The organism is Nocardia otitidiscaviarum (assembly GCF_007362295.1).
Taxonomy (GTDB): domain Bacteria; phylum Actinomycetota; class Actinomycetes; order Mycobacteriales; family Mycobacteriaceae; genus Nocardia; species Nocardia otitidiscaviarum.
The window spans coordinates 6467047-6523877 of sequence record NZ_CP041695.1 but is presented as its reverse complement, the minus strand read 5'-3'; the positions used below and the strand labels follow the sequence as shown (position 1 = coordinate 6523877).

General features: G+C 69.5%; 57 protein-coding genes (2 of these 57 only partly in view). 38 read left to right on the top strand and 19 right to left on the bottom strand.

Annotation, left to right across the window (positions count from 1 at the left end; translation table 11 throughout):
- The 3 genes from tilS to FOH10_RS29285 all read left to right on the top strand — a co-directional run.
- Positions 1-281, top strand: the end of a protein-coding gene (tilS, locus tag FOH10_RS29295) for a tRNA lysidine(34) synthetase TilS (protein WP_143983095.1). 706 nt of this gene lie to the left of the window's left edge; 281 of the gene's 987 nt are visible here — the last part of the coding sequence; the start codon falls outside the window, past its left edge; its stop codon occupies positions 279-281.
- A gap of 36 nt (positions 282-317) precedes the next feature.
- Positions 318-875, top strand: coding sequence for a hypoxanthine phosphoribosyltransferase (hpt, locus tag FOH10_RS29290; protein WP_029925166.1), 558 nt, complete (start codon positions 318-320; stop codon positions 873-875).
- A gap of 379 nt (positions 876-1254) precedes the next feature.
- Positions 1255-2148 (top strand): LysR family transcriptional regulator, encoded by an 894-nt coding sequence (locus FOH10_RS29285; protein WP_143983094.1) that lies wholly within the window; start codon positions 1255-1257, stop codon positions 2146-2148.
- 227 nt (positions 2149-2375) lie between these two features.
- On the opposite strand, the gene FOH10_RS36165 is transcribed toward FOH10_RS29285, so the two are convergent.
- Positions 2376-4676, bottom strand: a complete 2301-nt coding sequence (locus FOH10_RS36165; RefSeq protein ID WP_308212895.1) for an amidase — start codon at positions 4674-4676, stop codon at positions 2376-2378.
- Positions 4677-4901: 225 nt separating this feature from the next.
- Here FOH10_RS36165 and FOH10_RS29275 point away from each other — a divergent pair, with 225 nt between their 5' ends.
- The 4 genes from FOH10_RS29275 to FOH10_RS29260 are packed head-to-tail and all read left to right on the top strand — an operon-like array spanning position 4902 to position 11166.
- A complete protein-coding gene (locus FOH10_RS29275) occupies positions 4902-7478 on the top strand; it encodes a serine/threonine-protein kinase (protein WP_143983093.1) in 2577 nt (858 codons plus the stop codon).
- On the top strand, positions 7475-9772 hold the full coding sequence (locus FOH10_RS29270) for a protein kinase domain-containing protein (protein WP_143983092.1): 2298 nt from the start codon (positions 7475-7477) through the stop codon (positions 9770-9772). The genes FOH10_RS29275 and FOH10_RS29270 overlap by 4 nt, the downstream gene beginning before the upstream one ends.
- Positions 9769-10479, top strand: a complete 711-nt coding sequence (locus tag FOH10_RS29265; RefSeq protein ID WP_143983091.1) for a cyclase family protein — start codon at positions 9769-9771, stop codon at positions 10477-10479. Before FOH10_RS29270 ends, FOH10_RS29265 begins: the two co-directional genes overlap by 4 nt.
- Before the next feature lie 9 nt (positions 10480-10488).
- Complete coding sequence (locus tag FOH10_RS29260; RefSeq protein WP_039808940.1) at positions 10489-11166, top strand: nucleoside/nucleotide kinase family protein; 678 nt, start codon at positions 10489-10491, stop codon at positions 11164-11166.
- On the opposite strand, the gene FOH10_RS29255 is transcribed toward FOH10_RS29260, so the two are convergent.
- From FOH10_RS29255 to FOH10_RS29245, 3 genes are read right to left on the bottom strand one after another with little or no spacing between them, the layout of a single operon-like run.
- Positions 11151-12038: a PfkB family carbohydrate kinase gene (locus tag FOH10_RS29255; protein ID WP_143983090.1), complete on the bottom strand. Its 888-nt coding sequence runs from the start codon at positions 12036-12038 to the stop codon at positions 11151-11153. The two genes, FOH10_RS29260 and FOH10_RS29255, sit on opposite strands and share 16 nt — an antisense overlap.
- Positions 12039-12047: 9 nt before the next feature.
- A complete protein-coding gene (locus tag FOH10_RS29250) occupies positions 12048-12887 on the bottom strand; it encodes an SDR family oxidoreductase (protein WP_143983089.1) in 840 nt (279 codons plus the stop codon).
- Entirely contained in the window at positions 12888-14405 is a 1518-nt protein-coding gene (locus FOH10_RS29245; RefSeq protein ID WP_143983088.1) for an aldehyde dehydrogenase family protein, read from the bottom strand.
- A 439-nt stretch (positions 14406-14844) separates the two neighbouring features.
- Here FOH10_RS29245 and FOH10_RS29235 point away from each other — a divergent pair, with 439 nt between their 5' ends.
- A complete protein-coding gene (locus FOH10_RS29235) occupies positions 14845-16092 on the top strand; it encodes a PucR family transcriptional regulator (protein WP_244961421.1) in 1248 nt (415 codons plus the stop codon).
- Positions 16093-16104: 12 nt separating this feature from the next.
- Here the strand turns inward: FOH10_RS29235 and FOH10_RS29230 are convergent, their stop codons facing one another.
- Positions 16105-16359, bottom strand: coding sequence for a DUF2277 domain-containing protein (locus tag FOH10_RS29230; RefSeq protein ID WP_029925185.1), 255 nt, complete (start codon positions 16357-16359; stop codon positions 16105-16107).
- Positions 16360-16550: 191 nt separating this feature from the next.
- On the opposite strand from FOH10_RS29230, the gene FOH10_RS29225 reads away from it, so the two are divergent.
- Positions 16551-17375 carry a DUF1266 domain-containing protein gene (locus tag FOH10_RS29225; RefSeq protein WP_029925187.1) on the top strand — a complete coding sequence of 275 codons (825 nt, stop codon included), beginning with the start codon at positions 16551-16553 and terminating at the stop codon, positions 17373-17375.
- 89 nt (positions 17376-17464) lie between these two features.
- Here FOH10_RS29225 and FOH10_RS29220 read toward each other — a convergent pair whose 3' ends face one another.
- The gene (locus tag FOH10_RS29220) at positions 17465-18394 is read right to left on the bottom strand and encodes a hypothetical protein (protein ID WP_029925189.1); all 930 of its coding nucleotides are present in this window, start codon (positions 18392-18394) and stop codon (positions 17465-17467) included.
- A 321-nt stretch (positions 18395-18715) separates the two neighbouring features.
- Between FOH10_RS29220 and ftsH the strand changes: the two genes are divergently transcribed.
- The 19 genes from ftsH to FOH10_RS29125 all read left to right on the top strand — a co-directional run bounded on the left by ftsH (position 18716) and on the right by FOH10_RS29125 (position 37404).
- Positions 18716-21097, top strand: coding sequence for an ATP-dependent zinc metalloprotease FtsH (gene ftsH / locus FOH10_RS29215; protein WP_143983086.1), 2382 nt, complete (start codon positions 18716-18718; stop codon positions 21095-21097).
- 121 nt (positions 21098-21218) lie between these two features.
- The gene (gene folE, locus FOH10_RS29210; RefSeq protein ID WP_029925192.1) at positions 21219-21839 is read left to right on the top strand and encodes a GTP cyclohydrolase I FolE; all 621 of its coding nucleotides are present in this window, start codon (positions 21219-21221) and stop codon (positions 21837-21839) included.
- A 60-nt stretch (positions 21840-21899) separates the two neighbouring features.
- Positions 21900-22751, top strand: coding sequence for a dihydropteroate synthase (gene folP, locus FOH10_RS29205; protein ID WP_143984386.1), 852 nt, complete (start codon positions 21900-21902; stop codon positions 22749-22751).
- On the top strand, positions 22748-23119 hold the full coding sequence (folB, locus tag FOH10_RS29200) for a dihydroneopterin aldolase (RefSeq protein ID WP_039808948.1): 372 nt from the start codon (positions 22748-22750) through the stop codon (positions 23117-23119). Before folP ends, folB begins: the two co-directional genes overlap by 4 nt.
- Positions 23116-23646 (top strand): 2-amino-4-hydroxy-6-hydroxymethyldihydropteridine diphosphokinase, encoded by a 531-nt coding sequence (folK, locus tag FOH10_RS29195; protein WP_143983085.1) that lies wholly within the window; start codon positions 23116-23118, stop codon positions 23644-23646. The genes folB and folK overlap by 4 nt, the downstream gene beginning before the upstream one ends.
- A 13-nt stretch (positions 23647-23659) precedes the next feature.
- Entirely contained in the window at positions 23660-24130 is a 471-nt protein-coding gene (locus FOH10_RS29190; protein WP_029925197.1) for a DUF3180 domain-containing protein, read from the top strand.
- 69 nt (positions 24131-24199) lie between these two features.
- Positions 24200-25339, top strand: coding sequence for a DUF6779 domain-containing protein (locus FOH10_RS35910; RefSeq protein WP_244961420.1), 1140 nt, complete (start codon positions 24200-24202; stop codon positions 25337-25339).
- Between the two features lie 184 nt (positions 25340-25523).
- Positions 25524-26504, top strand: a complete 981-nt coding sequence (locus FOH10_RS29180) for a Rossmann-like and DUF2520 domain-containing protein (protein WP_143983084.1) — start codon at positions 25524-25526, stop codon at positions 26502-26504.
- On the top strand, positions 26504-27430 hold the full coding sequence (panC, locus tag FOH10_RS29175; RefSeq protein ID WP_143983083.1) for a pantoate--beta-alanine ligase: 927 nt from the start codon (positions 26504-26506) through the stop codon (positions 27428-27430). The genes FOH10_RS29180 and panC overlap by 1 nt, the downstream gene beginning before the upstream one ends.
- A gap of 14 nt (positions 27431-27444) precedes the next feature.
- On the top strand, positions 27445-27864 hold the full coding sequence (panD, locus tag FOH10_RS29170) for an aspartate 1-decarboxylase (RefSeq protein WP_143983082.1): 420 nt from the start codon (positions 27445-27447) through the stop codon (positions 27862-27864).
- 14 nt (positions 27865-27878) lie between these two features.
- Positions 27879-28670, top strand: a complete 792-nt coding sequence (locus tag FOH10_RS29165) for a type III pantothenate kinase (protein ID WP_029925204.1) — start codon at positions 27879-27881, stop codon at positions 28668-28670.
- 192 nt (positions 28671-28862) lie between these two features.
- Positions 28863-29477: a cupin domain-containing protein gene (locus FOH10_RS29160; RefSeq protein ID WP_143983081.1), complete on the top strand. Its 615-nt coding sequence runs from the start codon at positions 28863-28865 to the stop codon at positions 29475-29477.
- Positions 29474-29905, top strand: coding sequence for a rhodanese-like domain-containing protein (locus FOH10_RS29155; protein ID WP_029925207.1), 432 nt, complete (start codon positions 29474-29476; stop codon positions 29903-29905). Before FOH10_RS29160 ends, FOH10_RS29155 begins: the two co-directional genes overlap by 4 nt.
- Before the next feature lie 212 nt (positions 29906-30117).
- Positions 30118-31584, top strand: coding sequence for a lysine--tRNA ligase (lysS, locus tag FOH10_RS29150; protein ID WP_051036763.1), 1467 nt, complete (start codon positions 30118-30120; stop codon positions 31582-31584).
- A gap of 118 nt (positions 31585-31702) precedes the next feature.
- Positions 31703-32062: a histone-like nucleoid-structuring protein Lsr2 gene (locus FOH10_RS29145; protein WP_029925210.1), complete on the top strand. Its 360-nt coding sequence runs from the start codon at positions 31703-31705 to the stop codon at positions 32060-32062.
- A gap of 199 nt (positions 32063-32261) precedes the next feature.
- On the top strand, positions 32262-32885 hold the full coding sequence (locus FOH10_RS29140; RefSeq protein ID WP_051036735.1) for an FHA domain-containing protein: 624 nt from the start codon (positions 32262-32264) through the stop codon (positions 32883-32885).
- 131 nt (positions 32886-33016) lie between these two features.
- Positions 33017-33577 (top strand): anthrone oxygenase family protein, encoded by a 561-nt coding sequence (locus FOH10_RS29135; RefSeq protein WP_143983080.1) that lies wholly within the window; start codon positions 33017-33019, stop codon positions 33575-33577.
- Between the two features lie 77 nt (positions 33578-33654).
- Positions 33655-34617 carry an esterase/lipase family protein gene (locus tag FOH10_RS29130; protein ID WP_051036737.1) on the top strand — a complete coding sequence of 321 codons (963 nt, stop codon included), beginning with the start codon at positions 33655-33657 and terminating at the stop codon, positions 34615-34617.
- Between the two features lie 240 nt (positions 34618-34857).
- Complete coding sequence (locus tag FOH10_RS29125) at positions 34858-37404, top strand: ATP-dependent Clp protease ATP-binding subunit (protein WP_143983079.1); 2547 nt, start codon at positions 34858-34860, stop codon at positions 37402-37404.
- A gap of 77 nt (positions 37405-37481) precedes the next feature.
- On the opposite strand, the gene FOH10_RS29120 is transcribed toward FOH10_RS29125, so the two are convergent.
- Complete coding sequence (locus FOH10_RS29120; protein ID WP_143983078.1) at positions 37482-38147, bottom strand: hypothetical protein; 666 nt, start codon at positions 38145-38147, stop codon at positions 37482-37484.
- A 124-nt stretch (positions 38148-38271) separates the two neighbouring features.
- On the opposite strand from FOH10_RS29120, the gene FOH10_RS29115 reads away from it, so the two are divergent.
- On the top strand, positions 38272-40305 hold the full coding sequence (locus tag FOH10_RS29115) for a serine/threonine-protein kinase (protein ID WP_143983077.1): 2034 nt from the start codon (positions 38272-38274) through the stop codon (positions 40303-40305).
- Between the two features lie 178 nt (positions 40306-40483).
- Here FOH10_RS29115 and FOH10_RS29110 read toward each other — a convergent pair whose 3' ends face one another.
- From FOH10_RS29110 to FOH10_RS29095, 4 genes are all read right to left on the bottom strand, one after another.
- A complete protein-coding gene (locus FOH10_RS29110; protein WP_039808959.1) occupies positions 40484-40771 on the bottom strand; it encodes a hypothetical protein in 288 nt (95 codons plus the stop codon).
- Positions 40772-40885: 114 nt separating this feature from the next.
- Positions 40886-41704 carry an LLM class flavin-dependent oxidoreductase gene (locus tag FOH10_RS29105; RefSeq protein WP_244961419.1) on the bottom strand — a complete coding sequence of 273 codons (819 nt, stop codon included), beginning with the start codon at positions 41702-41704 and terminating at the stop codon, positions 40886-40888.
- An 84-nt stretch (positions 41705-41788) separates the two neighbouring features.
- Positions 41789-42451, bottom strand: coding sequence for a response regulator transcription factor (locus tag FOH10_RS29100; protein WP_143983076.1), 663 nt, complete (start codon positions 42449-42451; stop codon positions 41789-41791).
- Positions 42448-43743 carry a sensor histidine kinase gene (locus FOH10_RS29095; RefSeq protein WP_244961418.1) on the bottom strand — a complete coding sequence of 432 codons (1296 nt, stop codon included), beginning with the start codon at positions 43741-43743 and terminating at the stop codon, positions 42448-42450. The genes FOH10_RS29100 and FOH10_RS29095 overlap by 4 nt, the downstream gene beginning before the upstream one ends.
- A 127-nt stretch (positions 43744-43870) precedes the next feature.
- Between FOH10_RS29095 and FOH10_RS29090 the strand changes: the two genes are divergently transcribed.
- Both FOH10_RS29090 and FOH10_RS29085 read left to right on the top strand, forming a co-directional pair.
- Positions 43871-44779 carry an ABC transporter ATP-binding protein gene (locus FOH10_RS29090; protein WP_143983074.1) on the top strand — a complete coding sequence of 303 codons (909 nt, stop codon included), beginning with the start codon at positions 43871-43873 and terminating at the stop codon, positions 44777-44779.
- Positions 44776-45624, top strand: a complete 849-nt coding sequence (locus FOH10_RS29085; RefSeq protein ID WP_143983073.1) for an ABC transporter permease subunit — start codon at positions 44776-44778, stop codon at positions 45622-45624. The genes FOH10_RS29090 and FOH10_RS29085 overlap by 4 nt, the downstream gene beginning before the upstream one ends.
- A 136-nt stretch (positions 45625-45760) precedes the next feature.
- On the opposite strand, the gene FOH10_RS29080 is transcribed toward FOH10_RS29085, so the two are convergent.
- Positions 45761-46372 carry a TetR/AcrR family transcriptional regulator gene (locus FOH10_RS29080; RefSeq protein ID WP_143983072.1) on the bottom strand — a complete coding sequence of 204 codons (612 nt, stop codon included), beginning with the start codon at positions 46370-46372 and terminating at the stop codon, positions 45761-45763.
- A gap of 99 nt (positions 46373-46471) precedes the next feature.
- Here FOH10_RS29080 and FOH10_RS29075 point away from each other — a divergent pair, with 99 nt between their 5' ends.
- The 3 genes from FOH10_RS29075 (at position 46472) to FOH10_RS29065 (ending at position 47974) form a co-directional block, all read left to right on the top strand.
- Complete coding sequence (locus FOH10_RS29075) at positions 46472-47119, top strand: FMN-dependent NADH-azoreductase (RefSeq protein WP_143983071.1); 648 nt, start codon at positions 46472-46474, stop codon at positions 47117-47119.
- 1 nt (position 47120) lies between these two features.
- Entirely contained in the window at positions 47121-47441 is a 321-nt protein-coding gene (locus tag FOH10_RS29070) for a DMT family transporter (RefSeq protein WP_143983070.1), read from the top strand.
- A gap of 89 nt (positions 47442-47530) precedes the next feature.
- Positions 47531-47974: an OsmC family peroxiredoxin gene (locus FOH10_RS29065; protein ID WP_143983069.1), complete on the top strand. Its 444-nt coding sequence runs from the start codon at positions 47531-47533 to the stop codon at positions 47972-47974.
- An 81-nt stretch (positions 47975-48055) separates the two neighbouring features.
- On the opposite strand, the gene FOH10_RS29060 is transcribed toward FOH10_RS29065, so the two are convergent.
- The 3 genes from FOH10_RS29060 to FOH10_RS29050 all read right to left on the bottom strand — a co-directional run bounded on the left by FOH10_RS29060 (position 48056) and on the right by FOH10_RS29050 (position 49526).
- Positions 48056-48823, bottom strand: a complete 768-nt coding sequence (locus FOH10_RS29060; RefSeq protein WP_143983068.1) for a CbtA family protein — start codon at positions 48821-48823, stop codon at positions 48056-48058.
- A complete protein-coding gene (locus FOH10_RS29055; RefSeq protein WP_029925233.1) occupies positions 48814-49008 on the bottom strand; it encodes a CbtB domain-containing protein in 195 nt (64 codons plus the stop codon). The genes FOH10_RS29060 and FOH10_RS29055 overlap by 10 nt, the downstream gene beginning before the upstream one ends.
- Positions 49009-49214: 206 nt before the next feature.
- Positions 49215-49526, bottom strand: coding sequence for an antibiotic biosynthesis monooxygenase family protein (locus FOH10_RS29050; RefSeq protein WP_029925234.1), 312 nt, complete (start codon positions 49524-49526; stop codon positions 49215-49217).
- 197 nt (positions 49527-49723) lie between these two features.
- On the opposite strand from FOH10_RS29050, the gene FOH10_RS29045 reads away from it, so the two are divergent.
- The 4 genes from FOH10_RS29045 (at position 49724) to FOH10_RS29030 (ending at position 52837) form a co-directional block, all read left to right on the top strand.
- Positions 49724-50479, top strand: coding sequence for an alpha/beta fold hydrolase (locus tag FOH10_RS29045; RefSeq protein ID WP_143983067.1), 756 nt, complete (start codon positions 49724-49726; stop codon positions 50477-50479).
- A 7-nt stretch (positions 50480-50486) separates the two neighbouring features.
- On the top strand, positions 50487-50684 hold the full coding sequence (locus tag FOH10_RS29040; protein WP_039808975.1) for a glycine zipper domain-containing protein: 198 nt from the start codon (positions 50487-50489) through the stop codon (positions 50682-50684).
- A gap of 105 nt (positions 50685-50789) precedes the next feature.
- Entirely contained in the window at positions 50790-51959 is a 1170-nt protein-coding gene (locus FOH10_RS29035; protein WP_143983066.1) for an acyl-CoA dehydrogenase family protein, read from the top strand.
- Positions 51960-52018: 59 nt separating this feature from the next.
- A complete protein-coding gene (locus FOH10_RS29030) occupies positions 52019-52837 on the top strand; it encodes an enoyl-CoA hydratase/isomerase family protein (RefSeq protein WP_039808979.1) in 819 nt (272 codons plus the stop codon).
- Positions 52838-52856: 19 nt separating this feature from the next.
- Here the strand turns inward: FOH10_RS29030 and FOH10_RS29025 are convergent, their stop codons facing one another.
- The 4 genes from FOH10_RS29025 to ispF all read right to left on the bottom strand — a co-directional run.
- The gene (locus FOH10_RS29025) at positions 52857-53135 is read right to left on the bottom strand and encodes a hypothetical protein (RefSeq protein WP_029925243.1); all 279 of its coding nucleotides are present in this window, start codon (positions 53133-53135) and stop codon (positions 52857-52859) included.
- Between the two features lie 473 nt (positions 53136-53608).
- The gene (gene rlmB / locus FOH10_RS29020) at positions 53609-54580 is read right to left on the bottom strand and encodes a 23S rRNA (guanosine(2251)-2'-O)-methyltransferase RlmB (RefSeq protein ID WP_143983065.1); all 972 of its coding nucleotides are present in this window, start codon (positions 54578-54580) and stop codon (positions 53609-53611) included.
- 566 nt (positions 54581-55146) lie between these two features.
- A complete protein-coding gene (cysS, locus tag FOH10_RS29015; protein WP_143983064.1) occupies positions 55147-56547 on the bottom strand; it encodes a cysteine--tRNA ligase in 1401 nt (466 codons plus the stop codon).
- A 72-nt stretch (positions 56548-56619) separates the two neighbouring features.
- Positions 56620-56831, bottom strand: the 3' portion of a protein-coding gene (gene ispF, locus FOH10_RS29010) for a 2-C-methyl-D-erythritol 2,4-cyclodiphosphate synthase (protein ID WP_143984383.1). It continues 256 nt past the right edge of the window; only the last 212 of its 468 coding nucleotides appear in the window; its start codon lies beyond the right edge, outside the window — the gene reads right to left on this strand; its stop codon occupies positions 56620-56622.

The following is a 56831-nucleotide window of genomic DNA, read 5'->3' as shown; positions in this document are numbered from 1 at the left end:
AGAAGTTGCTGGCCTCCGCGCGCAATGGCGAGGGTCTGTCGGTCGAGACGCTCGCCACTGCTCCGCCCGCGCTGCGGCGGCGGGCGATCCGGGCATGGTTGCTCGACGGTGGCGCGAAAGCGTTGACCGACAAGCATTTACGCGCGGTCGACGCGCTGGTCACGGATTGGCACGGGCAGGGGGCGATCGCGGTCGGCGGCGGAGTCGCCGGGACCAGGTTGGTTGCCGGGCGCGAGCATGGCAGGCTGATACTGAGCTTGGCCGAATACGAGCCCAGGTGATTCGGGATACACATCACTGAAGGGAAACCAGCGCACGTGTACGGGGATGACATCGCGTCGGTGCTGATCAGCGAGGAAGAGATCGCGGCCAAGGTCGACGAACTGGCCGATCTCGTAGCCAAGCGTTATCCGGCCGACGCCCCGGAGGGCGATCTGCTGCTGGTGGGCGTGCTCAAGGGTGCGATCTTCTTCATGACCGATCTGGCCAAGAAACTCTCCATCCCGACCCAGATGGAGTTCATGGCGGTCTCGTCCTACGGTTCCTCGACCTCGTCCTCGGGTGTCGTGCGGATCATGAAGGACCTGGACAAGGACATCGCCGGGCGCAATGTGCTGATCGTCGAGGACATCATCGACTCCGGCCTGACGCTGTCCTGGCTGCTGCGCAACCTCTCCAGCCGCAATCCCGCCTCGCTGGAGGTGGTGACGCTGCTGCGCAAGCCCGACGCGCTGCGCACCCAGGTGGACGTCATGCATGTGGGCTTCGACATTCCGAACGAGTTCGTGGTCGGCTACGGCCTGGACTACGCCGAGCGCTACCGCGATCTGCCCTACATCGGCACCCTGCATCCGAAGGTGTACGGCGGAGCCTGATCCGACCCCCCTCGTCCTGGGGTCTGTCCGAATTGCTTCCGGCGGGCGGCTTTCAGCCGACTGTGAGGAAAATCACCGACTCTCTTCGGTGGCCGATCGACCTGGGAGAGTCGGTTGTTGCTGCCGTGTGTGGGTGGCCGCCCGCCGCCCGGTCGGCGGCGGGGCGTGGTCTGAATTACTGCTGGTCGATTGACCTTATAGATCTTGGTCGGCCGACCACTTCGGCGGTCGCCGGGCGTTCGCGGAGGCGGTTACCGCGCGGTTCGCCACGCGTCATATGCTGTCTGTAACAAACCTGATGGCTGTTTTCGTCGTGGATTTCAAACTCCGGGGTTGAATACGGCTGGAAATCCAAGACCGATTCTGATAGCAAGGGGCTATGGACCCGCATTTGCGCGACCTGCGGTATTTCGTCGCTGTCGCTGAGGAACTGCACTTCACCAACGCCGCCCAGCGGCTGCACATCGCGCAGCCCACCCTGTCACGGCAGATCCGTCAGCTCGAACGCCAGCTCGACGTGGTCCTGTTCGACCGCAACCAGCGCAGCGTCGCCCTGACCGTGGCGGGCAAGGAACTGCTCGAGGGCGCACGCAAGATCCTCGAACTCTGGGAGGTCACCAACGTGGCGCTCCAGGAGGCGGGCGAGGTGCTGCGCGTCGGCATCCAGTCCTCCATCGGGCGCGGCCTGATCACCGACCTGGAGTCCGCCAGCGGCCACCGACTGGCCCTGCACTCGGCGTCCTGGACCGACCCCTCCAGCGGTCTCGCCGGCCGCCAGGCCGATCTGGCGCTGATGTGGCTGCCCGTCCCCGACACCGCCCGCTACCGCTGGCAGGTGCTGCGCACCGAGCCGCGCTGGGTGCTGCTGCCGGAGAATCACGCCCTCGCCAACCGCGAGACCATCGAGTTCGCCGACCTGCTCGACGAGCCGTTCATCGCCATGCCCGCCGAAGCCGGCGCCGCCCGCGAGTTCTGGCTCGGCGCGGACGCCCGCGGCGGCCGCCAGGCCCGCATCGGCGCGGAGGCCGCCACCGCCGAGGAGCGGCTCGAAGCCGTCAGCCTGGGACTCGGTGTCTGCCTGCTCGCCGAGAACAACGTCCCCATGTACCGCTGGCCCGGCCTCACCGCCCGCCCGGTCAACGGCCTGCCCCCGTGCGAACTCGCGGTGGCCTGGCGCGCCGACGACGACCGCCCCACCATCCTCGAATTCGCCACCCGCGTCCTCGAGGGCGGCTTCCATGTCCGCCTCCCCGCGACTTCAGCGCCCAGCTGAGAGCCGTAGACGGTGAGCACGCGTGCCTGCGTCCGACGGCGCGCCGATTTCGGGCGTGCCCGACGAGTTACCCCGAACGTCACCAGATCAGTGGTCTCGTCTCGATCGAGTTCGGGGCGGTGCGGCGGCAGCGGGTCGGAGGCACTGCCGCCGGACGAACGCGTGAGCCTTCCAGTGGTGCGACGCGGATTCGCTCAGTAGCTGGAATCCGACCCGCTGTGTCGGAGTCAGCGAGCCGTGCGACGCCAGGGGTGGGCCGATTCGAGTTGTCCCGCCAGGCGCAGCAGGGTGGCCTCGCTGCCCGGTTGGCCGATCAGCTGGGCCGCCACCGGGGTGCCGGTGCGGGGGTGGATGCCCATCGGGATGCTGAGGGCGGGCCAGCCGACCAGGTTCCACAGCGGCGTGAACGGCGAATAGCGCACATTGGCAACGACATTGGCCAGCCACGGGAGTTTGTGCCAGCGGCGGGCGCGTGGCGGCGCGGTCGCCAGGGTCGGGGTGATGACCACGTCGTAGCGTTCGAAGTGGTCGAGCAGCCGGGCCTCGATGCGATCCACCTGGGCGGGGCGCAGCAGCCCCGAGCGCAGCGCCAGCTTGCCCAGCGCGATGTGAGCGCGGGTGCGTGCTTGCAGGCGGTCCGGATACGCGACGGTCGCGGCCTCGCGGGCGGCATTGGCCACCCAGCGCAGCATGAGTGCGAAAGTCGCGCCCTGGTACGGCAATTCCGCCGATTCGACATGATGGCCCGCCGTCGCGGCGGCGGAGGCGGCCTTGCGGGCGGCGGCGTCCCAGTGCCGGTCCACGCGGCCCAGCGGCAGCGGGGGCGCGGTGGCCAGGCCGATCCGCAACGACGGCGGCGACTCCAGGTCGGCCAGGTCCGGACGGTCGGCGAGCACCGAGAGCATGAGCGCGGCATCGGCGACAGTCGTGGCCAGCACGCCGTTCTCGGTCATCCCGCCCCATGAGTCCACGCCGATCTCGGCGGGCACCAGCCCGCGCCCCGGCTTGATCCCCACCACACCGCAGCAGGCCGCCGGAATCCGCACCGAGCCGAGTCCGTCGTTGCCGTGCGCGACCGCCACCATGCCGGAACCCACCGCCGCGCCCGACCCGCCGGACGAACCGCCCGCGCTGAACTTGGGGTTCCAGGGATTGCACGTGACACCCGCGGGTGAATCGGTGGTGCCCCACAGGCCGAACTCCGGAACAGCGGTGAGGCCGACGACCACCGCGCCGGCCGACCGTAGTCGCCGCACCACCGGATGATCGGTCTCGGCCGCCCGATCCGGGCCCGCCAGCGACCCGGCCCGGGTCACCTCCCCGGCGACATCGACATTGTTCTTCACCGCGACCGGCACCCCGGCCAGCGGCAGCACATCCAGATCCGCCCGCTCGGCCACCGCCCGCGCCTCCGCCCGCACCGCCTCGGCCCGAACCACGCTGAACGCGTTCATATTCCGATCCCGGGCCTGGATGCGCGCCAACGCCTCCTCCACCAGCAGCAGCGGCGACAACACCCCGTCCCGCACCGCTGCGGCCATTGCTCCCGCGGTGCTGGTGTCGACTCGCGCCGTGCCGGGCGTGCTCGTGCTTGTCGCGGCGGGGGTCCTGACCGCTGCGGCCGTCGATCCTGTGTTGCTGGTTTCGACTGGCGTGGTGCCGGGCGTGCTCGTGCTCGTCGCGGCGGGGATCTTGTCCGCCGCGGCCGCGAACGTCTGGCTTGCGTCAGCTCGCGAGGCTGCGGCGTTTGCCGTGTCGGCCGAGGCGTCGGCGCGAGCCGTGCCGACGGCGCTGCGGTCATCGCGTGCGGTCCCGCGCGCGCCGACCTCGGTGTGGAAGGCGTGTGCGTCGGTTGCCGTACTCGGGTCGTCTTCCGTGCGTGGCGTGCTGTCCGCACTCACTTCGGTCCGGTGGGCGCTGGCGTCGGCCTGTGCGGTGGTGTCGAGCTGTGCCGTGGCGGGCGCACTCGTGTGCGACGCGGCCGGTACCCCGCCGACAGGATCCGTGACGGCCGGGCTCATATCGCCCTGTGCCGTGGCCGCGCCCGCCGCCGTACCGGTCGGGGTGTCGGCGTGTGCTGTGTCAGCCGCGTTGTCGTCACCGCGTGGCGAGCGGTCCGCACCCACCTCGTTCCGGTCGGCGCGTGCATCGGCCGGTGCGGTGGTGTCGAGCTGTGCGGTGGTGTCGGGCTGTGCCGTGGTGGCTGCGTCGCGGTCGGCTCCCGCCGTGTCACGTGCGCCGATGGCGCTGGTGTCGGCGCTGGTGTCGGCGGCGGCGTCGGTCGTTGCTCGGGCGGTCGGGGGTGGTGTGCTCGGCGCGGGGTCGTCGGTGTCGTCCGCCGGGGTGTTCGCGGCCACGGGTTTCTCCTGACCGGGCGTGGCGGGGGACGGCGGGGTGGACCGGTTCGGGGTGGTGTGCTCGGCGGTTGCCGGGGTGGTGGGATTCGGGGCCGGGGCGGGGTCGCGCCCGGGGGCGGGTTCGGGCCGGTGGGTCGGGGTGGCTTCCGGCCGGTCGGAATCGGTTTCCACAGGTGAGATGCCGTCCGCTAGCGCAGTGCCCTCGTTGTACATGCTGGTGTTCCCCCGTCGCCTGGTCGTCGAAATCGGGTGATCCGCTGTGCAGCCGCAAGTTATCATTTCCGGCAGTTGCTCGGGGGATGATGGTGTCGGGTGTGGCGGATTCTATCCGCCGCTCCCACCAACCGACCAGTGCGGATTCGATGGGTATCCGTGCCGAGCCAGGCAGGTGCGGGCATGACTTCTGATTCCGATCACCGTTCCGGCCAGCGTACGGCCGGAACGGAATTCACGGCGGTCGCCGCCTTCGCCGCGGCCTGGGACGCGGCCGCCGAGCCACCGCGGATCGCCGACTTCCTCCCGGACGCCACTACCCTGCGCCGTGGGGCCCTGATCGAACTGATCCGGGTCGACATGCGGCACCGCTGGCTGCGCCGCCCGGGCCCCGACCCCCGTCGGCACCTGCGCAAACGGCTCACCGAATACTGTTCCGACTTCCCCGAACTCACCCCCCGCGACCTGCCCGCGGGCCTGGTCTACGAGGAGTTCGTCGTCCGCCGCCACAGCGGTGAGCGCATCGACCCCCGGGACTGTCTGCGCGAGTATCCCGACCAGGCGACCGAGCTGCGCAAGCTGCTCAATGCCGATGACGAGGATCAGAGCACCCGCCGCTCGGCCTTCGAGGACTCCCGCCGCACCGTCGCTGTCGAGCCGGACACGGCCCCGTCGGGAGGGCCCGGCCGGGACCGGCGGGGAAGTGGGCTCGACGAATCCACGCGTGCCGGTGTCGATCTCGGTGCGAGCACCCGCGGGCCGGGCGAGCCCACGGATGCGGCGACCCAGCCGCCGGACGCGACCGGGTTGTTCGGCTTCGACGACGAAACCCGCACCACCGCGCACGGCACCACCACCCGGTTCGATCCCGCCGCCGCCCCCGATACCGGCGAGTTGCTCGACCGCATCGAGATCGGCCAGCGCATCGACGAGTTCGACCTGCTGACCGGGCTCGGCTCCGGCGCGTTCGCGCGGGTGTTCCTGGCCCGGCAGCGCTCCCTGCAACGGCTGGTGGCGGTGAAGATCTCCGCCGACCACGGCACCGAACCGCAAACCCTGGCCCAGCTGGATCACGACTACATCGTGCGGGTCTTCGACCAGCGCCTGATGTCGGGGCTGATGACCGAGTCGGGCCGGCGGCTGCGGCTGCTGTACATGCAGTTCCTCCCCGGCGGCACCCTGCTGGGCGTGCTGCGCTGGGTGCGCGCCACCCCGCCCGCGGAACGCTCCGGCCAACTGCTGCTCGACGCCGTCGACGCCGCCATGGAGGAGAAGGGCGAGATCCGTCCCACCGATTCCAGCGTGCGCGCCGAGATCGCCGAGCTGAGCTGGCCGGAAACGGTGGCGTGGCTGGGCCGCAGACTCGCCGAGGCGCTCGACTACGCCGACGGCCACGGTGTCCTGCACCGGGACGTCAAGCCCGCCAATGTGCTGCTCACCGCCGAGGCGGTGCCGAAGCTGGCCGATTTCAATATCAGCTTCAGCCGCAATCTGGACGGCGCGAGCCCGGTCTCCTACTTCGGTGGCTCCCTGTCCTACATGTCCCCCGAACAACTCGAGGCGTGCCATCCCGGACGCGCCCGCAGCGCCGCCGACCTGGACACCCGCGCCGACATCTTCTCGCTGGGGGTGGTGCTGTGGGAGCTGCTCACCGGTGCGAAGCCGTTCGACGACACCACGGCCGGGCCCGACCACCACGGCGACCGCACCACCCTGGAGGCCATGCTGGACCGCAGACGCGGCGGGGTGGAGGCCGCCGCCCTGGAGCGGGTGCCGCCCGACTGCCCGGCCGCGCTGCGCCGCGTCCTGCTCACCTGCCTGGCCCCGGACCGCGACCAGCGCTGGAGCAGCGGCAGCGTGCTGGCCAAACAGCTGGACATGTGCCTGGACGAGCGGGCCCGCGACCTGGTGGACCCACCGCCGCACAGTTGGCGGCTGCGGCTGCGCTCCTGGCGCATCCTGGTGATCACGCTGGCCATCGGTATCCCGAATGTGCTTGCCTCCCTGTACAACATCGGCCACAACGACATGCTGATCGTGAGCCGCCTGACCGAGGACGCCCAACGCACCTTCACCCTGGTCACCGCCACCGTGAACGGTCTGTTCTACCCGATCGGCATCGTGGTGATCTGTTATCTGGGCCGCCATGTGATCACCGTGCCGCACGGGCTCAAACGCGGCCGGGCCTTCGACGCCGAGACGCTGCGGGCGGCCCGCAAGGATGTGCTGCTGCTGGGCGAGCGCGCCTCCTTCGTGGTGTTCACACTGTGGGTGCTGGCGGGCATCACCTTCCCGATCTCGCTGCGCCTGGCCACCGGTGAGATTCCCGCGCGCGGCATGGTGCACTTCCTGGTGTCGCTGGTGGTGTGCGGGGCGATCGCGGTCGCGTACCCGTTCTTCCTGGTCACCTTCTACCTGGTGCGCTGCATCTATCCGATGTTCCTGCGCCACGGCGACATCAGCGCCGACGACGCGGTGTGGCTGCACCGGCTGGGCAGCCGCTGCACCGGGTACCTGGCGGTGGCCGCCTCGGTGCCGCTGCTGGCGGTGGCGGGTGTGACCTTCCTGCGGCCCTCCGACATTCCGGAGATCATTGTCGCCGTGCGGGTGCTGTGTGTCGGCGGGATCGTCGCGTTCGTCGGGGTGTACTGGCTGTTCCGGGCGCTGGAGGCGGATCTGCGCGCGCTGGAGCGGGTGGTCGACCCGGACCGGAGCATGTACGCCGACCAGTCACCCGCTCGGGGCGTGGCGGCACCGTGACCGTGGACGATTTCCATGCGGAGGCGGTGGCCCGGTTCGTCGCCGACTGGGAGGCCGTGTTGCGCGGCGGCGGCTTCGAACCCCCACCGCTGCACCGCTACGTACCCGACGGCACCGAGGTGCGCCTGGCGGTGCTGGCGGATCTGGTGCGCATCGATATGCGGCAGCGCTGGCGGCGCACCGGGACGGGTAAGCGAATCACCGAGTACGGCAACGAATTTCCCGAGGTGGCCGACAGCCCGCACTTCGTCGAGCTGGTGTGCGAGGAATACCTGGTGCGCCGCCGCTATCGGCAGGTGGACCTGGAGACCTTCAGTGCCGAATATCCGGAGCTGGCCGGGGAGATCCGGGCGCGGTTCGCCGACCGGAGCGCCTACGCCCCGCCGAGCCTCCCGGCGCATATCGACATCGGGCATCGGCTGGACGATTTCGACCTGCTCACCGATCTCGGCGGCGACGAACGCAGCCGGGTGTTCCTGGCCCGTCAGCTGTCCATGCAGCGCCTGGTCGCCGTCCGGGTGGACACCGGAGCCGACGCGGATGCCGCGACCGTCGCCCGCCTGGACCACCAGTACATCGTCCGGGTCTTCGACGAGCGTCACCTCGAGGACGGCGGAAAGCCGTTGCGGCTGTTGTACATGCAGTACCTGCCGGGCGGCACCGTGGCGGATCTGCTGGCGCGGCTGCGCCGGAACGGGCAGCGACCCGCGAACGGGGCCGCACTGCTGGGCTCGGTGGACGCCGTCATGGAGGCCAGGGGCGAGATCCGGCCCGCCGATTCCAGCGTGCGCACCGAACTGGCCGCCCTCAGCTGGCCGGAAACCGTTGCGTGGGTGGGGCGTCGGCTCGCCGTGGCGCTCGACTACGCCGATCGGCACGGGGTGCCGCACCACGACATCCGGCCCGGCACCGTGCTGTTCACCGCCGAGGGCGTGCCGAAACTGGCCGATTTCGGACTGGCGTCGCGATATCCGGACTTCGACGACTCCACCGCGGACGCGGTTCGGCTGCGCTACCACTCACCGGAATACCTCACCGCACTCCTGGATCCGGCAGCCTCGATGCCCGACACGCGCGGCGACATCTACGCACTGGGTCTGCTGCTGTGGGAAATGCTCACGGGCACACTGCCCTTCGCCGACCTGGACCCCGATGAGCCGCCAGCCGAAGACCTGCGGTCAGGTGGAGCGCGGCACGGTGACGGACCGGCGGAGGGCCATCCGACGAGCGACAACCACGCTGGTGACAACGACACGGTCACGCCTCCCGGCGCGGATCGTCCACGCCTGATCGCCGCGATGCTGCGGCAGCGGAGTGCCGGGGTGCCGCCCGCCGCGCTGGACACGCTGCCCGCCGACACCCCCGCCACCCTGCGCCGGGTGCTGCTGGAGTGCCTGCATCCCCATCCGGACCGGCGCTGGCGCAGCGGCGCGGAACTCGCGGGGCAACTCGATCTGACCCTGGACGCCCGCGCCCGCGATCTGGTCGATCCGCCGCCCGCCAGCCTCCGGCGCCGGGCACGCGGCTGGGCGCTGCCCATTGCCACCCTCTGCGTGGGCGTGCCGAATGTGCTTGCCAGCGTGTACAACATCCGGCTCAACCAGCGTCTCATCGTGGACCGCCTGGCCGAGGCCGACCAGCAGCGGTTCGAGACGGTGGCACTGGTGAACAACTCCATCGCCTTCCCGCTGGCCGCCCTGCTGCTGATCTGGCTGTGCCGCCGCCCGCTCACCGTCCCGTTCCGGCTGGCACGCGGACACGAGTACAGCGCCGCCGAACTCGCCCGCGCTCGTGCGGATACGCTCACCGTCGGCGACCGCGCGGTGCTGGTGCCCTTCGCCATGTGGCTGCTCGCCGGCATCATCTGGCCGCTGGCCCTGGCCGGCTCGGGGGTACCCCTGGCCCCCGGCCAGTTCGCGCATTTCTTCGCCGCGCAGGTGGTGTGCGCGACCATCGCGCTGGCGTATCCGTTCTTCCTGATCACGCTGTTCGCGGTGCGGTCGCTGTATCCGCAGCTGCTGGTGCGCGGCGGCATCGGCCCCACCGACGGGACACAGCTGTGGGCGCTGGCGCGGCGCAGCAACTTCTATCTGGCGGCGGCCGCCTCGGTGCCGCTGCTGGGGGCCGCCAGCGCCACCTTCGTACCCGCCACCGACCTGGAATCGGTGATCGTCCCGGTCCGCTGGCTCAGCGTCGGTGGCATTCTGGCGTTCGTGATCACCTACTGGCTGTTCCGGCTCCTGGAAGCGGATCTGCGCGCCCTGGTGCGCGCCATCCCGCGAGGCGTGCGGTGAGGCCGCCGTTCGGGCGGCTCGTGAACCTGTCGCACGTGCACGATCCGGCGCGGACGCCGCTGTACCCGGGCGATCCGGCCTTCACCGTCGAGACCGTGGCCACCGTGGCCGCGGACGGGTATCTGCTGCGCTATGTCCACCAGGCCGAGCACACCGGAACCCATTGGGGCGCACCCGTGCACTTCGATCCGCGGGGGCTCGCCGCCGACGAACTCGATACGGCGGATCTGCTGCTGCCCGCCGTGAAGATCGACGTGCGGGAGCAGTGCGCCGCCGACCGCGACTACGCCGTCGGCGTCGACGACCTGCGGGCGTGGGAGCAGCGGTACGGCCGCATTCCCGACCAGGCCGCCGTGATCGCCTGGACCGGTTGGGACGCCAGATGGGGCAGTCCGGACTTCCTGGGCGAGGGCGAAGCGCACGGCCGCCAACCCGGATTCGCAATCGATACCGTCGCGTGGCTGCTGGAGACCGGCCGCCTCGGGCGGCGCGGTGCGCTCGGCATCGACACCTTCGGCCCCGATCGCGGCATCGACGACACCTACGCGGTATCGAAACTGCTCTACCGCGAACACCGCATCAGTCTCGAATGCCTCGCCAATCTGTCCGAACTGCCGACCACCGGCGCGTGGGTGTTGGCGGGCGGACCGATTTATCGCGGCGGGTCGGGCGCGCCCGCAACGATTTTCGGCATCCTGCCGCAGTAGGGTGCTGGGATGGCCCGCACCGGCGTCGAAACGTCCCTGGCGGAGCTCGCGGTGCGGGTGGCCGCCAGTGTCGACCGCCGCGCCGATCGGCGGTTCGTCCTCGGTATCGCCGGACCGCCGGGAGCCGGCAAATCGACCCTGGCTCGCGGCGTCCGCGACGAGTTGAACGGCTACGCCGCCAGCCGTATCGCCGAGGTCGCGCCCATGGACGGCTTTCACTTCAGCAATGCCCGGCTGCGCGCCGACGGCGCACTGGCGCGCAAGGGCGAACCCGACACCTTCGATGTCGAGGGCTATGTGAACCTGCTGCGCACCGTGCGGGAGACACCGCCGGGACCGGCGATAGCGTGGCCCACCTATTCCCGGGAACTGCACGAACCGGTACCCGGCGGGGTGGTGTTCGACGAACAGCGAATAGTCGTCACCGAGGGCAATTACCTGCTGCTCGATACGGGCGCCTGGGCGGCCGTCCGGCCGCTGCTCGACCAGAGCTGGTATCTGGACGTGCCGCGCCCGATCATCGAAAAGCGATTGGTGCGCCGCCATATTCGCGGCGGTCGCAGCGCGGCGGACGCGAAGCTCAAAGTGCAGCACAGCGATCTGGCCAATGCGCGGCTGGTGGAGCGCACCCGCTCCACCGCCGATCTGGTGCTGCGCAAATCGGGGCGCGGTTATCGGGTGGATTGAGCGGGCAGGTGGCGTAGCCATTCCCGAGTGCCCGGATATCGGCAGGACAGCGTCGCGATATCGGCGGCGCGACGCAGCGCGGTGACGAAATCCGGTTCCACGGAATGGAAATGGCAGAACGCGCCGTGCAGGATATCGCCCGCGCCGAGCGTGTCCACGGCCCGCTCGGCGCGCACCGGGATCTCCCCGCGGCCCGCGGCGGTGGCATAGCGGATGGGCCGCGCCCCACGCGATACCGCGACCGCTCGCGGCCCCAGCGCCAGGAGCCGATCCAGTACCGCGTCGGTGCCGGGCGCGGTATCCGGCGGGGTGAAGGCCGCCGCGCAGATGGCGATATCCACCAGCGGCAGCAGCTCGTGGTGTACATCGCGCCAGCGGCCCGCGTCCAGCACCACCGGTATGCCGTGCCGCCGGGCCGACGCGGCGGCGTGCAGGGCGAGTTCCGGATAGTGGCCGTCCACGAGCACCACGGCCGCATCGGCCCAGTGCGCCGCGTCCGGGGTGGGCAGCGGGTCGCGCTGCTCCGAACCGTCCATGGAGACGATCGTGCGGCTGCCCGCACCCGTGGCGACCACGATCGACGACACCGGCGGGCGCTGCGCGCGCTCCGGGGCGGTATCCACCACCGTCACCCCGTGCGCTCGCAGATCCGCGCGGATCGGTTCGACCAGAACGTGTCTCCCCAGCGCGGTGATCAGGCTCGAAAGCTGCCCCGAGAGCCCGGCGTAGGCCACCGCCGCATTGGCCGCCGGACCGCCCGCCCCCAGGAACATGCCGTCCGCCCGCACCTTGGTGTCCTCCTCCGGATACCGCTGCACGGCATAGGCGATATCCAGCGTGGACAGGCCGACGAAGACCGCACCGCTACCCATGTGCCGACCCTAGCCGGAGTTGCCGCGCACCCGGTCCTCGTACGCCTTGCGCGCCTGGGCATCCACATCGCCCAGGAAGGCATCCGATGCGCCCAGCGACCGCGCGATGAAATCACCCACCGCCTCCGGCAGCAGTCCCACCACCTGCGAGATGACACCGGCCACCGCCGTCACCCGGACCTTGGACCGTGGCTCCACGATCAGCTCGGCGATGGCGTCCGCGATCTCCTCCGGCTCGGCCGGGCGCAGGATGCGCGGTGCCGAAACACCCGAGCCCAGTTCGGTTTTCGTCAGCGTCGGCAGGACCGAGGAGAAGCGCACGCCGCTGCCGCGATACTCCTCGCGCAGCGTGTCGGTGAAGCCGAGCACCGCGTGCTTGCTGGCGTTGTAGGTGGCCAGACCCGGAATATGGGTCTCCCCGGCCAGCGAGGCGATATTGATGACGTGCCCGCGCCCGCGCGGCAGCATGCGCGCGATCGCCAGCTTGGAGCCGAGAATCACGCCGTACACATTGATGTCGAGAATCCGGCGGGTGATCTGGTCCGGCTCGTCCACCAGCCTGCCGGTGGGCATGATCCCGGCATTGTTGATCAGCACGTCGATCGGGCCGAGTCGCCGTTCCACCTCGTCGAGGAAGTGCTCGAACGATGCCTGATCGGTGACGTCCACCCGGTCGTAGAGGTCGAAACCCCGTGCCACGCCGGACTCTTTCACGGTGACCTCGTCGATGTCACCGATGGCGATCCGCGCGCCGAGCGCCTGCAGCGCGGTGGCGGTGGCCAGGCCGATACCGCGCGCGCCGCCCGTGATGACGACGATTTTGCCTGCGACAGAACTGAAGTCGGTCATCTACTTCTTTCCCGAGAAGGTGTTGAACACGGCCTGGACGCTGAGCCGCCGCATACCGCGTGAGCCCGCCGCCCGCATGGCGGACATGGCGATGGCGAGCTTGGTGGGCGAATACGGGAACCAGAGCAGTTCCTTGGTCTGGGTGGGCAGCAGCGGTTTGGTGATCGCCTGCTGCCGGCAGTACTTGCGCACCCCGTTGGGGCCGCCCCAGCGCGCACCCACGCCCGACAGCCCCCAGCCGCCCATGGGCAGCGCGAAGCTGAACATGTTCGAGAAGACGTCGTTGATATTCACCGCGCCCGCGTTGAGTTGCCGGGCCACGCGTTCGGCCCGCGCCTTGTCGCCGCTCCACACCGACGCCGACAGGCCGTAGATCGAATCATTGGCCAGCCGAACGGCTTCCGACTCGTCGGACACCTTCATGACCGGCAGCGTGGGACCGAACGTCTCCTCGGTCATACAGGTCATGGAGTGATCGACATCGGCCAGCACGGTCGGTTCGAACAGCGTGCCGACACCGGTGCGTTTGCCGCCGGTCAGCACCCGGGCGCCGGCGTCGACGGCCTGCTGCACATGCCGCTGCACGATCTGCGCCTGGTTCTCGTTGGCCAGCGCGCCCATGTCGTATTCGGGTACGCGGCCGTCGACGCCCTGGCGGATCTCCTTGACGGCGGCGGTCAGCTTGGCCAGGAACTCGTCGTACACCGGTGCTTCCACGTACACCCGTTCCACCGAGATGCACACCTGACCGGCATTGAACAGGCCACCGAAGGCGATACCGTGCGCGGCGCGGTCCAGATCGGCGTCGGCCAGCACGATGGCCGGATCCTTGCCGCCGAGTTCCAGGCTGAACGGGATCATCCGTTCGGTGCAGGCGGCGGCGATCTTGCGTCCGGTGCCGGTGGAACCGGTGAACTGCACGTAGTCCACGTTGTCCACCACGGCCTTGCCGGTCTCGCCCGCGCCGGTGACGATGGCGAAAACCGGGGGCGCACCGATCGCCTCCCAGCCGCGCGCCAGCTCCAGCGCCGACAGCGGCGTCACCTCGGACGGCTTGAGCAGCACCGCGGCCCCGGCCGCCAGCGCCGGAATGACGTCGATGGCGGGCATGGCGAGCGGGAAGTTCCAGGGCGTGATCACGCCGACCACCGGGTACGGGCGGAACACCGTCGTCAGCGTCTTCACCCGGGCCAGCGGGCTGTGCGGTGACGGGTGTTCGTCGGCGAGGAATTTGGCGGCGCGGCGGGCGTAGTAGCCGGTGAGATCGACGGCGAAGGCCGGGTCGATGAGGGAGTCGATGCGCGCCTTGCCGGTCTCGGACTGCAGGACGTCGGCGAGGTGATCGGTGTTGTCCACCAGCCAGTCCTGGAGTTTGAGCAGCCACTCCTTGCGGCCCTCCGGCCCGATGGCCTCCCACTCCGGCTGGAACAGGCGCAGCTCGCGCACCTTGGCGGCGACCTCGTCGGCCGAGTGGACGGGCACGACGCCCGCCAGTTCACCGGTCGCGGGATTGCGCACCTCGAATTCCGTCGGCGCGGTGGCGGTCGCGGTAGTGGTGGGTGCCGCGGTGTCGGCGGGCGCTGTGTTCGGGGGCGCTGTGTTCGTGGGCGCCGCCTTGGCCGCGGTGTCTTTCGCGGCTGTCGCCTGCTTCGTGGGTGCCTTCTTGGCCGATCCGGGTGCTTTGGCGGTCCCGGTGGCCTTGGTGGGCTCCGCGTTCCCCGTGGACGCGGCCTTGGCGGTGCGCCGGGTGCCGGTGGATTTGCGGGGCGCGGCCTTGCGGGCACCCCCGGATTCGGAATTGGTCACGATTGCTCTCCCACGTGCGCTACGTTGCGGCCGTGAGCTGTGCGACAGCTCACGAACTATGATCGTGACACAATCCACAAGGACATTCTTGGCCCAATCGGTCAACTAATTCGGCCGGTTTTGTACCAGAAGCACAAACTCGGAGGTGCTCGTGGCGACCACCGCCACCCCCGCGGTCATTCGGCAGTGGATCGCCGACTTCGTCGCCGAAACCCTGCGCACCGACACCCTCGACCAGGTGGTGACGCGGCTCGACAATGCCATCATCGCCCGTGTGCCGGAATTGGCCGACCGGGATATGCGCCGCGATCTGGCCGCGAGCACCCGCGCCCACGCCCTGGAGGTGCTGAGCACCCTCACCCAGGACCATGCCGACTATCCGATCCCGGCGGAAGCGCACGCCTTCGCCCGCACCATCGCGCGGCGCGGCCATGATCTGCGGGTGCTGCTGCGCGTCTACCACGTGGGGCAGGAGGCGGTGATCGAGTACATGAGCGAGACCATCGACGAGCGCCGGCTGCCGCCCGATATCGAAAGGTCGGTGCTGCTGCGGCTTTTCGACCGCTCCACCCGGTGGGTCAGCACCTGCGTCGAAACCCTCACCGACACCTACATCACCGAACGTGAACGCGGCCTGCGGGCGGCGCTGAACCAGCGCGGGGAGATCGTGCGCGCCCTGCTCGACGGCGCCGACCTCGATATCGAGCACGCCTCCGCCAAGATCGGCTATCGGTTGGCGGGCCGACACCTGGCCCTGGTGCTGTGGACCGATGCCGACGCGGTCGCGCTCGGCTCCGCCGACGGCACCGGGGAGGTCGGCGACCGGCTGGACCGCGTGGTGGCCCGCTGCGCCGCCGCGGTCGGCAGCGGCAGCGTGCTCACCATTCCGGCGGGAGCCAGTGCGCTGTGGGCCTGGCTGGCCGTCTCCGACGACGGTGTGCCGCCGGTGGCGGACTGGCCGGTCGAACCGCCGGTTCGGGTGGCCGTCGGCCTGCCCGGATCCCAGCTGGCGGGCTTCCGACGCGGCCATGCCGAGGCGGTCGCCGCCCGCCACGTCGCCGAACGCGCCCGGCCCGGGCTGCCGCGCGTGCTCGACTACCGAGAGGTGGAGGTCGCCTATCTGGCCGGGCTCGACGAACCCGGTATGCGCGCCCTCATCGACCGCGAACTGGGCGTGCTCGCCGCCCCGGACGCCCAGTCGGCCCGCCTGCGCGAAACCCTGCACGCCTATCTGCGGGCCCGCCGCAGCCCCGACGCCGCCGCGAAAGCGCTCGGCGTGCACAAGAACACGGTCCGCTATCGCCTCCAGCGCATCGAGGAACTCCTCGGCCACCCCGTCGACCGGCCCGGCCCCCGCTTGGAGATCGCGCTCGACTGCGTGGCGGTGTACGGGGTGTAGCGGCTCGCCGGGTTACTCCCCGCTGGCGGCCTCGCGCACCGGTTGCGGTTCGGTCTCCGGAATCGCGCCGCGGGCGGGCAGTTCCGCCAGCAATTGCGTGGTGGCGGCGGCGATGGCCGCCACCGCCTTGTCCACCGCCGGTTTCGTGGTAGTGGTCAAACCCGACACTCCGCCCACCTTGCGCACGTATTCCTGTGCGGCGGCGAAGATTTCCTGCTCAGTGGCCGGGGGCTCCAGGCCGCGCAGCAGGGTGATATTCCTACTCATGGCCCAGAGGGTAGCGTCCGATTTCGTTGTGTGACAGGGCATGAATCAGACATTTGCTCGGCGGACACACGCCGTGAACATCGCGGGCGCGGCGTCGCGATCCGGCGCGTACGCTGGGGATTCGAGGTGAACCTTCCCACGCCCTGTGGCGAATAGCGGACGTCTCGAGATCCATGCGGAACAATCGGGGTATGCCCGCCCGCGACGTGCCCACGCTGACGACCTTCCCCTACCCGGAACTCGACCAGCGCGAGGACGACCACTGGTCCGGTGCGCAGGTCAACGACGACGAACTGCGCGCCCTGGCTCTCGGTGGTTTCTACTCGGCGCGCTGGGACGCCTTCCACGACGCGCTGCTGCTCGGACCCGAACGCGAACATCCCCTCGGCGACCGCCGCGAACTCGCCATCGACACCCTGACCGGAGCCTGGGGCATCACCGACGGCACCGAGGCCATGGCCTCCATGGAACAGTTGCTCGACGGTATGCACGGCCCGCTGTACGCCCTGGTGCACCCCTTGGTCATGGCGGCCGTCAACTCCCCCGAACGCGACCGCTTCGGCGAACGCGCCGACCGCCACCGCGCCTTCCTCCGCCAGGTCGGCGCCTTCCGCGGCATGGAGAACACCGAGGCGCTGGTCCGCGACTACGACATCTGGTCCCAGGCCATCAAACTCGGCCTCACCGACCATCTGGTGCGCCCGCTGCCCACCGATATCCAGGCGTGGGACCTCGCCCGGGTGGTCGCGGTGGCCCGCATGGCCTACACCGCCGGCTACCTCGACGCCGACGTGGCCTGGGACTATCTGCTGCGGGCCCTCCCGCTGGCCCAGCGCAAATACCGCAACTGGCGGCAGTTCGGCGATGCCTACCTCACCGGCTGGACCTACTGGCAGGCCTGCGAGGACCTGGCCGAACTGAAATCCGGCGGCGTCGATCGCCGCATGGAACTGCTGCGCCTGTGGAACCGCCCCAGCAGCCCCTGGCGTCGCATCACCCTGCAACCGGAGGACTGAGGGCTCCGCATCGACGATCGTGCCCGCCGCGCGTCGGCGCGGCGGGCACGAAAAACTCAGCGCTACCGGTGAATTCGGTCCCGGTGCTGTCAGTCCGGCAGCGAACGCAGGATGCCGCGTCCGTACCGCTGGAACTGGGCGTCGTCCACCATGCCCAGGGAATGCCGCTCGACCAGCAGCTCCCATTCGGCGTACAGCTTCGCCACCCCCGGATCGGCGGGTCCGGCCGCACCGTCGGCCGATTCGCGCTGAATGGCGAAATTGAGCCCGCCGGTGATCCGTTCGGTATCCGCCCGGTCATTGCCGGTGAAGTGCAGCGTCACATTGCCGTCGTGGATATCGACGCCGTATTCACCGGGCGCGGCGCCCGTGGTCTCCGAATCGTCGGTGGTGCGCGCCCACAGCAGTGCCGCGATGGGCATCTCGTGTGCGTACCGGCGTCCGGAGCCGGTGGAGATGAAGATCATCCGATCGGTGGTGACCGCGAGCAGTCCGGCTCCCCGGCCCGCGGGCGGCTGGGCCGTCACCACGGCCGTCTCCAGCACGTACTCACCGGGCGTGACGTAGCGGTTCAGCGCCGCGACCGCGGTCTTGGCCTCCCGCTTGGGAGCCATCCGCCGGGCCGCGCGGTCCACGTCGGCGCGCGCCGGTCCGCCGCGTCCCCAGGCCGGGGTGGGCGGTGTCAGGTCGGGGGCGGCGACCTCGAGGCGCTGGGTGGCCAGGATCTGGTTGTTGATCCGCTCCACGATCACGGTGGCCGCGGGCACATCGTGTTCGGCGATGAGGACGGGTAGGGGAGTGCGGTCGGCGGGGACGCCCGTCAGTACGGGGGTGGGGTACCTGAGATAGATTTCTATGACGACGGCGTCGTCGGCGCGCCGGTTCAACCTGACCTTGAGAAGGTCGCCTACCGGCACATCGAGAACGCGCTCGCCGTCTGTTCCTGGTCTCAGCACCGTCAGCCGCCCGTTGCCGTGACGGACTATCGCTGTGGGTGTCCGTAGCTCGACGATGTCCATACCCCCTACGCTCGTGTTGTGTTGTCGGTCACGATAGGGCGAACATGCCATGATTGTGGCCACTTGGGCCGACGCTCACCATGCTCGCCCGAAGGGTTTTGCGGCAGATGGTTGGGGAACCACCCGCGTTCTCCGGCCGTTTACCTGTTGAACTGCACAAGCTGCCGAACCTCGCGATGTAACGATGTAGACCGTACGCGGTAACGTGGCATGTCCGCATCCGTTCCGTATGGAAACGGGCGCGCTCGTGACGCAAGCTCTACAGCATCGCAGGCAAAAACCGGAATCACCGGAAAGGACTGGCCCGCCGGCCGACGCTCTATGAACCGCAAGACTGTGTTCCGCAACCTGGCCATAGTCGCGGGCTTCCTGCTCGTGATCTACCTGGTCAGCTACTTCAGCAACGACACGCGCGGCTGGAAGAACGTCGACACGTCGGTGGCGCTTTCCCAGCTCCAGGACAAGGACAACATCGATCAGGTCCAGATCGATGACAAAGAACAGCAGCTGCGCATCACGCTGAAGAACGGCAATGATGCCACCGACGGCCAGACCAAGATCATTGCCAAGTATCCGGGCGGCAGTGAGGTGTCCGCGCAGATCCTGCAGGACGTGCAGGAGACCGGTGCGAAGTACAACACCTCCGTCAAACAGGACTCCTGGCTGAGCCAGATCCTGCTGTTCATGCTGCCCATGATCCTGCTGCTGGGCCTGTTCATCTTCGTCATGGCCCGCATGCAGGGCGGGGGCCGCGGCGGCATGATGGGCTTCGGCAAGTCCAAGGCCAAACAGCTGTCCAAGGACATGCCCAAGACCACCTTCGCCGATGTCGCGGGCGCCGACGAGGCCGTCGAAGAGCTCTACGAGATCAAGGACTTCCTGCAGAGCCCGGCCCGCTACCAGGCCCTCGGCGCGAAGATCCCCAAGGGCGTGCTGCTCTACGGCCCGCCCGGCACCGGCAAGACCCTGCTGGCGCGCGCCGTCGCGGGCGAGGCCGGGGTGCCGTTCTTCACCATCTCCGGCTCCGACTTCGTCGAGATGTTCGTCGGCGTCGGCGCCTCCCGGGTGCGCGACCTGTTCGACCAGGCCAAGCAGAACAGCCCCTGCATCATCTTCGTCGACGAGATCGACGCGGTCGGCCGCCAGCGCGGCGCGGGCCTGGGCGGCGGCCACGACGAGCGCGAGCAGACGCTGAACCAGCTGCTGGTCGAGATGGACGGCTTCGGTGAGCGCACCGGCGTCATCATCATCGCGGCCACCAACCGCCCCGACATCCTCGATCCGGCGCTGCTGCGTCCGGGCCGTTTCGACCGTCAGATCCCGGTCAGCAACCCGGACCTCGCGGGCCGCCGCTCGATTCTGCGAGTGCATTCGCAGGGTAAGCCGATCGCGCCCGACGCCGATCTGGACGGGCTGGCCAAGCGCACCGTCGGCATGTCCGGCGCGGATCTGGCCAATGTCATCAACGAGGCCGCGCTGCTCACCGCGCGTGAGCACGGCAACCTGATCACCAGTGCCGCGCTGGAGGAATCCGTGGACCGCGTGATCGGCGGCCCGCGGCGCAAGTCCCGCATCATCAGCGAGCACGAGAAGAAGATCACCGCCTACCACGAGGCCGGGCACACCCTGGCGGCGTGGGCGATGCCCGATATCGAACCCGTCTACAAGGTCACCATCCTGGCCCGCGGCCGGACCGGCGGCCACGCCATGACCGTGCCCGAGGACGACAAGGGTCTGATGACCCGTTCGGAGATGATCGCCCGCCTGGTCATGGCCATGGGCGGTCGGGCGGCCGAGGAGCTGGTGTTCCACGAGCCCACCACCGGTGCGTCCTCGGATATCGACCAGGCCACCAAGATCGCGCGGGCCATGGTCACCGAATACGGCATGAGCGCCCGGCTGGGCGCGGTGCGCTACGGGCAGGAGCAGGGCGATCCGTTCCTGGGCCGGTCCATGGGCACCGGTTCGGACTACTCGCACGAGGTCGCCCGCGAGATCGACGAGGAGGTGCGCAACCTCATCGAGGCCGCGCACACCGAGGCGTGGTCGGTGCTCAACGAGTACCGCGACGAACTCGACTCCCTGGCCAGCGCCCTGCTCGAGCGCGAGACCCTGCACCGCAAGGATCTCGAGGCGGTGTTGGAAACGGTCGACAAGCGCCCGCGCATCACCGCGTTCAACGATTTCGGCGAGCGGGTGCCCTCGGATCGCCCGCCGGTGAAGACCCCGCGCGAACTAGCCGCCGAGCGCGGCGAGCCGTGGCCGGAGGAGACGCCGGATCTGGCCAAGCAGCCGCCCGCGCCGGTACCGGGCAACGGCTACCCGCAGCCCGCCGGCTATCCGGCCGGACAGCCCTACGCGCAGCCCGCCCCCGCGGGCTACCCGGCCCCGCCCGCCCCCGCCTACGGCGGCCGCCAGACCGGGACGCACGGTTCGCGGCCCGACTACGGCGCCCCGGCCGGATGGTCCGCTCCGGGCTGGCCGCCCCAGGACGAGCCGCAGCAGGGACAGCACTCCGCGCCGCCCGCCGTCGGCGGCTGGGCGCCCGCGGGCGGTCGGCAGCCGGAGTACGGCTACCAGCGGCCCCCGCAGCAGCCGGAGTACGGGCAGCAGGGCTATCAGCCCGGTCAGGCCGCCCCGCAGCCCGGCGGGAACAGCGAGGACGACGACAACGGTTGGGACGGACCGAACGGTCGTCGCTGACGGCCGCTTGGATACTCTCGATGGGTTCGCGGTCCCGGGCTCGGTTCATCCGGCCCGGGACACCGAGACCGCGAACCGGCCGTGCCGGTCAGGCGCGGACCTTGAACACAGGAGGTGCCGATTGTCGGCCAACAACCGCGTCGTCTCCGGCCCGATCGCGCTCGACACCGGTCGGCCGTTCGACCAGGAGCGCGCCGAAGCCGCCGTACGCGAGTTGCTGATCGCGGTCGGCGAGGACCCGAACCGTCCGGGGCTCATCGACACCCCCGGACGCGTCGCCCGTGCGTACCGGGAAATGTTCGCCGGTCTCTACACCGAGCCGGACGCGGTGCTGAACACCACCTTCGACGAAGGCCACCAGGAACTCGTGCTGGTCCGCGACATCCCCATGTACTCGACCTGTGAACACCACCTGGTGTCCTTCCACGGCGTCGCCCACGTCGGCTACATTCCGGGCCCGCACGGGCGCGTGACGGGCCTGTCCAAGCTCGCCCGCCTGGTGGACCTCTACGCCAAGCGCCCGCAGGTGCAGGAGCGCCTCACCAGCCAGATCGTCGACGCCGTCATGCGCAAACTGGACCCGCGCGGCGCGATCGTGGTGGTGGAGGCCGAACACCTGTGCATGGCCATGCGCGGCATCCGCAAGCCGGGCGCCAGCACCACCACCTCCGCGGTGCGCGGCCTGTTGCAGAGCAGCCCTTCCTCCCGCGCGGAGGCCCTCGATCTGATCCTCCGGAAGTGAGCTGTGTCTAATTCGACGGCACGGCTGCTCGAGCCGCGTGGGGGTCGGTCCTGCGTGGTGATGGGGGTCGTGAACGTCACCAGCGATTCGTTCTCCGACGGGGGGCGCTATCTGGACACCGAGCTGGCGGTGGCGCACGGGGTGGCGCTGTACGAACTCGGGGCCGACATCGTCGACGTGGGTGGGGAGTCCACCCGGCCGGGGGCGGTGCGGATCGATCCGGCGACCGAGGCGGCGCGGGTGGTGCCGGTGATCCACGGGCTCGCGGCGGCCGGGGTGCCGACCAGCGTGGACACCATGCGGGCGAGTGTGGCCGAGGCCGCCGTCGAGGCGGGCGTGACCATGGTCAACGACGTCTCCGGCGGCCGCGCCGACGCCGATATGGTGAAGGTCGTCGCCGCGGCGGGGCTGCCGTGGATTCTCATGCACTGGCGCGCCGAGGCCGACTACCGGCACACCGGGGCGGCCGAGCATTACGACGACGTGGTCGCCGAGGTGTGGGCCGAGTTGCGCGCCCAGGTGGAGTTGGCCGTCGCCGGGGGCGTCGGTGCGGACCGGCTGATCCTCGATCCCGGGCTCGGATTCGCCAAGAATGCCGACCACAATTGGGAACTGCTCGGTGGGCTCTCCGAACTGGTGGGCACCGGGCTGCCGATCCTGATCGGCGCCTCCCGCAAGCGGTTCCTGGGTGCGCTGCTGGCCGATGCCGCGGGCCCGCGTCCGCCGGACGGGCGCGAGACCGCGACCGCGACCATTTCCGCGCTGGCCGCCGAACAGGGCGCCTGGGGAGTCCGGGTGCACGATGTGCGCGCCTCACTGGACGCCGTCGCCGTCACCGATGCCTGGCGGCGCGCCGAATCCCGTCGGCGCGAACGATTCTCGGACCGCCGCCTGGACGGGGGCGTCCGATGAGCACCGATCGCATCGAACTGCGCGGGCTGCGGGTGTTCGCCCATCACGGCGTCTTCGACTTCGAGAAGCGCGACGGTCAGGAATTCGTCGTGGACCTCACGCTGTGGACCGATTTCTCGGCGGCCGCGAAGTCCGACGACATCGCCGACACCATCCACTACGGCGAACTCGCCGACAGCGTGGTCCGGATCGTGTCCGGGCGGCCGCGCGATCTCATCGAGACGGTGGTGTCCGAGGTCGCCGACGCGGTCATGACCGACCCGCGCGTCCATGCCGTGGAGGTGGTGCTGCACAAGCCCGCCGCGCCGATCCCGCACAGCTTCGAGGATGTGCGGGTGGTCACCAGCCGCCGCCGGGAGGCGTCGTGACCCGCGTGGTGCTGTCCATCGGCTCGAATCTGGGTGACCGGCTGACGCACCTGCGCGCCGTGGTGGACGCCCTGCGCCCCCGGCTGCTCGCGGTGTCGCCGGTCTACTCGACCCCGCCCTGGGGCGGTGTGCCGCAGCAGGACTACCTGAATGCCGTGCTGCTGGCCGAGGATCCGGCGCTGGAACCCGGCGACTGGCTGCGCCTGGGACAGGAGCTGGAACAGGCCGCCGAGCGGGTGCGGGAAGTCCGCTGGGGGCCACGCACTCTCGACGTGGACATCGTCTGGGCCGCACGGCGGCGCGACGGGGCCGCGGCGGTCGTGCGCAGCGCCGATCCGAGCCTGACCCTCCCGCATCCGCGGGCGCATGAGCGCGCCTTCGTGCTGGTGCCGTGGCTGGACGTGGAACCGGACGCCGTGCTCGAGGCCGCGGGGCAGGCGCGCCCTGTGCGAGAGTGGTTGGCGGAGTTGGATTCCGCCGACGTGGACGGGGTCCGCAGGACCGCGCTGTCGTTGGGGTGGCCGTGATGAGGCGGGTGCTGTGAGACCGACACGCGTACTGGACCTGGTCGCGAATGTGCTGCTGGCCGCGATCGTGGCCTGGATCGCCACGCGGGCGGCCTATTCGAGCTTCCCGCCCATCTCGGTGTTCGCGGGGGCGTCCCTGCTGCCGGTGGCGGTGCTGGAGGTGGTGTTGGCGTTCATCATTCGGGCTCGGGTGGGGGACGGGCGGATCGGCAGCGATTCGCGGCAGCTGCATCCGATCACGGCCGCGCGGGCGGTGGCGCTGGCCAAGGCGTCGGCGCAGGTGGGATCGCTGGTGGCGGGTGTTTGGCTGGGCTTCCTGATCTGGGTGCTGCCGCAGCGGTCGGAACTGCGTGCGGCGGAGGCGGATACGCCGGGGGCGGTGGTGGGGCTGCTCGCCGGTGCGGCGCTGGTGGCCGCCGCGCTGTGGCTGGAGTATTGCTGTCGCGCGCCGAGTGAACCCCCGGACGAAGCGGCAACATCATAGCTAACGTTTTGTCGGGAATCGCAGGCAACCTGGGCATCTGACCGTCTCGGACAAGCTACGCTGACGGACATGGTTTCACCCTCCCGGAGCAGTGCTTCCCGTCGCCGGCGGGAGGACGCGGGAAAGTTCTTCACCGGTGTTCTGATCCTTCTGGGTCTGGTTGCCAGTGTGTTCCTGGTCTTCAGCGACAACGTCCAATTCGTGCGCATCGGACTGGTGGCGGCCCTTTGGGCGGCCGCCATCGGAGCCCTCGCCGCGACGCGTTATCGCAGGGAGGCGGCCGTCGACAAGGCAAAAGTCGGTGACCTCCAGAAGGTCTACCACCTGCAGTTGGAACGCGAGGTTGCCGCCCGCCGCGAATACGAGCTCGGTGTCGAGTCCCGAGTCCGCCAAGAGGTGGGCGCCGACGCCGCCGAACTGGCCGCGCTGCGCGCCGAACTCACCGTCCTACGCGAGTCCCTGCAGCGTCTTTTCGACGGCAACCTGGACTATGACCGCCCCGCGCTGCGCGCCGACGCGGTCCGAGTCCAGGAACTCCCCGGTTCGCCCGCCACCGCCTCGCTCGGTGCGGCGAACGATAACTGGGAGGACGCCACTCCCTGGGATCCGTGGGAGTCGCGGCACCCCGTCACGCCGGTCTTCGAACCCGACCACCCCGAGCCGCCCGCCTTCGCCAGCCCCGACGACGAACCGGTGACCGCCGAGACCGCCGCCGTCTCGGCCGCCGACTACGACCAGGCCCGCGCCGAATACGCCGCCATTCGCGAACAAGCCGACCGGGCCGCCGCTTTCGGCCCCGCCCCCGCCGACGACTTCGACCCCTTCGACGACTCCAAGAATCGCGCCGACGCGGCCCTGGACCCCGGCATCTCCGGTGGTATCGACATCGACGGTGCCGACACCGCAGCCGCCGCCGACACCGCGGCCGCCGTCAACGGCAAGTTCGTCCCCGTGAGCGGTCCCCCCGAGGGCGAATTCGACGATGCGGACGGCGCCGGCGGCGACCGCGCCGCGACCGCCTCGGAGACCCCGGAGGAACCCCCGACCCGCACCCCACCGCACCCGACCAACGGCGCGCACCCCACCCCCATGGGAACCGCCAGCACCCGCCGTCGTCGCCGCGCCGACGAGGATTCCGACTCCGACAACGGCCGTCGTCTCTCGGTGGCGGAGATCATGGCCAACCTGCGTTCCGAGGGCGACCGCTGACCGTACGCACGGCACGTCCGGGGCAGGGCGGCGGCCGCGTGTCACACGCGGCCGCCGCCCTGCCGTGTCGAGTGGCACTTCCCACAGTTCGTGGCCGCCGCGAATCGGCACCGATATTCTCGTCGGCGTAACGTCCGGTACCCGCGTAGCGCGGGACTGGAACGGCACTTTCGAGAGGACAAGGGTGACCTCGGACAAGGCTGTCTGCGGGACCGACCCTGCGCCTGCACGGTTGACGGTGGGAATCGTCTCGGCGGGACGCGTCGGGTCCGCGTTGGGTGCGGCACTGGAGCGTGCCGGTCATGTGGTGTTCGGTGTTTCCGGTATCTCGGACGCCTCGGTGCATCGTGCCCGGACCCGGCTGCCGGATTCGGAGATTCTGCCGGCCGAGGAGGTGGCGCGTCGCGCCGAACTGCTGCTGCTGGCCGTACCGGACAGTGAGCTGGCCGGTCTGGTTTCGGGGTTGGCGACGGCGGACGCGGTGCGGCCCGGCACCATCGTGGCGCACACCTCGGGTGCGAACGGTATCGGCGTGCTGGCCCCCTTGACCGCACGCGGCGCGCTACCGCTGGCCATTCACCCGGCCATGACGTTCACCGGGCACGACGAGGATGTGTCCCGGCTCGGCAACGCCTGCTTCGGCATCACCGCCGCGGACGATATCGGCTTTGCCATCGCCCAGTCGCTGGTGATCGAGATGGGCGGCGAACCGGTGCGGGTCGCCGAGGAGCATCGCACGCTGTACCACGCGGCCCTGGCCCATGGCAGCAATCACCTGGTTACGTTGATTCTGGACGCGGTGGAGGCATTGCGCGCCGCGCTCGCCGGTCCCGGCCTGCTGGGCCAGCAGCTCGTCGACGACCAGCCGGGCGGCCTCGCCGAACGCGTGCTGGCCCCGCTGGCCTCGGCCGCTCTGGACAATGCCCTGCGCCGCGGGCCGTCCGCGCTGACCGGTCCGGTGGCTCGCGGCGATGTGGACGCCGTGGCCGCGCATCTGAACGCACTCGAGTCCACCGACGCGGAACTGGCCGCGGGCTACCGCGCGCTCTCGCTGCGCACCGCCCAGCGTGCCCGCACCAATCCGGCGCTGCTCGAACTGCTGGCATCCCCGAGCGGTCGGCGCGATGCCGCCGAGGGCTCCGACCAGGCGAAGGAAGGCAACTGATGGATCCCACGCTGCGTGGCACCTACAAGCGCGGTGAACTCACCGTGCTGCACGATCCGGCGATCATGAGCAAGGTCTCCCATGCGCTGCGCCAGGTGGGCCGCCGGATCGCGCTGGTGCCGACCATGGGGGCACTGCACGAGGGGCATCTGGAACTGGTGCGCCGCGCCAAGCGCACCAACCAGACCATCATCGTCTCGATCTTCGTGAATCCCTTGCAGTTCGGGGCCAACGAGGATCTGGACAAGTACCCGCGCACCCTCGACGCCGATGTGGAGCTGTTGCGCGCGGAGGGCGTCGAGCTGGTCTTCGCGCCCAGCGCCAACGACATGTATCCCGAGGGCCCGCGCACCACCGTGCACCCCGGCCCACTCGGCGACGAACTCGAGGGCGCGGTCCGTCCCGGCCATTTCGCGGGCGTCCTCACCGTGGTCGCCAAGCTGTTCAATATCACCGACCCGCACGAGGCGTTCTTCGGCGAGAAGGACTACCAGCAGCTGACGCTCATCCGCCAGATGGTGCGCGATCTGAACATGGGCCTGAAGATCGTGCCGGTCGCCACCGTCCGCGAGCACGACGGCCTGGCGCTGTCCTCACGCAACCGCTACCTCGATCCGGAGCAGCGTGAGCTGGCCACGGTGCTCTCGGCCGCCCTGGCCGCGGGCCGCCACGCCGCGGGCCTGGGCGCGGACAAGGTCCTCGAGGCCGCCCGCATGGTGCTGGCCGAGGCTCCGGCCATCGAACTCGACTACCTGGAGCTGCGCGGCTCCGATCTCGGCCCGGTTCGCGCGGAGGGCAATGCCCGCCTGCTGATCGCCGCCCGGATCGGCAGCACCCGGCTCATCGACAATATGCCCGTCACCATCGGCATTCCGATCGACGGCCACCCGACCACCCCCGACCAGCCTGCCCAGGCATCTCTCTAGGAAGGGCGACGACGATGTTGCGCACCATGATGAAGTCGAAGATCCACCGCGCCACGGTGACTCACGCCGATCTGCACTACGTCGGTTCGGTGACGGTCGATCAGGATCTGCTCGACGCCGCCGATCTGCTCGAGGGTGAGCAGGTCTGCATCGTCGACATCACCAACGGCGCTCGCCTCGAGACCTACGTGATCGCGGGGGAGCGCGGTTCCGGCGTGATCGGAATCAACGGGGCCGCAGCGCATCTCGTGCAGCCCGGCGATCTGGTCATCCTGATCGCCTACGGCATGATGGACGAGCAGGAGCTGAAGAGCTACGAACCCCGCGTGGTGTTCGTGGACGACCGCAACCGGCAGGTGGAGCTGGGTTCGGATCCGGCGCACGCGCCGGAGGGCTCGGGCCTGACCTCGCCGCGCTCGCTGTCGTTCGCCTGACCGCGGGCGCGGCCATGCTGCTGACCATCGACGTCCGCAACACTTCGATCGAGCTGGGCCTGTTCTCCGGCGGCGGTGACCATTCGAAACTGGTGCGGCACTGGCGGATGCACACCAATCCGCTGTTCACCGCGGACGAGTTCGCATTGCAGGTGCGCGGTCTGATCGGCGCGGATGCCGAACAGGTGACCGGTGTTTCGGCATTGTCGACGGTGCCGCCGGTTTTGCGGGAACTGCGCGAGATGCTGTCCCGCTACTGGGGTCATGTCTCCCATGTTGTCGTGGAACCCGGTGTGCGAACGGGAATTCCGCTGCTGGTCGACAATCCGAAAGAGGTCGGCGCGGACCGCATCGTGAATTGCCTTGCCGCGTATCACCGTTTCTCCTCCCCGGCGATCGTGGTGGATTTCGGCACCGCCATCTGCGTGGACCTGGTTTCCGCCAAGGGGGAATTCCTGGGCGGCATCATCGCCCCGGGGGTGGAAATCTCCACCGAGGCGCTGGTGGAGCGCAGTGCCCTGCGGCGTGCGGAACTGGCGCGCCCGCGCTCGGTGGTGGGCAAGAACAGTATGGAGTGCATGCAGTCGGGCGCGATTTTCGGTTTCGCGGGCCTGGTGGACGGGCTGATCGACCGTATTCGCGACGAGTTCGACGCGTTCGCCGGTGACGACGTGGCCGTGGTGGCCACGGGCGCTTCCGCGCCGCTCATCGTGCCGGAATCGGAGACCATCGAACACCACGAACCGCATCTGACCCTGGCGGGACTGCGGCTGGTGTACGAACGCAACCAGCAACGCCGCCGATAACGGACCGATCGGCCGGAACGTGACGCAGTCGTCTCCCCGGCCGTCTGTTGCTTCGCGGGAATCCGCTGTTAGACTCTCGCTCGTGTATTTCCGTGTGAGCACCCAGGAGTGTTGTCGAGGCTGATTCGCCTCGGCTGTCGTCGAGGCTTCCGATAGCCCCTCGACCAACCACACATTCCTGGAGTTTCGCTCATGCGTTCCTCTGCACTTTCCCTGTCGAATTCCGCCGTGCGCACCCGCACCGAGGCCCTGCTGCCCGAGGTGACCGAGCGCGCTACCGCCTCCGCCCTGCCGACCCGCCTGCGACCCGCCGACCTGCTGCGCCTGACCGACGAGGGCGCCGAGGACGTGCTGGCGGGCCGCTACGACCACCTGCTTCCGGAGAACGGCCTGTGGCCCACGGAGAACCGCTGGGCGGTGCGGCTGCTCGCCGACGACGAGGTGGATGTCTGGCTCATCAGCTGGGTGGCCGAGAAATCCACCCGGTTACACGACCACGCCGGTTCGCTGGGCGCGCTGACGGTGCTCTCCGGCGCGCTCGCGGAGTTTCGGTGGAATGGCTCCGACCTGCGCCGCCGCATCCTCACCGCCGGTGATCAGGCGTCCTTCCCGCTCGGCTGGGTGCACGACGTGGTGCGTGCCGACGATGCCGAGGCGGGCGACGTCGGCCCGCTGAACCCCACGCTCAGCGTGCACGCCTACTCCCCACCGCTGTCGGCCATGTCCTATTACGACGTCACCGGCCACGGCACCCTCAAACGCACCCACACCGTCCTCACCGACCAGCCCGAAGGTGAACTGCAATGAGCCACTTGACTATCGACGGCATGCTCGAGCAGGCGCGCGGTCGCCTGCGGCGTGTCTACGCCTTCGAACTGCCGCAGGCCGTCGGGCGGGGCGCGATCCTGGTCGACATTCGCCCCCAGGCGCAGCGCATCAAGGAGGGCACCATTCCGGGGGCCCTGGTCATCGAGCGCAATGTGCTGGAGTGGCGGCTCGACCCGGCCAGCTCCGCGCGGCTGGCGCTGGCCACCGACCACGACGTGGAATGGATCGTCGTCTGCTCGGAGGGCTACACCTCGAGCCTCGCCGCCGCCTCGCTGCAGCAGTTGGGATTGCATCGCGCCACCGATCTGGTGGGCGGATATCAGGCGCTGAAAGCGGCCGGACTGCTCACCGTGGCGGCGGCCGCGCCGCACTTCCAGCGCGAGGTCGCCACCCTCGCGTGGCTCTAATTCGATATCCGCGATCGTAGGTCGATCGTGGCCGTATCGTTATGCCCGGCGAACGGTCGGGCGGGGAGAAAAACGATTTCCGCCGCACGATAGGGTGGTGCTCCGTGAGCACCCCCAATCCCTCTTCTTCCGGTACCGCCGACTCGGCCGCCTCCGGGCAGGCCAAGGCCGCCGCCGCGCGTGCGGCCGTGGAACACGATGTTCCCGAGCAGATGCGGATTCGCCAGGAGAAGCGGGAGCGCCTGCTCGCCGAGGGGCGGGAGGCGTATCCGGTGGTGGTCGAGCGCACGCACGCGCTCGCCGAAATTCGTACCGCTTACCCGGATCTCGCGCCGGACACCCAGACCGGCCTCATGGTCGGGATTGTCGGCCGCGTCATATTCATGCGCAATACCGGCAAACTGTGCTTCGCCACGCTGCAGGAGGGTGACGGCACCAAACTGCAGGCCATGATCAGTCTCAACGGGGTCGGCGCGGAATCCCTCGCCGCCTGGAAGGCCGATGTGGACCTCGGCGACTTCGTTTCCGTGCACGGCGAGGTGATCGCTTCGCGCAGTGGCGAATTGAGCGTGATGGCCGATTCCTGGGCGATGGCGGCCAAGGCCCTGCGCCCGCTCCCGGTGGCGCACAAGGAGATGAACGAGGAGTCGCGCGTCCGCCAGCGCTACGTGGATCTGATCGTGCGCCCGGAGGCGCGCGAGATGGCCCGTACCCGGGTGGCCGCGGTGCGCGCCCTGCGCAATGCCCTGGAGCGCCGGGGCTTCCTCGAGGTCGAGACCCCGATGCTGCAGACGCTGCACGGCGGTGCGGCGGCGCGCCCGTTCGTCACCCACTCCAACGCCCTCGACCTGGACCTCTACCTGCGCATCGCGCCGGAGCTGTTCCTGAAGCGCTGTGTGGTCGGCGGCCTGGAGAAGGTCTTCGAGATCAACCGCAACTTCCGCAACGAGGGTGCGGACTCCACCCATTCGCCGGAGTTCGCAATGCTGGAAACCTACGAGGCGTACGGCACCTACGACGATTCCGCGACGATGATGCGGGAATTGATCCAGGAAGTCGCGCAGGAGGTCTACGGCACCCAGGTGGTAACCCTTGCCGATGGCACGGAATACGACCTGTCGGGGGAGTGGACCACCGTCGAGATGTACCCGTCGCTGTCGGAGTCGATCGGTGTCGAGGTGACTCCGGAAACGACCGTCGAGGAATTGCTGGCCCTGGCCGATCGGGTCGGTCTGGAAATTCCCGAGGGTAAGGGGTACGGCCACGGCAAACTGGTCGAGGAACTGTGGGAGCACGTCTACGGGGACAAGCTCTATGCTCCGACTTTCGTGCGCGACTTCCCGGTGGAGACCTCTCCGTTGACACGTCAGCATCGCAGCAAACATGGGGTTACCGAAAAGTGGGATCTGTACGTCCGTGGCTTCGAGCTCGCAACCGGCTATTCCGAACTCGTTGATCCGGTGATCCAGCGGGAACGCTTCGTCGATCAAGCGCGTTTGGCCGCCGCCGGTGATGATGAGGCGATGCGGCTGGACGAGGACTTCCTGGCCGCGATGGAGCACGGTATGCCGCCTACGACCGGAACCGGTATGGGAATCGATCGGTTGCTCATGGCGCTGACTGGCTTGGGAATCCGAGAAACGATACTCTTTCCAATTGTGCGTCCGTCGGCTCGCTGAGTGCGCCGGATTGCATTGCCGATACCCACTTCGGGAGTATCGGAATTCAGCGGTATTCTGACTTCGGGTAATCGGCCTGGTTTGCAGGGTCGCACGATTTCGAGAGGACGTTCATCTCATGGCAAAGAAGGTCACCGTTAGCCTGATCGACGATGTCGACGGTGAGTCCATCGCGGACGAGACCATCGAGTTCGCTATCGATGGGGTGTCGTACGAGATCGACCTGTCGTCGGATAATGCGGCCAAGCTGCGTGACGGTTTGGAGACCTGGGTTGCCGCCGCCCGCAAGGTGAGCGGTCGCCGTCGCACCAAGGCTGCCGCGGGCGCCACCGCGGGTCCGAAGAGCCGGGTTTCCATCGATCGTGAACAAAGTGCGGCGATTCGGGAATGGGCGCGCCGGAATGGGCACAAGGTGTCGGCTCGCGGACGTATCTCCGCGGACATCACCGAGGCTTACAACAAGGCCGCCGCGAAGTAGTTGTATTAGCGACCGTCGCTCGGGTGTTCGTGCGAGCCCGGGCGGCGGTAGTTTTATTCATACGCTTTACACATAACCGGTCATGGGTGCTGGCTGCCGATCTCGGAAGCACGATCTTGCTCGGGCCGAGTCCGCACGGCACCATTGACTGTGTGCGAACGACGTCACTGGCTGGGTGGAGAGACGAGGTAACGGCGCAGTGACCGCATTCCAGGGCTCATTCCTGCGGGTCAAGGATCACCAGGGCCATCAGCACGAGCTGATGCTGGCCCCGGACCGCCCCCGCGTCACCATCGGCCGCTCGCCGCAGGCCGACCTCGCCCTCTCCTGGGACGTCGAGGTCTCCCGCCTGCACGCCACCGTCGAATACCTGGGCGCGCACTGGACCATCGTCGACGACGGGCTTTCCCGCAACGGCACGTTCGTCAACGGCGACCGGCTGGTCGGTCGCCACCGCCTCGCGCCCGGTGACGTCATCCGGATGGGTACCACGCGGGTCACCTTCCACGACTTCACCGGCGCCTCCGGCGACATCACCCAGACCTCCACGGGCTCGCTGCCCACGCTGCGCTCGCTCACCGAGACCCAGCGCGCGGTCCTGGTCGCGCTGTGCCGCCCGTACAAGAACAATGCGGGCTTCGCGACGCCGGCCTCGAATCAGCAGATCGCCGCGGAGCTGTTCCTCAGCGTGGACGCCATCAAGACGCACCTGCGCGCGCTGTTCGCCAAGTTCGGCGTGGAGGATCTGCCGCAGAACCAGAAGCGCGTCCGCCTCGCGGGTCTGGCCATGCAGAGCGGCGTCATCTCCGACCGGGATCTGTAGCCCGCCTTATCCGGTGGACTCCCGCGGATGTCCACGAGAGCCTCGGCCATGGATACCGGCGTCCGGAGCGGCTTGACTAGGGGCGTAGCGATTCGGATTCCCCGGAATCCGCCCCAGTCAGGAGAGTTTCCATGTTCGCGCTTCGCATTGCCGCTCTGGTGGCGGCGACCCTGTCCACCGGCCTGATCGCGGGGCTGTTCTACGCCTATGCCAACTCGGTCATGTTGGCGCTGGGTCGCAGCGACGACCGCACCGTTGTCGACGTGATGCAGAAGATCAACGTGGTCATCATCAATCCGTGGTTCATGATCGCGTTCCTGGGCACGGTCGGATTCACGGCGCTGGCCGCGGCCCTGCATCTGGGCAAGGACTTCCGGACCGTGCTGCTGTGGATCGCGATCGCCCTGGTGCTCAATGTGATCGCCTTCGGCGTGACCGCGGGCGGCAACGTCCCGCTCAACAACCAGCTGGCGGCGGCCGGTGACCCGGCGGGCATCGCCGATCTGGCGGCGGTCCGGGCGCAGTTCGAATCCGCCTGGGTCCGTTGGAATATCGTGCGCGCGGTGCTGCACACCCTGGCCTTCCTGGTGCTGCTGGGCGCGTTGTTCGTGGCGGGGCAGCAGCACGGCGAGGCCGAGGCGACGCCGTCGAGCGCCGGAACTGTCTCATACACGCCGCGGCAGGTCGGCTAGTTTCTCGCCGTTTCCGCCGTTATCTAGAACGTGTTCCGGTTACATTTCCCGGAACACGTTCTAGTTTTGGAGGGGATATGCGCCGCACCCTGTTCCGGCGCTCGCCGGGAACACTGCTGATCATGGCCGTGCTGGCCGCGCTGTGGACCGCCGCGAGCACACCCGCCCGGGCCGAGTACCCGGTGGTCTACAACTTCTTCGCGGGCATCCCCAACGAACTCGCCGTTCCCGGCGGCGCACTACCCGGTTCCAACGACTGGAACTGCGAACCCACTGCGGCGCACCCGAACCCGGTGGTGCTGCTGCACGGCACCGCGGGCGGCGCGCAGACCAACTGGGGCGCGTACGTCCCGCTGCTGGCCAACGAGGGCTACTGCGTCTACGCGCTGACCTACGGCAGCCTGGACGTGCCGTGGCCGCTGTCGGCCATGGGCGGGATGCGGCCGCTGCCGGAGAGCGCCGCGCAGGTGGGCGCCTTCGTGGACCGCGTGCTCGCCGCCACCGGCGCCGCGCGGGTCGACTTCGTCGCGCACTCGCAGGGCAATATCGTCGGCAACTACTACATCAAGCGGCTCGGCGGCGCGGGCACGGTGGACAAGTTCGTCGGGATCGCACCGCCGTGGCGGGGGCTGTTCGGCGATCAGATGCGGGTGATCCGGGCCTTCGGCCGCGAACTGGGCGTGGACGCCGACAGCGTCGACAAGATGGCCGCCATGGGCCTGGTGTGCCAGGCGTGCCCGCAGATGCTGGGCGGTTCGACATTCCTGGACGCGCTCAACGCCGATGGCGTGTACCACCCTTCGGTCACCTACACCAATATCGCGACCTCTTACGACGAGGGCGTGTTCCCCTCGGTCGCCCTCGTGCCCGGTCCGAACGCCACGAACATCCTGGTGCAGGACGGCTGTCCCACCGACTTCTCCGATCACATGGCGATAGCCGGGAGTTCGCGCACCGCGGCCTTCGCGCTCAACGCGCTCGATCCGACGCAGCTCCGTAACGTTCCATGCGGTTTGATCCCCCCGCTGACGGGCAGTTAGTTCGTATGTTCGCTCTGGGCGTAGCCGGGCCGGAAACGAACCCGGGTACCACCCCGTTATGAGGGAATGAGTCGTACTGTCGCCGGTTCGCAATAGGGTGGACGGACGACGGGCGGAACCCCTGGCAACTAGAGTGGAGGCCAGGGGGATGCAACCCCAGGGCTTCATGGCAGGCTGGCCTTCAGTCGAACACTGAAGCGCCGGACGCCGTAGATAGCGGAGCAGGAGAGTGAGGGAGCGATGTTCGAGAGGTTCACCGACCGCGCGAGGCGTGTCGTTGTCCTGGCCCAAGAAGAGGCCCGGATGCTCAACCACAACTACATCGGCACCGAGCACATCCTGCTGGGTCTGATCCACGAAGGCGAGGGTGTCGCGGCGAAGTCCCTGGAGTCGCTGGGCATTTCGCTCGAGGGTGTGCGCAGTCAGGTCGAGGAGATCATCGGCCAGGGCCAGCAGGCCCCGTCCGGTCACATCCCCTTCACCCCGCGTGCCAAGAAGGTGCTGGAGCTGTCGCTGCGCGAGGCGCTGCAGCTCGGCCACAACTACATCGGCACCGAGCACATTCTGCTCGGCCTGATCCACGAAGGCGAGGGCGTCGCGGCGCAGGTGCTGGTCAAGCTGGGCGCGGACCTCAACCGGGTGCGCCAGCAGGTCATCCAGCTGCTGTCCGGATACCAGGGCAAGGAGCCGGTGGAATCCGGCACCCGCGGTGAGGCGGGCACCCCGTCCACCTCGCTGGTGCTCGACCAGTTCGGTCGCAACCTGACCCAGGCCGCCCTCGAGGGCAAGTTGGACCCGGTCATCGGCCGCTCGAAGGAAATCGAGCGCGTCATGCAGGTGCTCAGCCGCCGTACCAAGAACAACCCGGTCCTGATCGGTGAGCCCGGCGTCGGCAAGACCGCCGTCGTGGAGGGCCTCGCCCAGGCCATCGTCAACGGCGAGGTGCCGGAGACGCTGAAGGACAAGCAGCTCTACACCCTCGACCTGGGTTCCCTGGTCGCGGGCAGCCGCTACCGCGGTGATTTCGAGGAGCGCCTGAAGAAGGTGCTCAAGGAGATCAACACCCGCGGCGACATCATCCTGTTCATCGACGAGCTGCACACCCTGGTGGGTGCGGGCGCGGCCGAGGGCGCCATCGACGCGGCCTCCATCCTCAAGCCCAAGCTGGCCCGCGGTGAACTCCAGACCATCGGCGCGACCACCCTCGACGAGTACCGCAAGTACATCGAGAAGGACGCCGCCCTGGAGCGCCGCTTCCAGCCGGTGCAGGTGGGCGAGCCGACCGTCGAGCACACCATCAACATCCTCAAGGGTCTGCGCGACCGCTACGAGGCGCACCACCGGGTGTCCATCACCGACGGTGCGCTGGTGGCCGCGGCGACACTGGCCGACCGGTACATCAACGACCGGTTCCTGCCGGACAAGGCGATCGACCTCATCGACGAGGCCGGTGCGCGCATGCGCATCCGTCGCATGACCGCGCCGCCGGACCTGCGCGAATTCGACGACAAGATCGCCGACGCCCGCCGCGAGAAGGAAAGCGCCATCGACGCGCAGGACTTCGAGAAGGCCGCGCGCCTGCGCGACAAGGAGAAGCAGCTCGTCGCCAAGCGCGGTGAGCGTGAGAAGCAGTGGCGCTCCGGCGATCTGGACGTCGTGGCCGAGGTCGACGACGAGCAGATCGCGGAGGTGCTGGCCAACTGGACCGGTATCCCGGTGTTCAAGCTCACCGAGGAGGAGACCACCCGTCTGCTCCGCATGGAGGACGAGCTGCACAAGCGGATCATCGGCCAGGAGGACGCGGTCAAGGCCGTCTCCAAGGCCATCCGCCGCACCCGCGCCGGTCTGAAGGATCCCAAGCGTCCCTCGGGGTCGTTCATCTTCGCCGGTCCGTCCGGTGTCGGTAAGACCGAGCTGTCCAAGGCGCTCGCCAACTTCCTGTTCGGCGACGACGACGCGCTCATCCAGATCGACATGGGCGAGTTCCACGACCGCTTCACCGCCTCGCGCCTGTTCGGTGCCCCTCCGGGCTACGTCGGGTACGAGGAGGGCGGCCAGCTCACCGAGAAGGTGCGCCGCAAGCCGTTCTCGGTCGTGCTCTTCGACGAGATCGAGAAGGCCCACCAGGAGATCTACAACACCCTGTTGCAGGTGCTCGAGGACGGCCGTCTCACCGACGGCCAGGGTCGCACGGTCGACTTCAAGAACACGGTGCTGATCTTCACCTCGAACCTCGGCACGCAGGACATCTCGAAGGCGGTCGGCCTCGGCTTCGCGCAGAGCAACACCGAGGGCTCGAACTACGAGCGGATGAAGCTCAAGGTCAACGACGAGCTGAAGAAGCACTTCCGCCCCGAGTTCCTCAACCGCATCGACGACGTGATCGTCTTCCACCAGCTCACCCAGGATCAGATCATCGAGATGGTGGACCTGATGATCGGCCGCGTCGCCACGCAGCTGAAGAACAAGGACATGGCGATCGAGCTGACCGACAAGGCCAAGAGCCTGCTCGCCAAGCGCGGCTTCGACCCGGTGCTCGGTGCGCGTCCGCTGCGTCGCACCATCCAGCGCGAGATCGAGGACCAGCTGTCGGAGAAGATCCTCTTCGGCGAGCTGGGCGCGGGCCAGACCGTGCTGGTCGACGTCGAGAACTGGGACGGCGAAGGCCAGGGCGAGGACGCCAAGTTCACCTTCACCGGCAAGATGAAGCTGACCAAGAAGGACTCCGCCGAGGAGAAGCCGGTCGTCGCCCTCGCGGGCGAGTCGTCGGCCGCTTCCGGCGAGTAGGTTTCGTCGCTGGCCGAAAGCCCCGCTCACCTCGATGGTGAGCGGGGCTTCCGCGTGCGTACGGGGAACTCGCGCGCTCAGTTCCCGTCGGCGGCGACCGGCTCCGCCACGATCATCCAGCTGCCGCCCGCGCTGTCCGCGGTGACGTGAATCCAGACGCGCTGATCGGTCCGACGGACCAGGTAGGTCGTCACCTTGCCGTTGTAGATGTCGCCCAGGCCGGAGCTGTAGGCCACCCGCACCTCGCGGTCGATCGTGTCCAGCACCTCCTGCGGGATCTTGGATTCGGTGACCCGCACCCCGCCCGCGTCCTCGACCGCGTCGTCGATCGCCTCCATCAGCGCGAATTTCGAGAACGCGGCATCGTCCGCGGCGTAGATGGGGGACTGGTAGACCTTGCCGACCACCCATTTCAGCCCGTCGCCGGTCCACACCGGCACCCGGTCGCGCTCGACGATCGGGTCCGGGGTGTTCGGGTTCTCGAATCCGGCGGGAATGGCGAAGTAGGGGAATTCGCCCAGCTCGGCATCCGACAGCGGGACGCTCTCCGGATCGAAGCCGCTGCCCGCTCCGGCGGTGGCGGCGGTGGTCGTGATCGTGGTGGCGGCCGTCGCCGCGGTGGTCGTGGTGGTCGCTGCCGCGCTGTCCTCGCTGCCCGCACAGCCGGTCACGGCCGCGCACACCACCGCCACCAGCGCGCCCGCTCGGGCCGTGCGGGCGGTCGCGTTCTGTCGCCACTGCATGGGTGATCCTCCCTGTTCGGTCTGCGTCGGCGACGCTATCGGTGGGCGAGCGTCCAGGAGTCTCAGCGTGGTCTCATATCTACCGATAGAGTGCCGGGCAGAAGACCGACCGGAGGAGTAGCTGTTGACGGCGACAGCGGACCCGCCGCAACTCGCCGAACTCACGACGGCGCTGGCGACACACCGCCTGATCAATGTGTGCGGACCGCTCGGTGTCGGGAAAACCCATCTGGTCGAGAGTCTTTCCACCGCGACGCGCGTCGACGCGCTCGCCCTCGCCGACGGACCGGGTTTGCTGGCCGATCCCGCTGCCGGGCACGGCGCGGGTGAGCACCGACCGGCCGAGACTGCGGTCGCTCGGGGCACCGCGTCCAGACCCGGTGTGCGGCCGGAGACCGCCCGATCGGCAGCGCCGCCGCTGGGTACACGTCGCCGGGGCGGTGAACGCGCCGATCGGCCGTCACCAGCCGCCGGTGACGGGGTGGCCGATGTGCATCGGGGGACTGTCGGTGCGGTGATCGCGAGCGAGGCGTGCATGGGCGGTGGGGCACTGGTTGTCGACGAGGCGGATGCTCCCGGGCGGCTCGGGACGGTTCGCGCGGTCGTGGACCACTATCCGGGGCAGGTGGTCGTGGTGACCCGGAAACCGTTGGCCTCGTATCCGGTGTGGTCGGGGCTGGATATGGCGACGATCCGGGTCGGGCCGCTGCCGGATGCCCGCATCGATGAAGCGGCACGGGACGCGGGGATCGCGGATCCGGCGGTGCGCGCGTGGGTTACGCGGACAGCGGGCGGGATCCCGCTCGTGGTGCACGCGGCCGCGCGAGCCCTCCGGGCGGGCGTCCCACCGACCGTGCCGGGCGCGCTGGCCGACCGGATCGCACAGGAACTGCTCGAGCGGCTGGGCCGGGAATCACCGGGCCGTCGGTGGCAGCACGCGCTGCGCCGCCTGGCCACCGCCGGAAGCGCCGACGAGGCCGGGTTGGCGGGCGGACCGGAGCTGTTCACCCTGGTGTCCGGGCTCAGCGTGGTGGTGCCCGGGCCGCTCGGCCTGTCGATCGCCGAACCGTATCGGGAGATACTCGAACTCGCGTACGCGTGGCGGCAGCCCGACGGCCACCGAAAGGTGCGCGACCGCACCGCGATTCGCGCACTCGCCCGCCTGAGCGAGGAAGCCGACGCCGAACGCCGCGCGGCGCTGGCCGAGCAGGCGCTGTTCCTGACCGCGCCCGCACCGGTCCGCGCGACACTGTTCCCGCCGGTGCCCGGCAACCGACCCGTCCACCAGGCCACCGCCGCGGACGCCGACGATATCGCCCGCCTCATGCGGCAGTGGAGCCACCGCAGCGGTTTCGCCCCGGACCGGGCCGAACGCGTCGTCGACCGCTGGTCCGCGACCGACATCAGCAGCTTCCACCTGGTTCGCGACGAGGAGGGCCGCTTGGTCGGCCTGGCCAACCTCATGCCCATCGCGGACCACACCGCCGACAGCATCGAGCCACTGCTGCAACAGCATTCGGATGCGATCATCGGTGACCGCCGGGGCGGGCTGCTGCTGGGCGCGGCGTTCGGGACCGATCGGGCCGCGCACGCCCGCATCCTGCGCCATACCCTGGCCGTGGGCACGCGCGCCGGAGATCTGGTGGTCTCCACCGCGAACCCCGACTACCTGAATCTGTTGCGCGCGCTGCGTTTCGATCCGCACGGACCGCTGCGGGACGATCTCTACCGCTCCGGCCGCGCCCCCGAGGTGTACAGCAACGACTTCACGGCCGGGTCGGGTCGGCACTGGTTGCAACGGTTCGCGGGGATACCCGACGCACCGACGGCCGAGGTCGTCGCCGCCGCCCTGCACGCCATCGACGATCCTGCCGCCCTGGCCACGAGTCCACTGCTGACATCCCCGATCACCCCGACCGCCACCGCGCTGCGCCGCTGGCTGCACGCCATGATCGCGGAGTTGGCCGCCGCCGCCGACCCCGTCACGGCGGAGTCGGGAACCATCCTCGCGGCCTACTACACGCGCCCGTCCGCGACCCATGTGCAGGTGGCATCACGGCTGCACCTGAGCCGCGCCACCTACTTCCGCCGTCTGCGCCACGGTCTGGCCCTCATCGCCACCCGACACCGGCATGACCAGCGAGCAGCGCACGGCTGACTCGTGCGGGTGGCCCGGATACCGGTCGCGTCGGATCGGGAGGCCATGCGGCTGGTCGCGTCGGATCGGGAGGCCATGCGGCTGGTCGCGTCGGATCGGGAGGCCATGCGGCTGGTCGCGTCGGATCGGGAGGCCATGCGGCCGGTCGCGTCGGAGCGGGCCGTTGGGCGACGCGGCGTCAGCGCCCGTTCGCCGAGAGGCTGCCCTGCCCGGACCGGAACGGCCTGGTCACGAAGGCCAGCGCGCCGAGGACCGCCAGGGCGTGCCCGAACATGGTGCCGTAGTACGGGGCGGGCAGCGCCGAGTCGACCAGCCACCCGATGCCGGCGCCCGCCGCGAAGCCGAGCCAGCCGCCGATGAGCCCACCCGCCACGGACCGCGCCACGGGACCGTGCCCGAGCACGACGCCCGCCGCCACCGCGACCACCAGCCCGATCGCCGTGACCGTCAACCCGGGCACCAGCATGTCCGCTCTCCGTTCCGTGGGCCTGCGTATTCACCCTCGACCCTGCCGGAAAACCGCTGGTGGCGGTATCGGGGTTTCCCCTGGAATCACACCCCGACCCCTCCGCCTCGAGGACTACCCCCGGATGCTTCGGAGGTGGGCGAGCACCGGTTCGAAGGCCGAGGCCAGTTCGCCGGGCACGAGCAACTCGTCGATGCCGTACTTCTCGCGGTAGTGGGTCAGCAGCGCCGCGGACTCCTCCGGATCGGCGGGCAGCAGCGCCGCCGCACCAGCGCCGCGCAGCGAGTCGGCGGTGTGGCCGAGCCGGGCGGTGACGAAGTAGGGCAGGGCGGTGCCGACGCCGACCAGTTGCAGGGTGAAGGAGACGACTCGGTCGGTCCGATCACGGACGGCGGCGACGATCTCGGCGAGACCGGATTCCGGTGTCGCCGGATCGACCGCGAGATGTACGCGATCGGCGTATTCGGCCGCGACCGCGAGCATGCGGGGGCCGGACGCGGCGACGACCATCGGCGGTGCGGGCCGAACCTGGGCCCGCACCGCCGCGATGGCCTCGATCACCTGGCGGCGGCGGTCGGCCCCGGAACCCCAGGGCATGCCCAGCTGCTCCGCCTCACCGCGTGCCTCCGGGCGGCCGGTGCCGAGGCCGAGTTCGAAGCGCCCGTCCGAAAGCATCTGCAGGGCAGTGGTTTCCCGGACCAGCGCGGCGGTGGTGCGCAGCGGGGCGGCGAGCACATTGGGCCGCAACCGCAGGGTGGTGGTGACCGCCGCGGCGGCGGCCAGGGTCGGGAAGGGCGATGGGGTGAACAGGGTGTCGGGCAGCAGGACGGTGCCGTAACCCTGCTCCTCGGCGCGCTGTACGCCGCTGGTCCATTCACCGCCGGAGCGGGGCGTGAGGACGATTCCGAACCGCATGTCTTGGTGGCTGCTCATAGTTTGAGCATCCGCGTCGCGCTCGGTCCGGGCATCTGCCGCACGACCACGATCGGGCTACGTCTGTGGACGTACGGTCCGGGCCTACTGCCAGCCGGGCCGGACCAGTCCGGACTCGTAGGCGATGACCACCAGTTGCGTGCGGTCGCGGGCCGCGAGTTTGACCAGGATCCGGCTGACGTGGGTGCGTGCGGTGGCCGGGCTCATGTAGAGCCGCTCGGCGATCTCGGCATTGGTCAGCCCCTCCGCCACCAGCGCCATCACCTCGCGCTCACGGTCGGTGAGTTCCGAAAGCGTCGTCGCCGGAGCCGGTTTCGCGTGGGTGGCGAATTCGGCCACCAGCCGTTTGGTGACACTCGGGGAGAGCAGCGCGTCGCCGCCCGCCACCACCCGGACCGCCTTCACCAGATCCGCGGGTTCGGTGTGCTTCACCAGGAAGCCGGTGGCCCCGGCCCGCATCGCCTCGAAGACGTATTCGTCCAGTTCGAAGGTGGTCAGCACGACCACCTTCACCTCGGTGAGCCGTTCCTCGGCCGCGATGATCCGGGTCGCCGCCAGCCCGTCCAGCACCGGCATCCGGATGTCCATGAGCACCACATCGGGGGTGAGCTCACGGGCCAGCCGGACGGCCTGCTCGCCGTTGTCGGCCTCGCCGACCACCTCGATATCGTCCTGTGCGTTCAGCAGAGCCACGAATCCGGCGCGCACCAGCACCTGGTCGTCGGCGATCACCACCCGGATGGTCACGGCACCTCCTGTGCGCGTTGCGTATTCGGCCGCTGTTCCACCCGGGGCAGCGGCAGTCGGGCGTCCACGTGGAAGCCGCCATCGGAGTCGGGCCCGGCGGACAGCTCGCCGCCCAGCGCGTGGGCGCGCTCGGTCATACCCGAAATCCCGTGGCCGCCGGGCGAACTGAGCGCGGCGGGCGCGGTGGGCCGGGTGTTGTCGACGGTGACGTGCAGCTGTTCGGGCGAATAGTGCACGGTGACGAGCACTTCCGCGCCCGGTGCGTGGCGCACCACATTGGTGAGCGATTCCTGGATGATGCGCGCCGCCGCCACGTCCACCACGGCGGGCAGTCGCCGTCGCGTGCCGATCACATTGCTGCGCACCTGGATTCCGGCGGTGCGCGCGGCTTCGGTGAGCCCGTCCAGATCGGCGATGCCGACGGTCGGCGCGGTGGGCGCGGCCCCTGCTCCGGACCGGATCGACCGCAGCAGCGCGTGCACCTCGCCGAGCGCGTCCCTGCTGGCGGTCTTGATGGCCGACAACGCCTCCGCGGCCTGCTCGGGTCTGCGGTCGAGCAGTTCCAGCGCCACCGACGACTGCACATTGATGAGCGAAAGACTGTGCGCGAGCACATCGTGCAGTTCCCGGGCGATCTCCAGGCGTTCGGCGCTGGCCCGCCGTTCGCGTTCGGCCAGTTCCCGCGCCCGCTGCTCCTGCTCGTGCCGTCGCGCCGACTCCGCCCGCTGTCGGCGCGCCACCAGCACCGACCGCCGCTGCCGCAGCGCCTCGGCGAGCGCGACCAGCACGAGCAACCAGGCCAACAGTCCGAACTGCTGCCAGGCATTGCCGGTGTAGCCCCGCCACTCGGGCACCGGCCACACCATCAGCAGATAACCGGGGACCACGAACGGATAGGAGTACCACCGTGACCCGATGCGCCCCGCCGTCAGGAAGGCGACGATCAGGGCGAAGAAGACCGGCCCGTACCCGTAGCCGAACAACAGGTACGCGGCGGTGACGGCCAGGACCGTGTAGAACACCGGCAGCGGGTACCGCCGCCGCGCCAGCAGCAGCAGCGGCCCGGCGATCAGCAGCCCGCAGCCGAGCGGGTCCAGCGCTCGCAGCGCCTCACCGCGTGCGTTCGCCGCATACCCGGCACCGACCTGCACGATCACCAGCACCAGCACCAGCGCGGCATTCCAGCGGACGGTGTACTCCGGGCGTGTCCAGCGTGCCCAGGCGGCGGCGATCGGTGACACCTCCGGCCTCGGCTGATCGGGCGATTCGGTCGCCGCCGCATTCGAGGTCACCTCTGCACGGTAGCCCGCTACGTACCCTCCCGACTGGTTCCCGACCGGAAATACGTCTGCGTACGTATGCCGTATCGCGCGCCGCAGCGGATGTGTCACCGCAGCTCGAGGGCGGATTCTTGAAGCCATGAACGATTCGATCGCGGTCACCGAGAGGTTGACCAAACGCTACGGCCCGCACACGGCCGTGGACGCCGTCGACATGAGTGTCCGCCGCGGCGAGATCTACGGCTTCCTCGGCCCGAACGGCGCGGGCAAGACCACGACACTGCGCATGCTGGTGGGCCTCATCCGCCCCACCGGCGGCACCGCGACCGTACTCGGCCGTGCGCCCGGCGATCCGGCCGCGCTGCGCCGCATGGGCGTCCTCATCGAGGGGCCGGGGTTCTATCCGTATCTATCGGGACGCGACAACCTGCGCGTACTGGCCCGCTACCGGGGAGTCGGCGGGAATGCGGGATCCGGCGGCGTGGCGGAGGTGCTGGATCGGGTGGGCCTGACCGACCGCGGCGATGACAGATTCCGCACCTACTCCCTCGGCATGAAGCAGCGGCTCGGTGTCGCCGCCGCCCTGCTCGGCCGCCCCGACCTGTTGATCCTCGACGAACCCACCAATGGTCTCGATCCGGCCGGTATGGCCGAGATGCGGGAGCTCATCACCGGTTTGGCCGCCGACGGGCACACCGTCGTGCTGTCGTCTCACCTGCTCAGCGAAGTGCAGGAGATCTGCGACCGTGTCGGCGTCATCTCCCGGGGCAGGCTCCTGACCGAGTCCACGGTGCGCGAGTTGCGGGGCGCGGCAACCCTTTTCCTGCGCGCGGAGCCACTGGAGACCGCCTTCCCGGCGGTGCGCCGGGTGGTGGGCGACCGCTCCGCGCTGCTGACCGCCACCGGCATCAGAGTCGATGCCGGTGTGGCAAAGGCGCCGGCGGTCGCACGCGCGGTCATCGCGGCCGGAGCGGATCTGCTGGAACTGCGCACCGATGAGAAGTCCCTGGAAGAAGTGTTTTTCGAGATGACGGAGCAAGCGTCGTGAATGCCCTGCTGGCAAGTGCCCGTGCCGAATTCCTGCGGCTGCGCAAGTGGCCCGCCTACTGGATCGTGCTGGGCGTCTGGATTCTACTGAACCTGACCTTCGCCTACCTGTTCAACTATCTGGCCTACACCACCGGCGACAGTAGCGGCCCGCCCAGCGGGCAGCCGCGCGAGGAGTTGCTGCGGTTGATGCTGCCGGCCGCAGTGCCCGAGGTGTTCACCCAGGGGATGGCCATGTTCGGCGGCGCGCTCATGCTGGTGCTCGGCGCGCTGGCGGTGGGCAGCGGGTATGGCTGGGGGAGTTGGAAAACCGTGTTCACCCAGGGGCCTTCGCGGGTCGCCGCCGTCGGCGGGCTGGTGGTGAGCCTGGCGGTCACCGTGGTGTCCCTGGTCGTCGTCGCCTTCGTCGTCGATACCGGGGTGGCGGCGCTCATCGCCGCGAGCGAGTCGCAGTCGCCGGCGCTGCCCTCGTTCGGACGGATTCTGCTCGGCCTCGTGGTCGGCTCCGCGATTCTGGGCATGTGGACCCTGGCGGGCGCGCTGATCGGCGCGATCGCCCGCGGTCCCGCGCTGGCGGTCGGTCTCGGCCTGGTGTGGGTGCTGGTGGTGGAGACGCTCCTGCGCGGGGTGGCGAACATCTTCGATCCGATCGCGCCGATCACCGACTATCTGCCGGGTACCGCCGCCGGTTCACTGGCCGGATCCATGCGCACCGCCGACGGACCCGCGACCCCCGGCGTGCTGGACATCCTGACCCGCACCGAGTCGTTCGTCGTCCTCGCGGTGTACGCGGTGGTCTTCGCGGGCGGCACGGCGTGGCTCATGCGCCGCCGAGACATGGTGTGAGGCAGTGTGTTCCGGCCGGACACGGTCGCCGACGCCATGTCGGCGACCGTGGCGTATCCGGTGGGGGCGACGTGGATGGTTCGGGCGTGGTTACGTGTGGGCGGTCGGAGTCTGGGTTACGCGGCGGCGTGGGCGGTCAGGTCCGTTCGGCGAGGACGGCGTGGGCGAGGTGGGACAGGGCCGCGGTGATCTGCGTACCGGTGAGTCCGTGCGCCCGCTGCTCGAGGTAGACCTCGGCCGCCAGCGGCGCGAGCAGTGGCTCGATGAGCGCATCGGTTTCGGGCACCTGTGCTTCGGCCAGCAGTGCTCGAATATGGGTGCGCCAGAACCGGTACGCGCCGGAGGCGAAGCGGGCGCTGCCGGTCTCGGCTCCCAGCACGAGGTGGGCGTGGCGGTCCAGCAGTTCGACGAAGGCACCGTAGAAGGCCGCGAGCCGATCGGCGGGCGGGGCACCCGGCCCCAGTGGGGGTTCCCCGCGCAGCAGTTGCTCTTGCAGTTCGCGTTCGTGCTCGTCGAGCAGTGCGACGGCGATGGACCCGATGTCCGGGTAGCGGCGGTACAGCGTGCCGCGGCCGACTCCGGCGGCCTTGGCCACTTCGTCCATGGTGACCGTACGTGGGTCGCGGTCGGCGAAGAGGTCGGCGGCCGCGGCCAGGATCTTGGCGCGGTTGCGGGCGGCATCGGCCCGTTCCACCGGCGCGGATGCCGATGTCGCGGTGGCGAGCAGATCACGGGCCGCTGGATTCATGCCGATCACCGTATCCTCCGGAATAAGTGGACACAACGTCCGGTTGTATCCTACTGTCCAAGCAAACGGACATAGTGTCCACTTTGGAGGTAGGAAATCATGCCCGCGCTACTGCACCTCGACGCTTCCGCCCGCCGCACCGCCATCAGCCGCGAACTCGGTGCGGCCTTCGCCGACGCCTGGCGAGCCGAACACCCCGACGGCGACTACCGTTACCGCGACCTCGCGGCCGAGCCGGTGCCGTTCATCGGGGAGGGCTGGACCGAGCTCTGCGACCGCGTACTCGCGCACGGCAACACCGATCTGGACCGGCTCGCGGAGCTGGCCGAGACGCCCGCGCAGCGCGCGGCCTGGGCGATCGTCGAACCGCTGCTCGCCGAGGTGCGCGCCGCCGATGTGGTGCTCATCGGGACGCCCATGTACAACTATTCGATTCCGGCGAGCCTCAAAGCATGGCTCGACCAGATCACCTTCCCGCGAATGTCCTTGGCTCCCAGGCGCTTCGTGGTCGCCACCGCCCGCGGCGGCGCGTACTCGCCGGGTGCGCCCAAGGAGAGGTTCGACTACCAGGAGCGTTATCTGCGTGACTTCTTCGCGGGACACTTCGCCGTCGAAGACGCCGTGTTCATCACCGCCGAACTGGCCAACTCCCGCCAGGACCCGGCGCTGGCGCACCTGCGCGACAAGCACGACGCCTCCTACGCCGCCGCCCTGGAGACCGCCCGCCGACTCGGCAAGGAGTACTGACATGGCCTGGCTGGTACTGGTTGCGGCCGGACTGGTGGAGATCGCCTGGTCGCAGTCCATCAAACCGACGCAGAACTTCACCAGGCCGGTGCCCACCATCATCTGCCTGGCGCTCATGGCGGTCGCGGTCTGGCTGTTGTCCTACGCCATGCGGACGCTGCCGGTCGGCACCTCATACGCGATCTTCACCGGTATCGGCGCGGTGGGCGCGATCGGTCTGGGTGTGCTCATCCAGAAGGACCCGCTCAGCGTGGGCCGGATGCTCGCGCTCGCGCTCATCATCGGCGGCATCGTGCTGGCCAGGGTGACGAATCCGGGGTGAACGCAACGATCGTCGGCTACCGCGACTCACGAATCGGCACAGCGGTATAGGTTCGAACCCGTAAGCCTTCGAATCCTGAAAGGACAGTGATGCCTACACGTACCGCGCGTACCGCCTGGACCGGCGGTCTGCAGGACGGCTCGGGCCAGGTCGAGCTGAGCAGCTCCGGCGTCGGCAAGTACGACGTGTCGTTCCCGAAGCGCTCGGCCGACAGCGCCGACGGCACCACCAGCCCGGAGGAGCTGATCGCCGCCGCGCACTCGTCCTGCTACGCCATGGCGCTCTCCGCCGAGATCGGCCGGGCCGGCGGCACCCCGCAGGCCCTGGACGTCACCGCCGATGTGACGCTGGGCCCGGACCCGGCGGGCGGTTTCCGGATCGCCAATATCAAGCTGACGGTCGTCGGCCGGGCCGAGGGCATCGACGCCGACGGTTTCCTCGCCGCCGCCGAGGCGGCCAAGGCCGGTTGCCCGGTGAGCAAGGCGCTCGCCGGTGTGGACACCATCGAACTGGCCGCCTCGTTCGACTCCTGAACGGCCCGTACGCGCCGAGGGGCGGTGTCTTCGGACACCGCCCCTCGGCCGTACCTCCGGCGGTCCGCGCCGGTCCTCGAATTACCGGGCGGGCTCGGCGATCTCGCGAACCTGTGCGCGGCTCGCGAATTCGGTCAGGGCCGCGAACGCCAGCCCGAGCGCCACCCACAGCGTGGTGGTCACGGACAGCGACGCCACCCGGAACTCCCACAGCAGCGACGCCGGGAAATCGTCGGCCACCTCGTTCACACCGGGCAGCGCGATATAGCCGACGGCCACAATGGCCACGAAGGCCGCCGTCGCGCCGATGAGCCGCACCGTTTCGAGCCGACCCCGCAGCAGCTCGAACACGTACACGGCGACACCGACGGCCGCGAACCCCAGCAGCACCACCGCGACCCACAGCCAGGTGCGGTCGTTGATGGTCTCCGGATCGCCCACGGCGGGTGGGTTGGCGGGATATTTGAAGAACGGCACCGCGACGAGCGCGAGCCAGCCACCGGCGGCCAGCCCGAGCGCCAGTCGCGGACCCGATGCATTCGTATGCCGCCGCGCCACATTGGCGACGGCCGCGTAGATCGCGCCCAGCGCCATCCCGGTCAGGCCGAGCGCGAGGAACTGTCCGAACTGCTGGCCGGTGCGGCTGACGAGCGCTTCCTCCTCGTCGCCGTGTGTATGGCCGCCCCCGTCGCCGTGCGGCTGCGCCGACTGGGCTTCCTCGATGGCGATGGCCGCCTCCACCTTGGGTTCCCCGATGAGGAAACCGACGGTGCCCGCCAGCAGACCCGCGATGAGTCCGGCCAGTAGGCCCCGTAGGAGGAGGGTTTTCAGGGAACCGCTCAGTGGCATGGGACGCCCAGCAGGTGTCGGCCGTCGTGCATGAGCTCGTGCATGAACATCCCGGTGCGGGAGATCGCGCCCTGATCGAAGCCGACCAGGTACAGCGTGAGCAGTGCGAGAAGGACGACACCTGCCGTGACGAGCCACGCGTTGAGCGCGTCACCGGCCCGGCCGGGGGAGTGGACGATGGCCATTCGAGCCTCCTTCGGGGATTCCGCGTCCCCGTCGAGATGGGTGCGACGGTGCCGGTGTCTGGCTCTCCGGCACCCGCCTCGAAGGCTCGGTGCGAGGATTACAGTGGCGCGACCGCCCCGGAATCACACCGGGTTACGCGTCACCATCGCATTGTTCACCCAGAACTGTCGCATCCTCGCCGACCGACCGTCAACAGCGGGTGTGATCAGGCGTTCTTGCCCGCCACATCGAGCACCACCTCGAACTCCAGCAGCGAGGCCCCGGTGGCGACCGGCTTGCGTGCCTCGCCCGCATGCGCCTCGCGCGCCGGGCCGTCCCGCCACGCCGCGAACGACTCCTCCGAATCCCACTGTGTGACAACGAAGTACCGGTTCTCCCCGGCGGTCGGCCGCAGCAGCTGGAATCCCAGGAAACCCGGTGAGTTCTCCACCGCGTGCGCCCGCGCGGCGAACCGCTTCTCCAGCTCCGGGCCCGCGCCCTCAGGGATCTCGATTGCATTGATCTTCACGACTGCCATACCGCGAGAGTAGGCCCGTCCCCTTCTCCGTGTCTTCAGCGCACGGCTGAGAGCCGTCGACCGTTTCACGCGCGCGCCCGCGACCTGTGCCGCATCCGTGTCGGGCGTGCCCGACGAGTTGCCCGCGTCGCGCGAAACAGGCTGTCGGGTCCGGCGCTTGTTCACCCCCCCGTGATCCGGCACGTATGGTCGCGGTGATGTTGTACGACGAAGGCGGCACGGGGGCACCGATCCTGCTGCTGCACGGTTTGATGGGCAGCGCCCGCACCTGGCGGGGTCAGCTGGACTGGCTGCGCGAGTTCGGGCACGTGTACACCTTCGATGCCGCCGGGCACGGCCGTCCGGCACCGGCGGAGCTCACCACCGAGGCGTTCGTGGCCGATCTGGCCGCCGCCACCGCCCCGGTTTCCGAGCCCATGGTGGTCATCGGGCATTCGATGGGCGCGCTGCACGGCTGGGTTTTCGCCGCCACCCATCCCGAGCGGGTACGTGCGCTCGTGGTGGAGGACATCGCCCCCGATTTCCGCGGGCGCACCGCCGCGAACTGGGCCGCCATGATCGCCGCCTGGCCGCAGCCGTTCCCGGACGACGCCGCCATGCTCGACCACTTCGGGCCGGTCGCCGGTCGCTACTTCATGAACTCCTTCACGCGCGGCCCCGACGGCTACCGCCTGCACGGCGCGGTCGACACCTTCCGTGACATCTCCGAGGAGTGGGGCGGTCGCGATTTCTGGTCCGAGTGGCGCTCGATCACGGTCCCGGCTTTGCTCATCGAGGGCGAGCACACCATCACGCCGCCGGGCCAGATGCGGGAGATGGCCGCGGTCCACCCGAACGCCCGCCACATCGTCGTCCCCGACGCCGGTCACCTGGTGCACGACGATCAGCCCGCCGCCTACCGCGCCGAGGTCGAGCGTTTCCTCCGCGCCGTTCTGGACCCGTCCGAATCATGATCACGTCATGGACAATCGGGACATGAGCGAGAACGGTGACGGCGCGAATCGCCCGCAGGGCACCCGGACGGCATTCGGACTGTCTCTCGGCCTGTGCCTGGGCGCGGCCTTCGGTCTGCTGACCGGCAATCTCGCCTTGGGGATCGGTGTCGGCATGGCGCTCGGTGTGGCGGCGGGTGCGCTGTACGAGCACCGCGCCCGGTAGCCACCGCGCTCACCGATCGAGCGTTCTGCGGGCGGGTGCCTTCAGTCTGGCCGAGGGGTCGTCGTATGCTCGGCTCACGCATCCCAGAGTGAATGGTGACCAACGATGATCGACTTCGCGATTCCTGCCGAGCTCGCCGCCGAACGCGATCGGGTACGGCAGTTCGTCATCGACAAGATCGTGCCCTTCGAACGCGATCCACGGCTGACCGCGCACGGACCGACCGACGAGCTGCGCCAGGAGCTGGTGGAGCTGGCTCGGGCCGAGCGACTGCTCACCATTCAGGCCCCGGTCGAACTGGGCGGGCGCGGGCTCTCGCACATCGAGCAGGCGGTGCTCTACGAGGCGGCCGGTTGGTCGACGCTCGGCCCGGTCGCCATGAACTGCGCCGCCCCCGACGAGGGCAATATGTTCCTGCTCTCCAAGGTCGCCGACCCCGAGCAGACCAAGCGCTACCTGCAGCCGGTCATCGACGGCCACCAGCGCTCCGTCTTCGCCATGACCGAACCGGGCGGCGCGGGCTCGGACCCGAACCAGCTGGCCACCGAGGCCACCTTCGACGGCGAGAACTTCACCGTCAACGGCACCAAGTGGCTGATCACCGGCGCGGACGGCGCGAAGACCTGGATCATCATGGCGCGCCTGGCCGCCAACCCCTACCTGCCCGAGGGGCCGACCCTGTTCCTCACCGAGGGCGACACCCCGGGCATCGTCATCGAGCGGGTCATGAACACCATGGACCGCAACTACGTCGGCGGCCACGCGGTGGTGCGCTTCGACAATCTGACGCTGCCCAAGGACGCCGTGCTCGGTGAGACCGGTCAGGCCCTACGCTACGCCCAGCTGCGCCTGGCCCCCGCCCGGCTCACCCACTGCATGCGCTGGCTCGGCGCGGCCGAGCGCGCCCAGGCCATCGCCGTCGACTACGCCAAGACCCGCACCGCCTTCGGCAAGCCCATCGGCGAGCACCAGGGCGTGTCGTTCATGCTGGCGGACAACGAGATCGCGCTGCACCAGTGCCGCCTCACCATCTGGCACGCCTGCTGGCTCATGGACCAGGGCGAGAAGGCCCGCCACGAGAGCTCCATCGCCAAGTCCTACGTCTCCGAGGAACTGTTCAAGGTCACCGACCGCTGCGTCCAGGTGCTCGGCGGCATCGGCATCAGCGACGAGACCGTGGTGGAGATGATCTTCCGCGACATGCGCGCCTTCCGCCTCTACGACGGCCCCACCGAGGTGCACAAGTACGCGATCGGCCGCAAGATCCTGCGATGAGGGCGAAAGCCTCGTTCGGAGCCCAGCGAAGGCAAATGCCCACCACGTAGGATCCCTGCATGAGTTCGGATCTGCATGTCGATGTATCGGGCGGGGTCGCAGTCCTGACGCTCAACCGGCCCGCCCAGCAGAATGCGCTCACCCCCGCCATGGCCGCGGAACTGGGTGCGGCGCTGCGGCGCTGCGATACCGAGGACGCCATCGGCGCGGTGGTCATCACGGGTACGCCGCCCGCGTTCTGCGCGGGCGCGGACCTGTCGGCCAAGGTCGGTGAGGTCAGCGGCAGTATCGATCCCGCGCCGTTCCGGATCCGCAAACCGGTGATCGCCGCGGTGAACGGCCACGCCGTGGGCATCGGCCTGGAGATCGCCCTGCAATGCGATCTGCGCTACGTCGCCCGCGACGCCGTGTACGGCCTGAACCAGGTGCGTCGCGGCGCGGTCGCCGACGGCTACGCGCACTGGACGCTGCCGCGCCTGATCGGTATGGCCCATGCCGCCGACATCCTGCTCACCGGCCGCACCTTCGACGGCGAGGAGGCCGCCGCCATCGGCCTGGCCAACAACAGCCTGCCCGGTGGCGAGGTGCTGCCCACCGCGCTGGCCGTCGCCCACGACATCGCGAACGGATCGGCGCCGCTGCCGACCGCGCTGTCCAAGCGCCTGCTGTGGGAGGGGCTGGGCATGACCCCGGAGACGGTGGGCCGCCTGGAGACGGATCTGAACGGTTTCGTCGCTCGGTCCGCCGACGGCGGCGAGGGCATCGCCGCGCTGCGCGACCGCCGCCAGCCCAAGTGGTCCGGTTCGGTGAGCGGCGAATGGCCGTCCTGGGATACCGGTGACCAGCTCACCGACCGCGATCAGCCCCGGCTGGACTGACGGACCGGGCGGTGTCGCGTCAGTCGCCGCCGCCGATGAGCATCATCAGGAACAGGAACGCCACGAAGACCATGAGAATGGTCCCGATGATCCCCAGCACGTAGCCGACGAGTACCTGCACGCGCCCGCCGAACGCGCCCCCGGACGCCTCGATGTCGTTGAGCGCCCGCCGTCCCAGCGCCCACGCCACCGGACCCAGTGCGCCGCAGCAGAACACGCTCAGCGTCCCGAGCAGCAACACCGTCGTCGCATGTGGATGCTCGACCGGCTGTCCGATGGGCTGGTTCTGGATGACCACCGGCTGATTTTACGTTCGCCGACCCCGGAACCGCTGACTTACGCGCCGTCTCGGGCGCGCCGCCCCCGCCGCCGACCGCGCGACCGGTATCGAGGTCCGGTGATCGGCAGGCGCGGATACCGCCCCGACCAGCGAGATCAGCCGCGGTCCCACCGTCGCTCCGCCGTACCGGTCGGCACGCGAACCATACGGTCACACAGCGGCTTTCCGTGCCCCGGCGACCGATAGCACTGTGCCCGAACCAGATTCGGCAGACGACCCTACCGTGCTCGCGGGCAGGGGCGGCTGCGGATATCGGGCGCACACACTTCGGGACTGTCGCCGACGCGGGGTTGTCGTCGACGCGGGGCTGCCGCCGATGCGGGTTGTCGCCGACGCGAGGTTGTCGCCGATGCGGGTTGTCGCCGACGTGGGGTTGTCGCCGATGCAGGGCTGCCGCCGCTGGACTGCCCCGGCCGGTCGCGGAACGGGGATCAGCCGCGGCGCTGGCGGGCGATATCGGAGAGGACGACGCCCGCGGCAACCGAGGCGTTGAGCGACTCGACCGGCCCCGCCATGGGAATGCTCAGGATGGCATCGCAGTTCTCGCGCACCAGCCGCGACAGCCCCTTGCCCTCGGAGCCGACCACCACGACCGTCGGTGCGGTGCCGTCGAATTCGTCGAGGGTGGTGTCGCCGCCCGCGTCCAGGCCGACGATCTGGTAGCCCTGCGCGGCCCAATCCTTCAAGGTGCGAGTGAGATTGGTGGCGCGGGCGACGGGCAGGCGAGCGGCCGCACCGGCACTGGTGCGCCAGGCCACGGCCGTGACGCTGGCGCTGCGCCGCTGCGGGATCACCACGCCCTGGCCGCCGAACGCGGCCACCGAGCGGATCACCGCGCCCAGATTGCGCGGGTCGGAGATATTGTCCAGGGCCACCAGCAGCGCGGGCTCCCCGGAATCGCGGACCCGGTCCACCAGATCGTCCGGGTGGGCATAGCGGTACGGCGGCACCTGCAGGGCCAGGCCCTGGTGCATGCCGTTGCTGCTCATCCGGTCCAGGTCGGTGCGCGGCACCTCCAGGATGGAGATGCCGGTGTCGGCGGCGATCTGCACCGCCTCGGTGAGCCGGTCGTCGTTCTCGGTGCCCTGCGCCACGTACAGGGCGCTGGCCGGAACACCGGCCCGCAGGCACTCCACCACCGGGTTGCGGCCCAGCACCAGTTCGGGACCGTCGTCACCCTTGCCGCCGCGCGCCGGGCCCCGGCCGCGCGGCTGCTGGGACTGCGCCGCCTTGGCCGCGGCCGCCGCCCGCTTGGCCGCGGGGTGCTTGGTCCGCATATGCGCGGGCGGGGTCGCGCCGCGCCCCTCCAGCGCCCGCCGCCGCTTGCCGCCGGATCCGACCACCGCGCCCTTCTTGGAGCCCGACTTGCGGACCGCGCCGCGCCGCTGTGAATTGCCTGCCATCACTTCGCCTTCCGTGTCATGCGGTGCTCCCGCGCCCGATCGTCCGTGCCGACCGCACCGGCGCGGTCCCGCTGTGCCCGGCTGCCGTGTGCAAGCCCGTACCGGGTCCTCGTCCTCGTTGTCGCCCCCCATCATCCCGCTACCGGGCTCCGTGCGGTTACCCGGCACCCGCAGCGCGGTTACCCGGCACCCGCCGTGGGGCCGTTCCGGTACCCGCCGCGGGGCTGTTCCGGTACCCGCCGCGGGGCTGTTCCGGTACCCGCCGCAGGGCCGTTCCGGCACCTGCGCTGGGGCCGGTCCGGCATCCGAGGTGACGCGGTTCCGGCACCCGAGGCGGGGCCGCCGTTCCGGCATCCGTCGCGGGCCGCTCCGCCCCGTGGTGGATGCCGCCCAGGCAACCGCCGCAGTGCTGCCCCGGGAATCCGCCGAGCCGACCGTCACCGCGTCTCCGCATCCAGCTGGTCGTGCCGTCCGTCTCGTCTTACCGCGTGCCAGTGGCGGTCGGCTCGGCGCACGGCACGGCCGCACCTACCGGGCCGGCACGCGGTCGGCTGTCGGTCCCTCGCTCACCGTTCCTTCTCGGCGAGCGACCATTCCGGCCCGTCGGGCGTGTCGGTGACCTGCACCCCCGCTGCTTCGAGCCGGTCGCGCACCGCGTCCGCGGTGGCCCAGTCCTTGGCGGCCCTCGCCTCCTGGCGTCGGCGCAGCTCCGCACCGATCAGCACGTCGAGCGCGGCGATGGCGGCGGTGTCGTCGGCGGGCGCGGCCCAGTGCGGGTCGAGCGGATCCACACCGAGGATGCCGAGCATGGCGCGCAGCTGGCTCGCGATCTCGCGGGCCGCACCGAGATCTCCGGAGTCGAGCGTCTTGTTGCCGTCGTGCACCAGCCGGTGGATCTCCGCGAGGGCCTTGGGCACCGCCAGATCATCGTTCAGCGCGTCGGCGAATCCGGGGGTCCAGGTGCCGACCGGCACCTCCCCGGCCCGCTCGGTCACCCGCTGGATGAGCGATTCGATGCGCCGGTACCCGGCGGCGGCCTCGGCGAGCGCCTGATCGGAGTACTCCAGCACCGACCGATACTGCGCACTGCCGAGGTAGTAGCGCAGCTCCACGGCCCGCACGCCCACCCGTTCGAGCACCTTGGCCACGGTCAGCGTATTGCCCAGTGACTTGGACATCTTCTCGCCGCCCATGGTCACCCAGTGGTTGTGCAACCAGTAGCGGGCGAAACCGTCCCCGGCCGCCCGTGACTGGGCGATCTCGTTCTCGTGGTGCGGGAAAACGAGATCCATTCCACCGCAATGGATGTCGAATTCACCCCCGAGGTAGTACTCGGCCATGGCGGAGCATTCCAGATGCCAGCCCGGCCGCCCCGGCCCCCACGGCGACGGCCAGCTCGGCTCGCCCGGCTTGGCGGCCTTCCACAGCGTGAAGTCACGCGGGTCCCGCTTGCCGGTCCCGGCGCTCTCGCCCTGGTGCACATCGTCGAGCTTGTGCCCGGACAGCCGCCCGTACTCGGGGAAGCTCAGCACGTCGAAGTAGACATTGCCCTCGGAGGCGTACGCGTGCCCGCGCGCGATGAGCCGCTGCATGAGCTCGACCATCTGGGTGATGTGCCCGGTGGCCCGCGGTTCCGCCGACGGCGGCAGCACATTGAGCGCGGCATAGGCGCTGTCGAAGGCCCGCTCGTAGGTGGCGGCCCACTCCCACCACGGCCGCCCGGCCTCGGCGGCCTTGGTCAGGATCTTGTCGTCGATATCGGTGACATTGCGGATGAAGGCCACATCGAAGTCATTGGCGGTGAGCCAGCGCCGCAGCACGTCGAAGGCGACATTGCTGCGCAGGTGGCCGATGTGGGGTTCACCCTGCACGGTCGCGCCACACAGGTACACCGAGGCATGGCCGGGGACCAACGGCGTGAAGTCACGCAGGGTCCGCGTCTCGGTGTCGAACAGGCGCAGAGTCACGACAAGGCATCCTAGCTTGTGAATGGTTGCGGATTACGGGCGGAGGAGCCGAGAATCCCAGGGCCGAGAGCGTCAGGGACGACAACAGAGCATGGCGGTGGCGACCGCGGCGATTCCCTCACCGCGTCCGGTCAGTCCCAGACCGTCGGTGGTGGTCCCGGACACCGAGACCGGCGCGCCGAGCAGATCGCCGAGCACCTGTTGCGCTTCCGTGCGGCGCGGCCCGATCTTGGGCCGGTTGCCGATGACCTGTACGGCCGCGTTGACGATGCCGTAGCCCGCCT

Bases quoted from the DNA above. Each gene is read 5' to 3' on its own strand.
- FOH10_RS29130 (WP_051036737.1), top strand. From the start codon at position 33,655: ATGCGCCGCACCCTGTTCCGGCGCTCGCCGGGAACACTGCTGATCATG.
- folB (WP_039808948.1), top strand. From the start codon at position 22,748: ATGAGCACCGATCGCATCGAACTGCGCGGGCTGCGGGTGTTCGCCCAT.
- lysS (WP_051036763.1), top strand. From the start codon at position 30,118: ATGCGGATTCGCCAGGAGAAGCGGGAGCGCCTGCTCGCCGAGGGGCGG.
- FOH10_RS29105 (WP_244961419.1), bottom strand. From the start codon at position 41,704: ATGAGCAGCCACCAAGACATGCGGTTCGGAATCGTCCTCACGCCCCGC.
- FOH10_RS29220 (WP_029925189.1), bottom strand. From the start codon at position 18,394: ATGGACATCGTCGAGCTACGGACACCCACAGCGATAGTCCGTCACGGC.
- panC (WP_143983083.1), top strand. From the start codon at position 26,504: ATGGATCCCACGCTGCGTGGCACCTACAAGCGCGGTGAACTCACCGTG.
- FOH10_RS29050 (WP_029925234.1), bottom strand. From the start codon at position 49,526: ATGGCAGTCGTGAAGATCAATGCAATCGAGATCCCTGAGGGCGCGGGC.
- FOH10_RS29225 (WP_029925187.1), top strand. From the start codon at position 16,551: ATGCCCGCCCGCGACGTGCCCACGCTGACGACCTTCCCCTACCCGGAA.
- FOH10_RS29110 (WP_039808959.1), bottom strand. From the start codon at position 40,771: ATGCTGGTGCCCGGGTTGACGGTCACGGCGATCGGGCTGGTGGTCGCG.
- FOH10_RS29135 (WP_143983080.1), top strand. From the start codon at position 33,017: ATGTTCGCGCTTCGCATTGCCGCTCTGGTGGCGGCGACCCTGTCCACC.
- FOH10_RS35910 (WP_244961420.1), top strand. From the start codon at position 24,200: ATGGTTTCACCCTCCCGGAGCAGTGCTTCCCGTCGCCGGCGGGAGGAC.
- FOH10_RS29160 (WP_143983081.1), top strand. From the start codon at position 28,863: ATGCGTTCCTCTGCACTTTCCCTGTCGAATTCCGCCGTGCGCACCCGC.
- FOH10_RS29055 (WP_029925233.1), bottom strand. From the start codon at position 49,008: ATGGCCATCGTCCACTCCCCCGGCCGGGCCGGTGACGCGCTCAACGCG.
- FOH10_RS29120 (WP_143983078.1), bottom strand. From the start codon at position 38,147: ATGCAGTGGCGACAGAACGCGACCGCCCGCACGGCCCGAGCGGGCGCG.
- FOH10_RS29065 (WP_143983069.1), top strand. From the start codon at position 47,531: ATGCCTACACGTACCGCGCGTACCGCCTGGACCGGCGGTCTGCAGGAC.
- FOH10_RS29030 (WP_039808979.1), top strand. From the start codon at position 52,019: ATGAGTTCGGATCTGCATGTCGATGTATCGGGCGGGGTCGCAGTCCTG.
- FOH10_RS29125 (WP_143983079.1), top strand. From the start codon at position 34,858: ATGTTCGAGAGGTTCACCGACCGCGCGAGGCGTGTCGTTGTCCTGGCC.
- FOH10_RS29250 (WP_143983089.1), bottom strand. From the start codon at position 12,887: ATGACCGACTTCAGTTCTGTCGCAGGCAAAATCGTCGTCATCACGGGC.
- FOH10_RS29155 (WP_029925207.1), top strand. From the start codon at position 29,474: ATGAGCCACTTGACTATCGACGGCATGCTCGAGCAGGCGCGCGGTCGC.
- FOH10_RS29060 (WP_143983068.1), bottom strand. From the start codon at position 48,823: ATGCCACTGAGCGGTTCCCTGAAAACCCTCCTCCTACGGGGCCTACTG.
- rlmB (WP_143983065.1), bottom strand. From the start codon at position 54,580: ATGGCAGGCAATTCACAGCGGCGCGGCGCGGTCCGCAAGTCGGGCTCC.
- FOH10_RS29070 (WP_143983070.1), top strand. From the start codon at position 47,121: ATGGCCTGGCTGGTACTGGTTGCGGCCGGACTGGTGGAGATCGCCTGG.
- FOH10_RS29045 (WP_143983067.1), top strand. From the start codon at position 49,724: ATGTTGTACGACGAAGGCGGCACGGGGGCACCGATCCTGCTGCTGCAC.
- FOH10_RS29255 (WP_143983090.1), bottom strand. From the start codon at position 12,038: ATGGGTAGCGGTGCGGTCTTCGTCGGCCTGTCCACGCTGGATATCGCC.
- ftsH (WP_143983086.1), top strand. From the start codon at position 18,716: ATGAACCGCAAGACTGTGTTCCGCAACCTGGCCATAGTCGCGGGCTTC.
- FOH10_RS29080 (WP_143983072.1), bottom strand. From the start codon at position 46,372: ATGAATCCAGCGGCCCGTGATCTGCTCGCCACCGCGACATCGGCATCC.
- FOH10_RS29145 (WP_029925210.1), top strand. From the start codon at position 31,703: ATGGCAAAGAAGGTCACCGTTAGCCTGATCGACGATGTCGACGGTGAG.
- panD (WP_143983082.1), top strand. From the start codon at position 27,445: ATGTTGCGCACCATGATGAAGTCGAAGATCCACCGCGCCACGGTGACT.
- FOH10_RS29230 (WP_029925185.1), bottom strand. From the start codon at position 16,359: ATGAGTAGGAATATCACCCTGCTGCGCGGCCTGGAGCCCCCGGCCACT.
- folP (WP_143984386.1), top strand. From the start codon at position 21,900: ATGGGGGTCGTGAACGTCACCAGCGATTCGTTCTCCGACGGGGGGCGC.
- FOH10_RS29090 (WP_143983074.1), top strand. From the start codon at position 43,871: ATGAACGATTCGATCGCGGTCACCGAGAGGTTGACCAAACGCTACGGC.
- FOH10_RS29260 (WP_039808940.1), top strand. From the start codon at position 10,489: ATGGCCCGCACCGGCGTCGAAACGTCCCTGGCGGAGCTCGCGGTGCGG.
- FOH10_RS29040 (WP_039808975.1), top strand. From the start codon at position 50,487: ATGGACAATCGGGACATGAGCGAGAACGGTGACGGCGCGAATCGCCCG.
- FOH10_RS29285 (WP_143983094.1), top strand. From the start codon at position 1,255: ATGGACCCGCATTTGCGCGACCTGCGGTATTTCGTCGCTGTCGCTGAG.
- FOH10_RS29165 (WP_029925204.1), top strand. From the start codon at position 27,879: ATGCTGCTGACCATCGACGTCCGCAACACTTCGATCGAGCTGGGCCTG.
- FOH10_RS29275 (WP_143983093.1), top strand. From the start codon at position 4,902: ATGACTTCTGATTCCGATCACCGTTCCGGCCAGCGTACGGCCGGAACG.
- FOH10_RS29035 (WP_143983066.1), top strand. From the start codon at position 50,790: ATGATCGACTTCGCGATTCCTGCCGAGCTCGCCGCCGAACGCGATCGG.
- FOH10_RS29075 (WP_143983071.1), top strand. From the start codon at position 46,472: ATGCCCGCGCTACTGCACCTCGACGCTTCCGCCCGCCGCACCGCCATC.